Raw genomic sequence first — 57,671 nt, 5'->3', positions numbered from 1 at the left:
AGCCAAACACCTTTGGGGTATTTAGCTCAAGTTTTTTTACGCATTACCAGACTTTCTAACTTGCATGGAACAATTCTGTCCTTGGTGCGTGTGCCATCTTATGTTCAATCAGACACGAAAGGTCAAGAGAATGATTATAATAAAAAAAAGCTATTATTGCAAGTGCAATAATAGCTTTTTGAAGTTTAGAAAACTTAAGTGCGAGAATTATTTCAATTCTACTGATGCGCCTGCTTCTTCTAATTTTTTCTTCAATTCTTCAGCTTCAGCTTTCGCTACGCCTTCTTTAACCGTTTGTGGTGCGCCTTCAACTAGGTCTTTAGCTTCTTTTAAGCCCAAGCCAGTGATTTCGCGAACTGCTTTAATAACAGCTACTTTCTTGTCGCCAGCGCCAGTTAATACAACGTTGAAGTCGTCTTTTTCTTCTGCTGCAGGCGCGTCACCGGCTGCTGCAGGTGCTGCTGCTAGTGCAGCGGCTGATACGCCAAATTTTTCTTCCATTGCAGAGATAAGATCTACAATTTCCATTACTGATTTTTCAGCGATTGCATCAAGAATTTCTTGGTTAGTTAATGCCATGATGTGTATTCCTAAATAAGTGAATTTGGTTTAAAAAATGCTAAGCGTAGCTAAGTTTGCTTAAATAAATTAAGCGGCTTCGCCTTCGCCTTGCATTTTGTCGCGTAATGCTGCCAAAGTACGAACAAATTTGCCTGCAGCGGCTTCTTTCATCGTACCCATTAAGCGCGCAATCGCTTCGTCGTAAGTTGGTAAGCTTGCTAAACGATCGATATCTTTAGCAGCGATAAACTCGCCTTCAAAAGCTGCACCTTTAATTTCAAACTTATCGTTTGTTTTAGCAAATTCTTTGAACAAACGTGCCGCAGCACCTGGATGTTCAGTTGAGAATGCGATAAGTGTTGGACCTACAAATACGTCATTTAACACAGTGTAGTTAGTGTCTTCTAACGCACGACGTAATAAAGTATTACGCACGATACGCATATCAACACCCGCTGCACGAGCTTCTTTACGTAGTTGGGTCATTTTACCTACTGTTACGCCACGAGCATCGGCAACAACAGCAGAAAGGGCACCTTTGGCAGATTCACTTACTTCAGCAACAATCGCTTGTTTGTCTTGAAGATTTAATGCCATGGGTTGTCTCCATATTATCAGTTACCTAGTTATGATTAACTTAGGGCACCAATAAACCTAGTTAATATAATAAGTTAAAGTACAACTTATTATCACTCCGATACGGTGGCAGTCAATGATAAATTAAACTGCCATCCCGTCTGCGTAGGCTGTGAAAAACTTTCACAATTAAACTATTTATGATTAAACCAATAGAACCTACGGTCTTAGACAGCACAACCCGTTTGTGCTGAACTAAATTTAAAATATGTTAAAAATTCACCATTAAGCGTTAAAGCTTAGGCATTACGATAAGGAACTGCATCTAAGTTGATGCCAGGACCCATCGTGCTTGATAGGGTGATTTTTTTGATATAAATACCTTTTGAGGTCGCAGGTTTTGCTTTTTTCAAATCAGCGATTAATGCAGACGCATTTTGCTCGATTTGTTCAGCGCTAAAGCCTACTTGACCAATCGTGGTATGGATAATACCCGCTTTATCAACACGGTAAGTTGCCTGACCCGCTTTGGTGTTTTTAACCGCTTCAGCAACGTTAGGGGTAACTGTACCTACTTTAGGGTTTGGCATTAAACCACGTGGACCTAAAATTGTACCTAATTGACCGACAACGCGCATTGCATCAGGCGACGCAATCACAACATCAAAGTCCATGTTACCCGCTTTGATGCTTTCTGCTAGGTCTTCAAAACCTACGATATCAGCACCCGCTTCTTTTGCGGCATCAGCTGCTGCGCCTTGGGCAAACACGGCAACGCGTTTGGTTTTACCGGTACCTGCAGGTAGGTTAGTAGCACCACGAACCACTTGGTCAGATTTACGTGGGTCAACGCCTAGATTGATAGCAATATCGATTGACTCTTTGAATTTTGCAGGTGGTAATTTATTTAGGATTTCCACCGCTTCAGTCAATGTGTATTGTTTGTTCACATCATAGCTTTCAGCGATTGCTTTTTGACGTTTAGTTAATTTAGCCATTTACACGCCCTCCACGTCAATACCCATTGAGCGAGCAGTACCCGCCAATGTGCGAACCGCAGCTTCTAAGTCAGCAGCAGTTAAGTCAGCATTTTTAGTGTTAGCAATTTCTTCTAACTGTGCACGGTCAACTTTACCTACTTTAGTTTTGTTCGGTACGCCTGAACCTTTAGCAGCACCTGCAGCTTTGCGAATTAAGAACGCCGCTGGTGGTGATTTCATGATGAAGGTGAACGATTTGTCGTTGTAAACGGTGATTTCAACGGGAACAGGTAGACCTGGTTCCATGTTAGAAGTAGCTGCGTTGAACTCTTTACAGAATGCCATGATGTTCACACCTTTTTGACCCAATGCTGGACCGATAGGTGGTGATGGATTAGCTTTACCAGCTGGCACTTGTAGTTTGATGTAACCATCAATCTTTTTAGCCATGATAGACTCCTGTTATGGGTAATAGCGCTAGACTCCCACTCATCGAATGGCTATCTGGCTCCCCGGGTGATATTGTCAGTCTTGCAGACAACAGAAAAAATAAAGTGCCATATTATAAGCGAATTTTTACTTAGGTAAAGCAAAAATTGCTAAATTTGGCACTTAGTTACAATTTTAGGGTCAAAAAAACCCTGAAAAAGAAAACCTATCAGAAATTAGTTAATCTTTTCTACTTGCTTAAATTCTAACTCAACCGGTGTTGGACGGTTAAAGACATTGACGGTCAACTGTAAGCGCGATTTTTCGTAATCCACTTTTTCCACCAAACCTCTAAACTCGGTAAACGGACCATCGATGACCAACACTTCTTCACCTGGCTCAAATAAGGTTTTTGGACGCGGCTTATTTTCGTTGGTATTTAAACGATTTAAAATGGTATCGGCTTCTTTTGGGGTAATCGGCGCAGGATTTTCTGGCGTACCGCCAATAAAACCCATCACACGTGGACAGTCTTTAACTAAGTGCCATGTGTTGTCGTTCATATCCATTTCAATCAATACATAACCTGGGAAGAATTTACGCTCAGATTTGCGTTTTTTGCCATCCCGCATTTCGATGACTTCTTCGGTTGGGACGAGTACTTGACCAAACGATTCTTTGTATTCGCTGCGATTGATACGTTCAATCAATGAACGCTGCACTTGTTTTTCAAAGCCTGAAAATGCTTGTACGATATACCAACGCATGGATAATCTTCCTCTAATTCATTGCTAAACACATCGCCTACTATACCAAAGATGAGCAATGCAGGTAAAATATTGATATTGCTAGATAGATAAAAACCCACAGATGTGGGTCAAATAAAAGGGTTTGGCTAAATTTTTGCTATTGACCAATGACGTATTGAATCAACTGGCTAAATACAGTATCTAATAACCACACAATAAAGGCTAATATCCCAGCCACTACCGCAACTTGCCAAGTGTATTCAAGGGTTTCTTGTTTGGTTGGCCAAGTCACACGGCGTAATTCAATGCGAGAATCTTGCAACAGTGTTTTAAAAGCACTGCCTTGGTTGGTCAATGCCAGTGCCAATAATGCAGCAATGATTAGTCCAGCAATAACAGCCACTCGCGTCCATAAACTGCTAGCGGGTTGCCAATATGCGGGTAAGTATTGATTAACTAAAGTTGCGCTGATTAATGCGACAAAAGCAAAAATCCACAGGGCAAAATCTTTAGGGGAGTGTCGTTTGGCAATCTCAATAGCAGCAGGTTCGTGGACAACCACTTTTTCACCAGACATCCTTTTGCCATTGAGCTCTGCTAGTTTGTTCTCTAGCATTTGTTTCATAAGGCTGCCCTGTCTATCATTAAAACGTATTTTATTATTAGAATACAGCGTATACGCTAATCTAACTAAAATGTGGCAGGCGATGAGGGACTCGAACCCCCAACATTCGGTTTTGGAGACCGACGCTCTACCAATTGAACTAATCGCCTGTGTTGAGTTTGAGTATTATAGCGAGTTTTTTTTTGAATGCAACACTTTCTACAGTTTTTTGCGATTTTAATCTTAGCCTAGCACCGCTAAGATTTTGCGGCGTAAATGCGCAGCGTCCGGCATGGCTTCCCCATCAATTCGTAATATCGAAATGCCTGCGCTCAACAGCGCTTTGTCTTTTTTTTCATCTTGCTGCTGACGGCGGCGAGTGTTGTGCGTCCAATCGTCTAATTCAATTGCCAACAGTACGGTTTGCTTGTCTTGATCGACCAACACATAGTCAACACTCATACGGCAAATACGATTAAACCAAAAGCCTTGGTCAGTATCGTCATCGTCATTTGGCATGATAATACGCGATAGCTGTACTTGCCCAAAAATAATCAGCTCAGGCACGGCTTGCTGCAAGCGATTAAAAAATATCACTTCGGTCGGTGTCATAATCGGCATCGGCTCAAACGGCCATACCGCTAATTCATCTCCCCGAACGGGCTTAATAACCTCTTCACGGCTACTACTACCACTACTGCGAAATGCAAACACTAACAGGATAAATACCACAAACGCTAACACTAAAAAAATTGTCACACTAACCACACACTCATATCTATAGGATAATTACCACAAGGGAGCATTATTCCTCTATTGGGTGATTTTCACAAGCACATAGACAAACAATGCGACACAAAATGTCGCATTGTTTGGGTTGTTTGGCCTTATTTGCATAGTTTGGCTTCAAAAGGTTAAATAGGCTTACCAGTAAAGCACCCACCCGCTGTTGACATCCACGCGGCTATCGTTATTAAGCTTGTCTTTGAGCGCCAAGGCAGCGACTTTGCCTTTTTCTGGACCTACGACAATACGTACCCCTTTACTCGTTTGGGTGGTTTTGACTTTGTAGCCTGCCGCTTGTAATTTTTGGGTGATTTCACTGGCTTTTTTTTGGTCGGTTGCCAATGCAACTTGTACCCCAAACGTACCTTTAACATCCGTTTGTTTCACCGTCTGACGCGCCTGCCTTAAATTATCTTGTGCCGCTTGGAATGCTTGTTTTTTCTGGGCTTGTTGTTGAGCTTCTAATTTTTTTTGGGCGATTTCTTGTTGACGTTTTTGCTCTTTTAACTGCTCTTTTAACTGAGCTTCTTGCTTTTTGCGAGCAATCTCATTTTGACGTTGTTGCTCTCGCGCTTGAGTTTGTTGGGTAATACGGTTGACTTGTGCCGCAGTCGGGATGGTGATAGTTTGCCCGACACGTAAACTGCTGGTGGTGTTGAGATTATTGACGCTTGCTAATACGTCGATTGGCACATTGTAGCGACGTGACAACCCTATCAACCCCTCGCCTGCCTTAACCTGATAGGTGCCAGGATTACTAGGGGTTGTTTTTGCCACGGGCTGCGGCTGTGCGACGACGGGTGCTGCCACTGTAGTCTTTGGCGTAGCTACGATTTGCGCAGTGTTTTGGGTTTTCGCAGCGCTTTGGCTCTGTGCGGTATTTTGTACGCTATTGGGTACTGCAGCTTGCGTTGGTGGTGGCGCGGCGACCGTGTCAACGGGTCGGGGCTTTACCACAGGTTGGGTAATCGCTGTCACTGAGCTGGCAACCACCGAACTGGTATTGGCGGCATTTTTGTTGGCATACAGTTGATTTTCAGCACGGCTACGCGCCAAAGCTTCCGCTTCAATCCGCTGTTGCTCGGTCATGTATTGCTGGGCTTGTTGTTCTTGCGCAGCGACCCGTTGCTCACGTTCTTTTTGTTTTTGCGCCAGTAAATTTTTTTCGGTTGCGATATCCGCGGTGAGTGGCTCGTTGCTGATTGCTGATTGTTTATCTGTCGTGGGTTTAGCGATAATTTGTTGGCTATTGGCTGCAGGTTTGGCAGGCGCGTTCAAGACTTGGTGCATAGTGGCATATAACAACACGCTACCGCCTAACAATACCGTTGTACCCAATAATGCTTGCTTAGAAAATTTCATGCCAATTACCCTAGTTTATGTGTCTTGATAAATGATTTTTTCAACCTATAAAAATCAACGAATTTTGACTAATCATAGCAAAATTCGCGTTAGCAGTTTTCATCATTATTGAGATATTAACTGAAAATTTTAAAAAGTAAAATCATTTGACGCACAAATTCGTTATTCACTGAGTGATTGGCTGGTCAGTACACCGCTGATGGTATAAAAAGAACCACACACCAAAATTAGGTCATTCTCTTGGCTTTGGTCAATCACCGATTGGGTCGCCAAATTCAAATCCTCAAAAATAGACACAGAATTAAAATAGCGTGGTAACAACTCAGTTAAGCGTTCTTGGCTACTGGCTCTAGGGTGAGATATAACGCCGCTATGAACACTGTCAATCGGCATTACCGTCTGGGAGAATTGCTGTAGCTGCGCAAGCACTGGCTCAATGTCTTTATCAGCGAGCATGGATATCACCAAATGTAATTTGGCGGTTGGATGCTGGCGTTGGTAGGCATGTACATACGGCGTCAACTGCTTGAGCAAAAACTGCATCCCATGCTCATTGTGGGCAACGTCAAACACCCATTGGCGAGCTGACATGCGTCTGCTGTCAAAACGCCCTGCCAATTTTACTTTAGGTAACGCAGCTTGGATGTGGTCTTGGGTTATGGTTAATGGGCTGGCTAAGAGCGCGGTGATAGCCGTTGCGGTATTATGCAAAGACAAATTGGGGATAGGCAACGATAAAGTCACCGCGCTATTGCTATATTGCCATGTCGCTGCACCGTCAGTATGGGGGTAGCCATAATCTTTGCCAAACTGTAGCAAATGGGCATGGTGCTGTTCAATCAAGGGCGCGATGGTTGATGGCATATCGGCTTCGCCATACACCAATGTGAGGTTGTCACGCAAAATACCGGCTTTTTCTACCGCGATTTTTTCACGGGTGTCGCCAAGCCATTCGACATGGTCGATACCCACATTGGTAATCACCGCAAGGTTTGGCTCGATGACGTTGACGACATCAAGGCGGCCGCCTAACCCCACCTCCAATACCCAGACATCACAGTGGTTTTGGGCAAAAATCAAAAACGCGGCTAGCGTCGTCATTTCAAAAAATGACAGCGTCAACCCACAATCAACCCTCGCCTGCTCGATTTTGGCAAACGCATCAATCAGGGTTTGGTCATCAACCATTTCTCCGTTAATTCTGACACGCTCGTTAAACACCAGTAAATGCGGCGATTGATATAAAGCAGTTTTATAGCCTGCTTGTTGACAAATCTCGGCAATAGTGGCGGTGGTTGAGCCTTTGCCATTGGTACCTGCCACGGTAAACACAAAAGCATCGGTCTGCTTTATACCCAATGCTTGAAATACGGGTATCACCCGCTCAAGCCCCATATCAATCGCGGACACATGGATGCCTTGCATATAGTTTAGCCACTCGGTTAACGAGCTTGAAACGCTAGGCGGCAATGGGGATGGTGAGTTTGCGGCTGGTGAGCTTGACTGTTGCATGGATAAAACCGTGATAATAATGAATTAGTGAGCCTGACGAAAATAGGTCATTTTTTTAAGTAAGCGATGAATCGTTTCTTTCATTTGTAAACGATGGACGACTTGATCGACCACACCATGCTCTACCAAAAACTCAGCGCGCTGAAAGGGCTCGCCCAGTACCTCGCGAACGGTTTGTTCAATCACCCGTTTGCCCGCAAAACCAATCATGGCTTTGGGCTCCGCCAAATGGATATCGCCTAACATCGCAAGTGACGCCGTCACGCCGCCATACACAGGATTGGTCAGTACCACAATATAAGGAATATTGGCGTGTTTGAGTTTCTCAATCGCTGCGGCAGTACGCGCCATCTGCATGAGTGATAACAAGCCCTCTTGCATGCGGGCGCCACCCGATGCGGCAAAACACACCAGCGGGATTTGTTCTTTGAGTGCCGTCTCGGCAGCGAGCACAAATCGATCGCCTACCACAGAACCCATTGAGCCACCCATAAAAGCAAAATCAAACGCACAAGCCACCACGGGTAGCCGCTGAAGTTTGCCTTTCATGACGATAAGCGCTTCGGTTTCGCCCGTCTTGGCTTGCGCTTCGCTCATCCGTGTTGGGTAAGGTTTGCTATCGACAAAGTCTAATGGATTGCCTGCTTGGTACTGCTGCCCTAGCTCGTCATCGACTTGGTCAAAAAACCAGTTCAGACGCGTGCGGGCGGTCATGCTAAGATGTTCATCACACGATGGGCAGACATAATTATTAAAAATCAGCGCCGTATTGGTGATGATTGAATTACAGTTGGGACATTGAGTCGATGGTTCGGTCTCAACCGCCGTCAGTATTTGCTTGGCACGCGGCTTGATGGTGGGTAATGGGCGTTTTAACCAAGTTTCTTCCAGTGTCTGTCCCATCGGTTGAGGCTTCATATCAGTGCTCATAATAAGTCCCTATTAACAGTGCAATTTAAGAGTGCCATAGAATAGTATTTGTTTGAGTGTACAAGTACAAACTCATTTTATAATGCGTATGCTAACTGATTTTAGCAATAAATGAAATGATTAACCTCAAATACCTCAAACCATTCTATCACTCAAGACTGTCAATCGCTTCTCTTAGCTCATCCATTTTATCCAAGATGGCTTTTTTGGCATGGGCGATTTTTTGTTCATCGTTGCCCACATCCGCAAAGTTTTTCACCAGCTCACTACCGACAATCACACCATCCGCATATTGTCCGACTGCTTTTGCTGATGCACCATCACGAATACCAAAACCAACACACACAGGCAAAGCAGTTTGTGCTTTAATCGCTTGGACATGTTCGCCCACATCTTGGGCATCCAATGCTTTTGAGCCTGTCACGCCTTTGACCGATACATAATAGATAAAACCACCGCCATGTCTTAACACTTGCTCACGGCGTTCTGGTAAGGTAGTTGGCGCAAGTAAAAAGATTTCGTTCATTGCGGAATTGGCGAGTTTTTGGGTAAAATCGCCCGCTTCTTGTGGCGGTAAATCAACCATTAAAACACCGTCAATCCCGGCATCTTGACAAAGGCTGATAAACTTGTCATAACCGATGATTTCAATCGGATTCAGATAGCCCATAACTAGCACTGGCGTGGTGGTGTTGGTTTTACGAAACGCTTTTACCATCTCAATCGCTTGGCGGGTACTGGTGCCACCTGCCAATGCGCGCTCGCCTGCAAGTGCGATAGTTTCACCGTCTGCCATCGGGTCAGAAAATGGCAAGCCAACTTCGATGATGTCTGCGCCGTGGTCAACAAGTTCATGCAGTAAGCTGACGGTAACACTTGGGTTTGGGTCGCCTGCCATCACATAAGGAATTAAAGCTTTCTTGTTTTGCTCTCGCAATGTGTTAAAGGTGGTTTCAATTCGCGTCATTTTTAACTCTCTTTTAGAAAAACATGAATTTTTAATTAAATAAATTATCAGCAATATTATTGTATCTTTCAGGAAGCAAGCCTATTTCACCAAATCCTAAATGTTCGACACATAATCCTATTCCATTATCAGTAATGGCTCCGTAAAAGATTACAAATCTCCCTACAGATTCATCTCCTATTCCATGTTTTCTTTGTAGCCCATGTAAAGTTTTGACACAAAAATCTTTATAGTTTGGGTGTGAAAATTCAAGGTAAGTCATTCTTATATTTTCATCAGTTGGATTTTTACCAAAATGAACACTACTTATTATTTTGCCTACAAATAATTTTTTATCAGCATTTGGTTCATTGATTTTTCTAACATCATTTAATAGCTCGCTTAAAGGTAAGATTTGATTCGAGTTTGGAAGATAGTAACCTTTCACCAAATTCCTATCAAAATTTCTACAAATTCCACCTCTAACAGTAGTAATTTTCGATGGCAATTCATAAGATTGGTTTCTATGCCTATTCACAGTCACGTTAGAAGTAACATCAACATCATTTTCATAATCAATGACTTCAGTATTGATGTCATCATCATTCAAGATCGGTTCATCGGTTTTAAAATTATGTACGATTACTAAATTCTCATTATCTATAGCCTGTCTAGCTTCAGATTCATTATCATAATTAAAAGCATCGCCTTTATTAGACCTAAATTCACACTCAATATGACTGTAAGAAGGAATGTGCTTAAAATATGCTGAAGTTCCTTCTTTAGTGAAATTTTCTTCTAATGGACTTCGAGTAAGCTTAGTAAAACATTTTGGACAAAAGATAAAATCTTTCATTTCCTTAAAATCAAATTCATCTGAAGTTATTTTTTGCCCATGCTCAACTAAATCTTGTTCATTTCCTTTCTCAAAAGACCAATTCTTAAGAAATATTGCATAAGGTATTTTTCTTTTCATTTTAATCTGCTACACCTGAATACCATCACGTTTCATGACGGTATGCAAATCCTTATCCCCACGACCCGACAGATTGACAATAATCGACTGGTCTTTTGACATGGTTTTGGCAAGTTTCAACGCATACGCAATGGCGTGCGAGCTTTCTAGTGCAGGAATAATGCCTTCTTTTTGGGTACATTCACGAAATCCCACCATCGCTTCTTCATCGGTACAAGGTACATATTGCACACGGTCGATATCCTTTAAGAAACTATGCTCAGGACCCACGCCAGGGTAATCAAGCCCTGCCGAAATCGAATGGGTGCCCAAAATCTGCCCATCATCATCCGCCATCAAATACGTGCGGTTGCCGTGTAATACACCCACTCGACCGACGGTAAGCGGTGCAGCATGGTTGCCTGTCTCGACGCCATCGCCGCCGGCTTCGATACCATACATTTTGACGTCTTTATCATTTAAAAAGTCATAAAACAGTCCGATGGCATTACTACCGCCACCGACACAAGCGACCAACGCATCGGGCAGTTTGCCTGTTTTTTGGTAGTGTTGTAGTTTGGCTTCTTTGCCGATAATGGCTTGAAAGTCACGCACCAGCATGGGGTATGGGTGCGGACCTGCGACAGTGCCAATGACATAATAAGTGCTATCGACATTGGTGACCCAGTCACGCATGGCTTCGTTCATGGCGTCTTTGAGCGTGCGAGTGCCCGAGGTGACAGGTACCACTGTTGCGCCAAGCAAACGCATGCGATACACGTTCATGGCTTGGCGTTCGACATCATCTGCGCCCATATACACCACGCACTCTAAGCCTAGACGCGCCGCGATGGTGGCAGTTGCTACGCCATGTTGCCCTGCACCTGTCTCGGCAATGATGCGTTTTTTGCCAACCATTTTGGCAAGCAAGGCTTGACCGATGGTGTTGTTGACTTTGTGAGCGCCTGTGTGGTTTAAGTCTTCACGTTTAAGATAAATCTGCGCCCCACCGATATCATCACTTAGGCGCTTGGCATGATAAAGTGGCGTTGGTCTGCCGACATAATTGACCAAGTCGTCTTGAAAAGCTTTCCAAAATTCGGGGTCAGCTTTGGCAGTGTTATAGATATGCTCAAGTTGTTCCAGTGCCGCCATCAGAGTTTCAGAGACAAAGCGTCCCCCATGAATGCCAAAATGTCCACTGGCATCTGGGTATTGATTGAAGTCTTTTACTTCAGTTGGGTTTTGAATGTTCATTATTTTCTCTCTAATGTTATAAATCTTTAACGACTTTTAAGCCTGCAAAGGTCTGTGCGGTAGGCATGACTTCGATACGGTTGATATTGACGTGTTTGGGCTGTTCAATCAGCCATGCCACCATATTGGCGATATCTTGTGGGGTGACATATTGCACGCTGTCATAAACTTGGGCGGCTTTGGCGTCATCGCCGTGAAAACGAATATTGCTAAACTCCGTGCCACCGCATAGTCCTGGCTCGATATTACTGACACGGATATTTTTACCGACCAAATCGGCACGCAAGTTTAGGCTAAACTGGGTCACAAAAGCTTTGGTCGCGCCATACACATTGCCGCCAAAATACGGATAATTACCTGCGGTTGAGCTTAAATTAATAATGTAGCCGTCATTGTTGGCGACCATACTAGGCAGGATTTCATGGGTTAAATGAATCAAGCCTAGAATATTGGTATTGACCATTTGTTGCCAATCGGCAAAGTCTGTTTTATCCGCGGGTTCAAGTCCCAGTGCCAATCCTGCGTTATTGACCAGTACGTCGATGTTGGTAAGCAAATCATTTGGCAAAGTTTGTAGCGCGGTTTTGGTGGCGGACAAGTCCGATACGTCAAAGGTTAGCGGGATAAATTTGTCGCCCAGTTGGCTCTGTAGTTCTTCCAGTTTTTCTTGGCGTCTGCCAGTGCCGATGACGGTATGACCTTTTGAGATGAGTAATTCGGCAATCGCTCTGCCAAACCCTGCAGTTACACCTGTGACCAAGATATTCATAATAATTCGTCCATCATAAAGTCTTATGTTCTATTATACTAGTACGTTAGTATATACCAATTTATTTGAAAAGCAATCTTTATCCTTACAGGATTTATTTGCGAGTTTGTTCAATAAATTTTTGCATTTTATCCAAACTTTTCACCCCTTTTGCTGACTCAATCCCACCACTGACATCCACGCCATACACGCCTGTTTGTGTAATTGCATCACCCACATTTTCTGCGGTCAATCCTCCCGCCAAAATAATCGGTAAAGGTGAGTTTTTAGGGATTTTTTCCCAATCAAAGCTATCACCTGTACCGCCAAATTTATCGGGATGATAGGCGTCAAGCAGCACGCTACACGCGCCAAAGTCTTTAAGTTCTTGGATTTGGGTGACAATCGTCTCCGTGGTGTCATCATGGCTGATGCGTAATGCCTTTATCCAGCGTTTATTGATTCTATCCGCCATCAGCTTGCATTCTCGCGGCGATTCATCACCGTGAAACTGCACGATATCAAATGGCACGTGATGCGATAGATAAACCAATTCTTGCTCAGGCATATTGATTACCAATGCCACCACCGTGGTAAACGCAGGCACCGCTTTGGCAAGCTCACAGGCTTGCTCGGCGGTCACCGCTCGCGGACTTGGCTCATAAAATACAAAACCCACCGCATCCACGCCAAGATTGACCGCATTTGTAATATCTTCAAATTGGGTAAAGCCGCAAAATTTGACCGCTGTATTTTTCATTGAGTTGTGTTTGTCTTGAAAATGATAAAAGCTAGTATAACGAAAAAAGGCACCCAAACGGATGCCTTTTCTCAGTCTTTTATTAGGCTATAACGAATGTCACATTCGCTTAAATTAAAGCCGCCTAGATTAAGCCTCTTTTTTTTCTGATTGTTCTGACTTTTCCGCCTTGTCTGCATCGTCAGCTTTCTTGGCTTCTGCAAGTTCTTCCATTTTTTCATGAGCAGTCTCTTTAAGCGTGGCTGCTTTTTCTTGAACTGTTTCTTTTAAGGTTTCAGCTGTTTGCATGACACTGTCAATCACGGTGCTTTTGTCATCAGCGCTATCTTTCGCATGGTCTTTGGATTGCGCTTTAGAGTGCTTTTTGCTATCTGCTGCTGATTTGGCGGTGTTGATACCTAGCATGCTATAACAAGGACAATGACCCGTCGCACCCGATACTAAGGGTATTAAGCCAAGCATTTTCATCTTTTTGCTTTTCGCTGATTTTAGTAAAGCTAGACCTGCCACCACACGCACGACTCGTTCTTTGTTGCCCACATTGGTTTTCATTTATTATTCTTCCTTATTTTATGATAATTGATTTAAGGGAATTTTAAGGTAGCGAACGCCATTGTCTTCTGGTTTTGGCAATTCACCTGCATTGATGTTAACTTGTACCGATGGCAAAATCAAACGTGGCATTGCAAGTGTTTTGTCACGTTGGTTACGCATTCGTACAAATTCTGCTTTAGGCGTGCCTTGTTTGACATGAATGTTGTGTAATTTTTGCTCACCTACATAAACCGTTGCGATATGCTCACGCCCGCCCTTGGGTGGGTAATCATGGCAAAGATACAGCAGGGTATCATCGGGCAAGGCTAATAAACGCTGAATCGAGTCATACAAATCCTCGGCACTACCATGGGGAAAGTCACAGCGTGCAGAGCCGACATCCGGGGCAAAAATAGTATCACCGACGAATACCGCAATTTTTTTATTGCCTGCGCTTTTATCCGTCACTTTATATGCCATATCGGCAGGGGTATGACCCGGTACATGCATGGCTGTAATGCTCAAATCACCCAGTGTTAACTCGCTGCCTTCCTCGGTTAAAATATCAAATTGACTGGCATCGGTGGCTAGGTCGTCAAAGTTAAAAATGGTTTTAAAGGTTTTTTGCACGTTTTCGATATATTTACCTATCACTATTTTACCGCCTAATTGCGCTTTGATATAAGGCGCGGATGATAAATGATCGGCATGGGCATGGGTTTCGATGATATAGTCAAGAGTCAACCCTTGTGATTTGACAAACCCAATGACTTTATTGGCATTGTCATAGCTAATTTTGCCGGCTGCGGGGTCAAAATCCAATACTGGGTCGATGATGGCACAGTGTTTGCTAGCTGTATCGACTAGAACGTGGGTAAAAGTTTCCGTGTCTTTGTCTAAAAAAGAATGAATGTTCATAAGTTTTCCTATTATCTAAAAACGCTTTTGGCATATCTTTATGGCAATTTCAACTGAAAAAACACTTTATACTTTTGTATAATAGCCGCATTGCAAGGCGTTGCTCGATTCATTATATTATTTTATAATATGTTTTTCAATATATTGTATTGGCGCAAACGTTTATTGATTTTAAAATTATGTGATAAGTTTGATGGTAGCACCAGTTAGTATCAACCATCAAAACACCTTGGGGGGAAAGTCATGTCTGAAATTGCCGAACCGCAGTCCGATGCGCCTGTATCGATGGATGCAACCATGCTCTATCAAATGCACGCTGCTGCAGGAAAAGCCAGCCAGTTGTTAAAGTCGTTATCTCATCCTGACCGCTTGATGCTGCTGTGTCAATTGACGCAAGGTGAGCATTGTGTGAGCCAGCTTGAAGAGAAAGTGGGACTCGGTCAACCAAGTCTGTCGCAGCAATTGGGGATTTTGCGTAAAGATGGTTTGGTCAACACCCGCCGCGAGGGCAAACAAATCTATTATTCAGTCGCCAGTGAGGATGCTTTGGCAATCCTCAATGTACTGTACGATCGCTTTTGTCAGACAAAATAATTAAGTCTAAAGCTAACCAGTCTGCCAATTTATCGGACGCTAATTTATCAGAGTAACCACTTTATCGGGATAACCACCTTGCCATTACATTTAGCCAACTTGCGACGCTTACCCCACTGGGTAACGCACTATAACAAGGCAAATCTCAGTCAAGATTTGTTGGCGGGTGTTATCGTGGGTATTTTGGTGATTCCGCAAAGTTTGGGTTATGCCATGCTGTCAGGGTTGCCCCCTGTATATGGGTTATATTCAGCGATTGTGCCGGTACTGGTGTATGCGTGGATTGGCGCAAGCTCGGTTAATGCCGTCGGTCCTGTGGCGATTACGGCGATTATGACCGCACAAGCGCTACAGCCCTATAACGAGTTACCGCCGATGCATTACGCCATTATGGCGTCGTTTTTGGCGCTGATAACAGGGGCACTATTGTGGCTAGCAAGCGTGTTTCGGCTTGGCTGGATTACCCAGTTTATTAGCCGTGGCGTGACGGCAGGGTTTATTAGTGGCGCGGCGATTTTAATTTTGGTCGGGCAAATCAAATATGTGACAGGTATCGCGATCAGTGGCAATTCACTGCTAGAGAATGTTGAAACCTTTTTGTTTCATCGCCGTGAGTTGCACGTGCCCACCTTAATGGTCGGTGTTGCGGCATTCACCATACTGTTTATCAACCGCTATTATCTTAAAACTTGGCTCAAGCCTTTATTGGCTGCCAAAGTCATTGAGGTCATCACGCGTATGTTGCCCCTTGCGGTGCTGGCAATCGGTATTATCGCCAGTCAAGTTGGCAACTTTGCCGCTATCGGTATTCGCACGGTGGCGGATGTACCCAGTGGTTTGCCGCATTTTGTGCTGCCGTTTTATCAGATTTCGCCCGTTGAACTTATTAATTTATTACCTGCAGCCGGGTTGATGGCGCTAATTGCGTTTGTCTCTAGCAACTCGGTTGCCAGCTCATTTGCGCGACAACGTCATGAAGCTTACGATGCTAATCTGGAACTCAAAGGCTTGGGCGTTGCCAATATCGCAGGCGCGTTTTTTCAGTCGTTTACCATTGTCGGTGGCTTCTCACGCACCGCGGTAAATGTCGATGCGGGCGCGCAAAGTCCCCTTGCCAGTATGTTATCGGTACTGGTGATGGCATTGGTGCTGCTGTTTTTTAGCCAGACTTTAGAGCCACTCCCCTACGCGATATTGGGTGCTACGATCATGTCAGTGATTATCAGCCTGATTGATGTGCAAACGCTCAAGCAAGCGCTGCGCTATGACAAACTCGATGCGCTGGCATTTGGCGTGGCACTCACAGGTGTGTTATTGTTTGGGCTAAATATTGGCTTGGTGCTGGGGCTGTTTGCCTCCTTTGCAGGCCTGATTTGGCAAACCAGCCACCCGCATATCGCGATTGTGGGTCAAATTGGTGATACCGGGCATTTTCGTAATGTTGCACGCCATCCAGTGACCCAGTTTGATGATTTGTTGATCATTCGCATTGATGAAAGCCTGTTTTATGGCAATGCCCAGTCCGTACTACAGTTTATTGAGCAAGCGATTGCCAATCATTCACAGACAAAAAATCTGGTGCTGATGTTATCGGCAGTCAATCATATCGATTTGACCGCACAAGATATGCTCATCAATCTAAACCAAAATTTGGCTGCTCAAGCTATCGCCCTACATTTTTCGGAAGTCAAAGGGCCTGTGATGGATGTGATTGAAAAAACCGATGTGATTCAAAAATTAACAGGCAAGGTATTTTTAAGTACGCAACAAGCGGTTAAACAATTAACCCAATAAATATACTTTTCGCAGTCAGTAAAAACATGAATAATCTACGCTAACTTTATAAGGAAACACAACATGCCAAACAATACTGTTTTTTATGGTCAAATCGAGCCACAGCAAGTTGCTCAAATTCAAGCGCAAGGTTTTAAAACCATTATCAATAACCGCCCCGATGGTGAAGAACCCAACCAACCGCTACAAACAGATATCGCTACTAAAGCACAGCAAGCAGGGCTCGCCTATCATTATCTACCGGTCGTTGGTGGTCAATTAACCCGTGAGCAAGTTGAGCAGTTTGCCGAGATTTTTAATCAAGCAGAAAAACCTGTGTTTATGTTCTGCCGTTCGGGCAACCGCTCAAACGTGTTATTTCAGTCTGCCAAACAGCTTGATTTGCTAGACGACTAATCCTTTTAGTGAAAGTTATGACAGCAAAAATTACCCTGTGGATAGACGCTGACGCAATTCCCAATATTGCCAAGCAAATCATCATCAAAACCGCGGAACGCACGCAGACGACTACGATTTTTGTCGCCAATCGTGCTATTGCTTTGCCGCGGTTGCCAGTTTTGCAGATGACAGTGGTCGAAGGCGGTTTTGACAAAGCGGATGACTATATCGCAGCGCACTGTGTGGCGGGTGATGTGGTCATCACCAGCGATATCCCGCTCGCCAATGACTGCATTGAAAAAGGCGCCAAGGTGGTGACTTCTCGCGGTTTTGTGTATGACAAAGACAACATCAAGCAAAAGCTTAATATGCGCGATTTTATGGATACCATGCGTAGTACAGGCGTACTTGAGCCTAGCCAGCAAGGCGGACAAGCGCCCTATAGCGACAAAGACAAACAAGCCTTTGCCAATATTTTAAATGCTTGGATTCGTTAGTTGATTATGCTAAACCCTATTAGTGCTATTAAGTTATTGTATCAACTGGAAAATCACCCCGAACCGCTGGGTGTCAGTCAGGCGATGATTGAGCAAAATGAGCAGGCCTTGGGCGTTCAATTACCTGCAGGTTTGTATCATTATTTATTGGCTTTAGGCAATATTGCTAGTCTCAATAGTGGCTTTAATCACCTTGGCTTATTGCCGTTAGAACGCTTGGGCGACCATCTCGTCATTGGCAAAACCTGCGATAGTGACGGCGTTTGGGGTATCCAAGTAGATGACCTAAGTCCAAAAAAGCAGCATAACCCAATGGTCCAAATGAGCCGCAACTTTGATGCGATTGAACAAAGCGAAATTCATTGGTTTGATGAATTACCGTTAGCGGAGTTCTTACTGGCGCAAGCGATTATTAATGGCGCCAATGGGGGATTGAAACACCATGCCCAAATTTATGATTTTGATGGACGGTCAATTCCAGCCGATTTGAGTGAAAAATTGCAGCATATCGCCCATGAAATCACCGAACTGCGGCAGCCGCATGAGCGCTATTTTCAAGCCGAAGATTTTGGTGTGGTGATGTTATTGGGTATGGATGAGTCTATTCCCAATGCCTTTATGATTGGTTCGCAAGATGAACACAAATTCAATGACTACATCCATCAATTAGCGATTGGATTTGAACATTGACCTAAAAATAGCCTTATGACGACTTAGCAAACCATTTTTGTCCAAACATAAAAAACGATACGCCCACCAGCATCAATACAATCCCCAAAAATTTACTCCAATGCAGGGTTTTAACAGGCATACCAAATAAACCCAAGCTATCCACCACCATGCCCATGACCAGCTGACCTAAAATAAACAAAAACACCGTATTGGCAACACCGATTTTTGGCGCTAAAAAAATCGACGCAAAAACAAAAAACGCGCCCAATGCACCGCCAAGCCATTTCCACCAATCACTGATTTGCATGTCTGATAGACCCGATTGTACCGCTTGCCAATCGACAAATAGCAAAGACACCAAGAACAATAATAGCGCGCCAACCGTAAACGATACAAATGCTGCCATTAACGGTTGACCACCAAACATTGCGCCCAATCGGGTATTAATCGCCGCTTGAATCGGGATGCCTAAGCCTGCCATTAGCCCCAAAAATAAATGCCAAAGTTTCATATCAATTCCTATTTTTTGAGTTCACTGCTGTTAGGCGTGAGGGGTGGGAAAAGCGATGACATCGCGGATATGGGTTTTGCCCGTTTTAATCATCAGCAGTCGATCGATGCCAAGCGCAATGCCACTACAAGCTGGCAGGGCATCACAAGCTGCCAGCAGATTTTCGTCAATTGGCATCACAGGTAGCCCGCGTTTTTTACGCGCCACATTGTCTTCATCAAAGCGCAGACGCAGCGCTTGTCCATCAGCCAGCTCATCATACGCATTGGCGATTTCAAGACCATTGATATACAGCTCAAAGCGTCTAGCTACTCGATTGCCGTCTTTGTCTGTGACTGTCTTGGCGAGGGCGGCAGTGGCGACAGGATAATCGTAGATGAGTGTCGGTAGCGCTTTTCCCAAATTAGGCTCCACCAAATGACTAAATAACAAATCTAACCAGCCTTGGTGATCCTCCCCCAAATCAATGTTAAGACCATTATCTTTGGCGATGGCTTTAAGGGTATCGCAACTGGCATTGAAGGGATGAATTTTGACAAAATCCATAAAGGCATCCACATAGCGATAATGGTCAAAAATCACCGGATAGCCGAGTACCGCGGACACCAAGTCATTGGTTTCTTTTGCCAGTTCATCCAAGCTAAAATTGGGACGATACCATTCAAGCATGGTAAATTCAATGTTGTGACGGCTGCCAATTTCGTTGTCGCGAAACACGGGGCAAATCTGGTACATCGGCACTTGCCAAGCTGCCAATAGACGCTTCATGGCAAATTCGGGTGAGGTGTGCAGATAATAGGTTGTTGGATGGTCGCCCACAGTGACATTGCTAGAGACAGATTGCAGAAATATATCGGTATTACCCGCCTGTGACATCACCGGGGTTTGTACTTCTAGCACCTGCCGCTCGGCAAAAAACTGGCGAAGGGTGGCGTACATCTCTGCACGGGCTTGGGCGGTTTGTAGGGTGCAAGTAGGTTGATAAGTGGTTGACATAGCAGTTTGGATAGGTGGATTTGCGACAATATTAGCAGACCCAAAAAAAATAGCTAGTATTTTCCCATACTGGCTATTTTTGCTTTATATCATAGTGAATATCAAATTTTAAACACGTATGATTGCCATTCACGGCGCAGCGGGTAATTTTTACGCAGGTTATCAAAGTCTTTGCCTTCAATATCACCGTTTGCATTTGCCACACTACGTAAACGCTTGTCATCGGCTTTTATATCATACATCACAGGAATTTTATTGAGCAGTTGGTGGCGCTCGTGGTCTTTGAGTGGGTTATGCACTTCTTGAAACAGCGGCACTTCAGCTGGCATCAAGGTATGAAAATCAACCGTTGGGGCAACCTGTAAATATTTGCATAAGGCATTATAGACAAACTGTGTGCCCCTAAGTTTGCCTTCTAGGGTATAACCGGCGATATGCGGGGTGACGATACTACAGGCTTTGAGCAGCTCTGCATCGATATTGGGCTCGTGTTCAAACACATCGAGCACACACACATTCGGGCTTGCGACAATATCATCACGACCGAGCACTTCACCGCGTGAGGTATTGATGATGATGGCAGTGTCGGATACTGTTTGCCAGCGCGCTTGGGTCATCAGATAGTCGTGATGGGTGGGATATGAGCTGTTGTGCGCCTGCGTCAGTGGCACGTGAAAGCTAATCACATTGCTTTCTTGCAGTACAGTTTCAAGTTTGGCGTTGTTCACCACCGACGGTGGTTTGAGTGGGTCATAGCCCAGCACATTCCAGCCATAGGAAATCGCATATTGCGCGAGGGTATTACCGATATTACCCACCCCAATAATCCCAAGGTTGATGGGTTTGAATAAATAATCAGGGCGCAAATTGGCAATCGCTGCCACCACATATTGTGCAACCGAGTGTTTACTACAGCCAGCGGCATGGGCAAAAATGATACCGCGCTTGGCGAGGTACTCCACATCGACATGGTCGATGCCGATGGTGGTACTACCGACAAATTTGACGCTTTTATTGTTGTCTAATAACAGCTTGTTGACAGGCGTGACGGAACGTACTAGCAAAATATCAGGCTGATGCTCATCTATCACAGCCGCGTCAATCTCACGCCCTGCCATCGTAATCAATTCGATGGGTCGCCCTAAAGTGTATTCATTAAAAAAATCGCTTAAATGAGCAATATTGCCATCAGCAATAATTTTCATATTGTATCCCTATCTTTCTTTTTGTTGTCATCATCCAACTTACAGACCGTTAGCATAACAAATTTTTATGACCTTTTGATGCGTATGCTGACTTTTTTCAAATAAAAATTGGGGAAATTTATCGCATCATTTTGACCAGTATCACCATGATAATCAAAACAAGCACCCCACCGATAGCAATCACTAGGAGTTTTTTATCTTTGGCTGTATCTTTGGTGGATAATTGGGTTTGTAAGCGCAGCTTGTCATTCATAAGTTGCTGCGTCAATTCATTGGATAGTGAGGATGGTGGCGGCGCTTTTGGGATCTGGGCTGTCTGAGTTAGTGACTCTGTTGATGGCTGTAAAGTTGGCTTTACATCAGCAAGTTTTTGCCGAGTCTTTTGTTGAATAGCGGCTTGTTGAATAGTCGATTGTTGCTTAGCAGTAGCTGATATTGGATTTTCTAGCTTGTCTGACATCAATCCGATAGCTGAACTTTGTTCTCGGCTAGATGCTCGGTTGGGTGTTCGGCTGGGTGCTTGGTTGGGTTTAAATTTTGGCCATAGCCGCTTTTGGGTTGCGGCATCGGTGCTATCCTGTGGGTATTTTTGCTGCCAGTGGATATAGGGAAGTAAATCATAATCTTGCCCAAACTGCTCATAAGCCAAACTTAGCCAATAGTGATAATAGGCTTTATCCCATAATTGGCTAGGCAATACCATAATTTCGCCCTGCTCGGCTTTATTTTGGTAAGCATTAGTATGAATGATAATGGGCACTATGCTGTTTGATAACATGCCATTGGGCAAATGACGCCGCCAAATCCAACTGGTAGTTATCCGATAGTTTGTCGCTGCGATACTGGCTGGATAAGCCAAATTAAACACCCTAGATGTGTCGTCTTGGTAATGTAATTGATAAAACGCCACGTCGGGTGGAGCATTTGGCGGCTGATTAACTGTGCCAATCGCATCCATTAATTGACTTGCCTTGGCTTGCAAATCTTCTACCCTTGCTTGCCCGCTTGGATCAAACAAAATGTCGGCATAACTTACCCGATGGTTGGCAAAAGGCGTGTCTCGCTCCTCTTCTGACATAGGCTCGGTTAACGCTGCATCAGATTTTATTACAACGCCCCACACCACTTTGCCATAGCGATACAAATCCTCAGTCGCTTCTATTTGCCGATATAGTTCATCTTTAATCAAGTTATCACTGGCGTATACCTGCAAATAGCTTTGTTCGTGGTGGCTGGCTTGCAGAATATGTTTTGCCAAATCAAACCCGCGCCAATCAATGCTGGTATAGTCAAAAGCTGCCATATTCACATTGGTTTGATTATCGAGTATCGGCAATAGCGCAAAATCAAAATGTGTCACCAGCTGCGCGTTTTGTTGCTGGATACGCTGGTCTTTGGGCGGCAATACCCAGCTATCAAGTTGATTGACATAGGCATCTTGCCACAGCGTTTTGACCGCGGTATTTTGTGTTGAAGGTGTGCTTAGCAGTGCTTGGTAAAAGTGAGTGGTTAATGCAGCTATTTGTTCGGATGTAAGCGCTGTTTGTGCACCGTTTTGATGACTGACTAACGGATAAATTTTTAGACTGTGCCAATCATTGGCAGACTGATACGGCAACACAAGCTGCAACTGTAAGCGAGGGTTGTCATACACCCATATCTCAATGACCACTCCTTCGGTGCGCCCCATCGGCAAATTGGTATAGCTATCAAAACAGCCGACGATTATGGGCGCTAATTGTGGATTTTGATGCAGCGTTTGATAGAGGCTATCAATCAGTGTGTCTGTATCTGTATCTGTGGCTGTAGCTGTGTCTAAATCCGTATCGCTAGGTGATAACAACTTAATATTTGATGGATTAAATGCGGTTAATTCACCCCCTGTATTGTCGCTGCTATGGGCTTGATACACACAAGGTAAAATTGGCTCACCTTGTGATAGCCTTGATAGCACAGATGCCACTAAAGCACCTGCCACCTGCATGGCTGACGTCCAGTGCGCTGGCAAGTCAGCGGTAGCGCTCACAGCGTCTTGATAAGGATAAACCGCTAGGTGACCTGCATTTTGCTGTTGTAAAATATCGGCAAACTCAGCAGCGGTGGTCGGAAAATTGCTAGCAAGTCCAAATAACCGATTGGTCACTACCAGCATCGGTGTGCGATAGCAGTCCTCAAACAGCAGTACAAAACTATGCTCAAGGCATTCAGCAAACTCCTCGCCCAAGTTATCATACATCTGCGCAAAAGACACCCAGCGCACGGGCGCATTTGCCAAGCGACTGCTGGTCACACCAATATAAAACCCTAGCAAATAACAAAATGCTTGATGTGAGGCGTCTTGCAAAAAATCAAGATAATCCGCTTGCGTAAATCCAAACGCCTGCTGAATAGCCGATAAGGCATCATCAATTTGCACCAAACTATCACGGCTATGATCGAAATTCACCGCTGCCAGATAGGTAGAAAATGCGATAGCGGCGTCTTGTAGTTTGCCTGTTTTCACTTTTGCCAAATAGCCCTGACACACCGCCTCAGGCGATTGTAATAAGTTGACTTGCGATTGCTGATAGAGGGTCTGCGTCATCTGGGCAATAAACTGTGGCAACACATCCTTACCCTGCAGCAAATCTGGTAATAACTTAAGCGGTTGGCAATATAACTTATGTCCGATACGCGCGGTGAGTGAGCTGTAAAAATCGGCAGGTAACTGTGACTGCATGGGGTACTTATTTTGCCGTGCTAGTTGCGCTAACATCCTGTCATAGTCATACCAAGCAATCGTTTGCCCGGTGGTTTTGGCTAAATAGTCTGCAATATAAGCGGCGAGCGTTATCACAAACGCTTGCCCGCTTTGGCTTGTCAATAATTGTGGCAATTGAATGTGGCGTTTTGCCATTGCTGCAAAAAACCGACTGAGTTGTTGTAGGCTGTTGGCTGAATAATCAAAGTCAATCTTTTGCAAGTTTTCCCAAAACAGTATCTTAAACGGCGGTGTCTGTTTGGTCTGCAAATAATATAATAAGGTGTTGACTTGTTGGGCGGTGGTCGGCTTCATCGAGGTTTTTTGGCAACAATTTTTTATCATTTTGGGGTAAATTTTTGGCTTTGGCAAGTGCTAGCCGTGGGTGCTGCCGCAATAAAAGATAAAAAACAAAGCCCATGTTGAGTCAATGGGCTTTTGTCATCTACTGACTTTTAAATACTGACTTTTAATCTTTTTTGAGGCTTATTTTAAAAAATCAGGGTCTTTATAAGCCGGGTTTGGATAATCATAAAAACCCTTCCCCACTTCAAACCCTGTGCGACCTTTATCAATCAGTTCGGTTTGCAGTTTTTGGATAAATCGCTCAGCAGTTTTTGAGCCTGTTTTGGCTTTTTGCTGGCTGATATTAACAATGGTATTGACCCCTACGATATCCATCATGGCAAACGGTCCCATCGGTGCACCTGTGCCAATCATCCAAGTTTTATCGACTGTATGGGGATCGGCAATGTCATTGGCATACAAGTGCATACCGGCATTTAAGAAGGGCACTAATAGGGTGTTTAAGATATAGCCAGGCTGTTCTTTATTGAGTGGTAACGCCACCATGCCAATGGCTTTGGCATAAGCAACAATGTTGTCAAATACTGCCGGGTCGGTATGCGCTGAGCCCATGACTTCTGCGGTGTTGTTCACCCAGATACGGTTGGCAAAGTGTAACGCCAAAAATTTATCAGGACGACCTGTGGCTTCGACCATTTGGCTAGGAATTAAAGTTGAGCTGTTACTGGCAAAAATCGTGTGACTTGGGGCTACCTTTGCCAGCGCCTTATAAAATTCATTTTTGATATCGAGGACTTCTGGTAAGGCTTCAATCACCAAATCAGCCTCTGCCACCGCTTCGCCTAAGTCAGTCACATAGCGAATCGCATGGGTGATTACTTGGGCTTGTGCTGGGCTTTTGTTATAGAATTTGGCATAGATTGGCATGAGTTTTGCGATGCGCTCTTTGACCTTTTCGGGTTCTTTATCAAAGATTGTGACGTTAAAGCCAAAAAAGGCATTTTGCATGGCGATTTGAGAACCCAGTACGCCGCCGCCGGCTACCGTTACCTGCTTGATGGATGAAGTATTTGCTGTTGTCATGATTTATTCCTTTAAATCGCTATTAATAGTTTGCAAGTTATTGTAGCGGATTTTGGGTAGTATGCCTACCTCGCCAATATAGACTGACAAGGCAACACCATGTTAGCCGCCAAAAAAAAGCCAAACTATGACGTTTGGCTTTTTTTGAAAAGCAAGTAAAAAATTATTGCAACATGAGGTATTCAAACGCACTGAGTGCCGCTTTACTACCTTCACCCATCGCAATATTAATTTGCTTAAATGGCACAGTAGTGACATCACCACAGGCGAAAATTCCGGGTTTGTTTGTTTGGCATTTCTCATTGATTTCAATTTCACCAAATTTGGTCACCTGTACCAAATCTTTGACCACTTCCGAGTTTGGCACCAGTCCGATTTGCACAAAGATAGCAGATAATGGCAATTCTTTGTTTTCACCGGTGGTACGGTCTTGGTAAATTAGCGAACTGACTTTACCATCGGTTGCTTTAACTTCTTGGCTCGCTACACTTGTCATGATATCGATATTATCGCGCTCTTTGGCTTTATTAATCAATACTTGGTCTGCTTTGAGCGTGTCAGCAAATTCTAACACGGTCACGTGTTTGACAATGCCTGCCAAGTCAATTGCCGCTTCAATCCCTGAGTTACCACCGCCCACAACTGCCACATCTTTGCCTTTAAAGAAAGGACCATCACAGTGCGGACAATACGCAACGCCACTACCGATATTTTCGTCTTCACCTTTGATATTAAGCTTACGCCATTTTGCCCCCGTCGCTACGATAATCGCACGAGTGGCGAAACTTTCACCGGTATTAAGCGTGATTTGGTAGGTTAGCTTATCCTCGCCTTGCTCATTCATTTGTGCAGAATTTTCGGTGATGGATGTCACGCTTACCATTTCTTTGACCGTGATACTATAAGCGGTAATATGTTTGACAAAATTGGCAGACAATTCATTACCATTGGTCAATGGGATTGAAATTAAGTTTTCGATATCTTGGGTATCTTTCACTTGCCCACCGATACGATCAGCCACCATGGTCACTTTTAAGCCTTTACGTGCCACATAAATGGCTGCCGCCACGCCCGCAGGTCCGCCACCGATGATGGTCACATCTTGCTGCTCAAGCTGTTCAGCCGCTGCAGCACCACTCATCAAATCTGGATATTGCTGTTGCAGTTTTTCGATGAGTTTGGCAGTGTCAATTTTACCATTGGCAAAAGGTTTACCATTTAAATATACCGCAGGTACGCCTTGGATATTGCGCTCGTTAATCATGTCTTGGAACACACCACCATCAATCATTTCATTGCTGATGTTGTCGTTCAATAACGCAAATTGGTTCAGCGCTTGCACCACGTCTGGACAGTTGTGGCAAGACAATGAGACGAAAGTTTCAAATTTTAGCGGCTGTTTAATCGCCTTAATGATATTTTGAATACCTGGGTCAAGTTTGAGTTCACTACCACCTGATTGTAAAATCGCCAAAATCAATGAGGTAAACTCGTGACCACCTGGAATACCACTAAAAATGATACCCGTATCTTTGTCTTGGCTACGGATTTTAAAACTCATCGGTGATAGATTGGCATCGAATTGTTGACTCAAACTAATCTTGTCAGTAGTGCCTGCAATTTGGGTCAAAAAATCCACCAGTTCAGCACGCTGTTCATGTTCACCCTCACCCAACATAAACTCAATCGGGCGAGTCATACGTTCGCTATAAGTTTTTACTGCATCTAATAAACCTTGATCTAACATGGTAGTTTCCTTCTAGTTATTGGGTAAGTCATTTTGTTAACCTTATTATTGTGATTTTTGTGGGCTTTGACAATGTGAGAAAGTTGATAGCTATGTTTTAAAAAACAAAACGTTTATTATTTTATATAACAAAATATTAATACATAAATATTAATGTATAAATTGCCTCAATCCATTGATGGTGTGGCTTTTTCCCCCTCACCAATTGTTACCGATTAGCGTATAGTCAACCATGCGATTTTTCGTTACAATGCTAATAAGACAAATGCAATATACTAACTCAATCAAATTTGTCTTATGTATTGACCCCTTTGCATTATTTTTCACATACAACCAAAAAAAGGAAAGAACTATGTTTCCAGAACATCGCGAACTTATTAGCAAACTAAAAACTTCTGATAAATACTTTGAAAAACTCTTTGATAAACACAACGACTTAGATGCTCAAATCATTAACCTAGAAAAAGATCCTATTGCAGCTGGCAGCCGTGATGACGAAATTGAAGCATTAAAAAAACAAAAACTGCAATTAAAAGATGAAATCTATAAAATCTTAGAAGACAATAAAAATAAATAAGTTCTAAGCTAAATTCGATTTTTTGATTAAAGCCCTGTTCTCTGTGACAGGGCTTTTACTATTGATATTAAGCTTAATGGTTCAACCAACCAATCAACCCTACTGTGAAAAAAGTTGGACTGTAAAAAAATTGCTTTAAGCGTGGCTGACGGCATTATTTTTTTGTGAATACATTAACCAAGAGGCATAACAGCATCGTCACCATAATCACCGGCAAGGTATTCCCGATATCGAGTGGATGGGCAAGCCAATAACGGTATAAGCAAAAACCAATCGCCCAGACAATCAAATTTTTGACATGAAAACGCTGTTTGATACCGGTATTTTTTAAAATAAAAAAGTCCACAATTTGAATGGCTGCCATTGGCGCAAACACCGAGCCTAAAAAGTATAAAAATTCAGTGATATCATCCATGGGAAACAGCATCGCTGCGATGGTACAGACCAGAGTAATGCCAATCGCCAAGCCTTTTTCTGGGAGTTTCTGCCACAGCGAGACACCCGACACGCCTGCCGAGTACGCATCCAAAAACGTGGTTGTCACTGTCGCGAGTACAATCAGCAATAACCCAGTCACGCCCAATCCAAGCTGTAATAGCATTTGGGCAAAATCCGACGTTTGGGTATACAACGCCATGCCCAGTCCAATCGCATACATCCACGCACTCATCACCCCATAGCTCACGGTGCTCACAAGTGTCGCTTGCAAAGGTTTTTGCGCATGGCGAGTATAATCACTCACCAGTGGCAACCATGATAATGGCATAATGACCGCGAGCTCCACCGCTGCCCCAAAGCTCATCGCTGCTGCCACGTCTTTTGTCGCTGCCACATCCCCAGCGCCTAACTTAAATAATTTAAACGACAAAATAAGCGTTAAAATAAACAACCCAGCTACCGCCAACGCATTGATTTTGCCAAAGAAGCGGTTACCCATCCACAGCCACAGCACAATCAGCGCGCCAATCACGCCACACCATGCCGCTTGTCCGATAGCCCAAATCCCATTGACCGCCAACGCCCCATCATAAATCATGATGGCTGTCCAGCCGACCAATTGCGCAACATTTAGCAAAGCAAAAAGCATCCCACCTTGAAAACCAAAACTACCCTTCACCGTTTCCATGGCACTTTTGCGTTGGGTTGCCCCAATATAGCCGACTAAAAAAAATAGCACCCCACCTATCATATGCCCAATGACGATGGCTAACAAGCCACGCTCCCACCCCAACGGCGCAAGGTAGGTGCCCGTCAAAATCTCAGCGATTGACACCGCTGCCCCTGCCCACAGCAATGCGTAATGGCTACTTGTGGTCTGACTGCCAGTTTGGTGGGTGGTTTGTGCGCTATCCATGGTTATTTTCTCAAACTTCAAAAAAGCTGATTTTATCATTGTTAACAACAGTAGTTGAATAAAAAAAACCCCAAATTTTTCAATTTGAGGTTTTTAATTTTATCTAATTGTCAGTCAATGAAACATTAGATCATCAAGATTAGATTTTACCTACTAAATCTAGGCTTGGTTTTAAGGTTTCTTTACCTTTTTCCCATGCCGCTGGACATACTTCACCGTCATTGTCACGCACGTATTGAGCGGCTTGGATTTTACGGATTAAGTCTTTAGCAGAACGACCGATACCTAAGTCATGAATTTCTGCTACTTTAATTTTACCGTCTGGGTCTACCAAGAAAGTACCACGAAGTGCAGCGTTGTCTTCTTCAATCATCACGTTAAAGCCGCGAGTGATTTTACCAGTACCGTCGCCAAGCATTGGGTATTTTACTTTAGCAATTGCAGGTGACGCATCTGCCCATGCTTTGTGTACAAAATGGGTGTCTGTCGATACCGCATACACTTCTACGTCTAGACCTTTGATTTCTTCATAATGGTCTGCCATGTCTTCAAGTTCAGTTGGGCAAACAAAGGTAAAGTCATGTGGGTAGAAGAAAAACACTGCCCATTTGCCTTTAACGTCATCAGATGAGATTTCTTTGAATTCACCATTCACAAATGCTTGAGTTTTGAATTCTGGAATGGTTTGGTTGATAATTGCAGCCATGGATTTTTCCTTATATAAGCTATTGTTGTGATTAAAAATTTAGCAACATCACCATTTGATAAAGCCAAATCAGTGAGTGCTATATTGATAACACAAATTTGATGTCATTGGCAACCTAGCTTTTTAGGCTTCTAGCTTTTTAGGCTAAAGGCGGTTACTGTTTTTTAATCATCAAACGTTGTTATCGATGGGTTTATCTTAGTACAATTTAAGATTCAGTCTAGTTTAAAGTTTTTAATTTATTGATTAATTTTTTAAATTAACCTTGATGTATTTGCTTTGTAGTTTCAATCTTTAGGCTATCTTGTAATTATTTTGAAAGGCTCGATAATGAATTCAATACCAAAACCAAATTAATGATTGATTAAAAAAGATTCCACTCGTAAAAGCATACAAAAATGGTAAACTAAATTTGAAATGATTCGGTTCATTGAAATTTTTAGCATGCATCTTTTGCGTGTTTTTTGCTAGGGTAGCCGTCAGTTTTTTTACCCTTTTATCTTTTTATTTATCTTTAACTAAAACGCGTTAGCGAAGATTTTACGCTATTTTAAAGGTTAAAATTCAAACCATGATTACATTACGACAATTAGAATTTGCATTGGCAGTTGCCAAATACAAGCATTTTAAACGGGCAGCAGAAGAGTGTAATATCTCACAATCTGCTTTAAGCTTAGGGATTGCAGAGCTGGAAAAACAGCTTGATACCCAAATTTTTGAGCGTAACAATAAACAAGTGCTAATCACCCCGATTGGGGAAGAAATTCTTGAGCGTGCCACTCGGATATTTGCCGAAGTCAATGATTTGGTGACCCGCGCCCAGACGCACCAAACCCCACTCGCCTACCCGATGACGATTGGTATCATCCCAACCATTGCGCCGTTTTTGCTGCCCAAGGTATTGCCGTTACTGCGCCAACAATTCCCACAATTTCAGCTCAATGTGGTAGAAGAACAAACTGAGCGACTGCTTGAAAAAGTCCGTTATGGCGCGATTGATACCGCCATTATTGCGCTACCTTACAATACTGACGGCTTGTTATCATTTGAGTTTTGGTCAGAGACGTTTTTGGCGGTATTTGCTAAAGACAGTAAACATGCCAACTTACCCAGCATCAATGCTGATGAGTTAGCCAACAGTAACTTGATGCTGCTAGGCGAAGGACATTGTTTGACCGATCATGCGCTATCAGTATGTCATCTGGATAAAAGCCGCGTCAAACACGCCTTTAGTGAAGCGAGCCTACATACGTTAATTCAAATGGCTATCAGCGGTATGGGCACCACGCTAGTCCCGCAGATGGCATCTCAACAAGTGCGCCAGCAGACTGCCAATGTGTCGTTAGTGCCGCTCAATGAAGCCGGTCCGCATCGCCGCTTGGCGTTTGTCACCCGTCTCAACTATGCGCGGGTCGATGATGTTAATCTATTGGGTCGCTTGTTTGCCCAAGGGTTACACGATAGCGAATTGGCGTCTGCGCCAGCTACCCCATCTACCATAGACACTAAGTCCATGACTTCAGCGAACCCCGCCACAGAGGCATAATTTTTTATGCTCACTTTATTACATACATCAGATTGGCATTTGGGGCGTAGGCTTTACGGTAAGCCACGCTACGATGAATTTAAGCAGTTTTTAGACTGGCAGTTACAGGCGCTGCGTGAGCAAAAAGTCGATGTGCTACTGATTGCAGGGGATATTTTTGATACCACCGCACCCAGTAACCAAGCGCAAAATTTATATTATGATTTTTTAAGTCAAGTTTGCGATACCGGTTGTCACCATGTGGTTATCGTAGCGGGCAACCATGATTCAGCCAGTTTTTTGGAGGCACCCAAACAGCTACTCAAAGCCTTTAACATCCATATCATCGGTAGTATGACAGATACGCCGACTGATGAAGTGATTACGTTATCAGATAAAGCAGGGCAACCTGAGCTCATTGTCATGGCAGTGCCCTACTTGCGTGACCGTGATGTGCGCACCGTCGGGCATGGCGAACGCCTTGATGATAAAGAACGAAAACTTGCCCAAGGCATCAAAGCCCATTATGCACAGATTGCCGATATTGCGATTGCGCAACAAGCGAAGCTGCAAGCCAAATATAAGCGTACCATTCCGATTGTGGCAACAGGGCATTTATTTACTGTGGGCGGGCAAACAATGGAAGGCGATGGGGTGCGTGATTTGTATGTCGGGTCACTTGGTAGTATCGGTGCAGAGATTTTTCACCCACAGATTGACTATGTGGCGCTTGGGCATTTGCATATCCCGCAAGTGGTTGGCGGACAACCACACATCCGTTACGCTGGCTCACCCATTGCCATGGGTTTTGGTGAAAGCCGCCAACAAAAACAAGTGCATTTGCTGCGATTTGATGCCAATCCTGACTTACTGTCTCAGCCATTACAGACTTTAACCATTCAAAAAAAACCGCTTGTCTCTGCGCCAACCCCTGTCAAAAAACGCAAAAGTGTGAGCCATGCGTCGATGGATTTATTTGCGGATGAAGAGTTGCCTGAATCATCCATGCTTGACGCGATAAATGCAGAGGCTGAGATTGAAGTAGCTATTGACGCACAAGCGAGCCATAAAGCAGGATATGACAAACCCAGTGATCATCTAAGTGGGCAACTTAGTGGGCAACCTTACAATATAGCCAAGCTTAGCGATACTACCCTCCTGCAATCTCTGCCTGTCCCTGTATTCCAATCCATACAAACGCTCAAAGGTGATTGGCAAACCATCAAAACTAGCTTACACAGCCTAAAAAATTCCCAACAATCAGTTTGGCTTGAAGTGGTCTATGACGGGCAAGAAGTCGTGGGTGATTTATCAGAAAAAATTGCAGAACTGGTTAAAGACTCTAGGCTTGAAGTACTACGCATCAAAAATCAGCAAAAACGCGATCAGGTGATGCAAAGCCAGCGCATGGATGAGTCACTTGAAGAGTTAAACCCGACACAAGTATTTGAACGCTGTCTAATTGCCCATCAAGTGCTAGAAGAACAAAAACCCATGTTATGGTCAAGATATACTGAAGTGCTTGAAAGCTTGCAAGGGGGGCAGCAATGAGAATCTTAAAGCTTCGCTTTCAAAACCTTAATTCATTGCAAGGCGAATGGGAAATTGACTTTCGTCATGCCGCCTATGCTGATGAAGGTATTTTTGCTATCACAGGCTCGACAGGTGCGGGTAAAAGCACCATTTTAGATGCCATTTGTCTTGCCTTATACGGTGCGACGCCACGCTTGGGCGAGATTACCCAAAGCAAAAATGACCTCATGTCACGCCATACCGGCGAATGTCGAAGCGAAGTAATTTTTGCCACCAAAAATGGCAGTTATCGCTGTACCTGGCTACAAAAGCGCGCCAGAAAAAACCCCGAAGGCAACTTGCAATCGCCAATGCACGAAATCGCCCCTTTTACCGATGATGCTGCAGATTTACCACCGCTTGAAACCCAAACCAGAAAAACTAGAAAACTGGTCGCTGAATTCACCGGCATGGATTTTGACCGTTTTACCCGTGCCATGCTACTGGCGCAAGGCAGTTTTGCCGCTTTTTTGCAAGCCAATAGCGATGAGCGCTCCAACCTGCTCGAAGAAATCACCGGCACCGAAATCTATGGCGATATCTCAAGAAAAGTACACGAGTTTAAAACCCAATCAGACGCTGAACTTAAGACGCTCACGGATCGCTTATCAGGCATGACGGTGTTATCTGATGAAGAGGTACAAAGCCTAACCTCACAAAAAAACGCCCTAATTGACATCGTCAATGAAACTAAAACCGCCTTGACTAAAATCGAGTCTGATAAGCTATGGCGACAGAACCTTGATGCATACACGCACCAAATCCACCAACTTGAGCATGAAGCACGCGACATTGCCGAGCAAGAAAGCCAATTTGCTCCACAAAAAAACCAACTACAGCGCGCACTAAAAGCCCTTGAAGTGTCGGGTGATATTAAAAAACTTGACTATCAGCGCGATTTATTGACCGCACAGCTCAGTGAGCTTGCCAGTTATCAACACCAGCTACCCACCGCCGAACGCGATTACCAACTTGCTCAAAAAAACCAAGATGAGCGTCAAGCACTAGCCCAGCAAACCGAAAACGACTGGCAACAGGCCCAACCGCTATTAAACCAAGTGCGCAAGCTTGACACTACCCTTGGGCAAAAAAATCAGTACGCCCAAGAGATTGCACAGCAGTTGTCACAGCTTAGTGAGCAATTGGCTCATAATGCCCAAAGCATTGATAGTCAGCAGCAGCAGCTTGTCAGCCAGCAAACACAACGTGAACAGCTTACCCAAGCGCAGCAGCAAATCCCCCATGCAAAAACTTTGCCTCAAACATTAGCCTCCCTCACCCAACTACAGGAATCTAGCCAAGCACTCTGTGAACAAGCGCAGGCATTCGCCACCCAACAGCATCAGTTACAAGTTGATTTTCAGCACAATGAGCAGCAAGCCAGCGCTCTGCAATCACAGCTCACGCAATTGCAATCACAAATTTCTGAGCATCGACAAAACTTAGACAGCCAAACCAGTCAATTATATCATCTGACACAAGGGCAGTCAGCGGCAGTGTTGCGCCAGCAGGCTGAAGCTTATTGGCAAACCGACCAGCAGCTTGCCGCCATGCAAAGCGATGTGCAGACTTGGCAAACCAACCTGCAACACTATCAGCAATTTGCGCAGCAATTAGCCGAGGGTCAAACTCAACTGGCTCAGATTGCTAGCCAACGACTAACTAGCGAGCAGCAGCAACAAGCCGCCCAGCAGACCGTTGAATTGTTAAATCGCAACTTGATTTTATTGGCAAAAATTCAAGATTTGACCGAGGAGCGCGATAAGTTACGCCACGGCGAACCTTGCCCGCTGTGTGGGTCAACCGCGCATCCTTTCGCCACCCATCAATCCTACACGCCCGATGATACAGAGCAACAATTAGCGATTGCCAAACAACGGCTTGATGACATCAATCGCCAATTACAGCAGTTATTGCTTGAAGAGCATGCACTCACTAATAGTCAGCAACAGCTCAATGAGCATTTACAGCACCTACAGGCACACAACCAACGCTTATTAAATCAATTCCAGGTTGCCAGCCAACACCTTATACATGCTCAGCCTGTACAACAGGCAATTGAAGCGTTGCCGCCCGTTGCAGCCCTCAGCACCGATGACGATATAGACCGCCAAGCCCTTCAAACATTGGTGACGATAATCAAGGCTCAACAAACCAACAATCAGCAGGCTCTGGCAGCGCTGCAAGATTCACTGACGCAAATCGAAGCCGTACAATCAGAGCAGCAGCAAACCCAGCAGCGCTTAGCAAAACTGAGCGAGCAATACCATGATGTTTTGCAGCAACACACCTTGCTACAAAATCAGCAGCAACATCGTCAAGACAGAATCCGCGATATTGATGCCCAGCAATTGGTCATCGCCGATAAACAACATCAAGTAATACAGCGCATTGACAAGTTACTGATGCAGTTTGCAACGCGCGAGCGCACTTTTAGTTTTGCTACCACACAGGATGTGAATGCCCAATTCAATCAGCATATCGATACCCTTGCGCAACTTTTACAGCACTATCAGGGATTAGAAACTAAGCTTAGCCATATCAATAACACCATCACAGGGATTGAGCAAGCGCTCACCCGATTGGTGGCAGACCAGCAACATTTAACCCAAAATCAACGCCAAGTCCGTCAGCGACAGCAAGCGTTGGCGCAAGAGATTAGCGAGCTACAGGCGCAGCGATACGCCTTGTTTGGCGAACAAGCGGTAGACATCGTCTCTCACGCATTAATCCAAGCAAAAAATCAGGCTTTGCAGGACTATCAAGCTATCCAAACCGCCTTTCATGAGCAGCTAAGTCAGCTGCAGATTTTGCAACAACAAATCGCATCTTTGACCACTAGCACCACCCAACTAAAAACTGCCCAGCAAACCCTACAAGCCGATATCCAGCAGCGTTTTGCGACATTGGGTTTTGTAGATGACGCCGATTATCGCGCTGCGGTGTTGGTCGATACCGAGCGAGAACGCTTACAACAGCTTGCCAGTCAACTCCATAACAGCCAGCAGCGCAATCATAACCTACTCTCTGAAGCCAAACGCATACAGCAGCAGTTACTCAATCATCCCCAAACTGCGCTATCAGTTGAACAATTGCTCGATGCGCTTGGGCAATTGCAACAGCAATTTAGCGAGCAGCAAAAACAATTGGGCGCCGTTGAACAGCAGCTAGCAGCCAATGAAGCCCTTAAAAAAAACCAACAGCAACTATTAGATGCCATCAACCAACAGCGCAACTATACCGAAGAATGGAAGGTATTGCATCAGTTGATTGGTTCAAGCGATGGCAAAAAATTCCGTAACTTTGCCCAAGGCTTGACCTTTAATATCATGGTTGCCCATGCCAATGAACAGCTCAAAAAAATGAGCGACCGTTATTTGCTGATAGCTGATAGCGAGCAGCCCTTGATGCTCAATGTGATGGACAATTACCAAGGCGGGCAAATCCGTACCAGTAAAAATCTATCAGGCGGTGAGAGTTTTATTATCAGCTTGTCGCTTGCATTGGGACTGTCAAATATGGCCAGTCACCGCATGCAAGTAGATTCGCTGTTTTTGGATGAAGGCTTCGGTACGCTCGATGAAGAAGCACTCGATGTAGCGCTCGACACCCTAACCAACCTACAGCAATCGGGCAAGCTAATTGGCGTGATTTCCCATATACAGGCGCTCAAAGATAGAATCAGCAGTCAAATCCAAGTAGTGCCGCAAACAGGGGGCATCAGTAAAATTATCGGTGCCGGTATTACCAAGCTTAGTTGACTCAGTCTAGCTTTGGTTAAGCCAAATTAAGTTAAGATAAGATAAGCTAATAAGTTAAGCGGCGCGGCAAACCCATCGCAACAATCGATTCATCTTGCTGTCATGTCATTGATTCATACTGTTTTATGTCAATCTATACCGCTCACTTAATCAAAACCTGAGTGCTTAGTGTTATTTATGTCAACTCATAAGGGCAACACGATGTTAACCAAACTTTCGCAGCTTTTAGCACAAGGGCGCTTTGTCTCGCCTGTCCCTGCCGTGGTGGTGCATCCTACTACCGATATCATTTTGCAATCTTGTATCCAAGCACATCAGCACCACATCATCACCCCGATTTTGGTCGGTCCAAAACACAAAATCGAAAAAGCCGCTACTGACGCCAATTTAGATATTTCAGACTTTATGTTAGTGGATGCTGAGCATAGTCATGACGCGGTTGAAATCGCCGCAAAAATGGTTCGTGAACAGCAAGCCGACTTTATCATCAAAGGTTCAGTGCATACCGATGAATTAATGGGTGTCTTGATCGATAAAACCCAAAACCTACGCACCGAGCGCCGTATGAGCCACGTGTGGTTAATGGAAAGTCCCACGTATCACAAGCTTTTGACCTTGACCGATTGTGCACTCAATGTGGTGCCAGATTTGCTGACCAAAAAAGACATTTTGCAAAATGCGATTGATTTTGCGCACGCGCTGGACATTGAGCAGCCTAAAGTAGCCATCTTGGCAGCGGTTGAAGAAGTCAAACCGCAAATGCAATCGACCATTGATGCCGCGGCGTTATGCAAAATGGCAGACCGGGGGCAAATCACCGGCGCCTTGCTTGATGGGCCACTAGCGTTTGACAATGCGATTAGCCAACAGTCTGCGGATATCAAACATATCCACTCACCTGTCACGGGCGATGTCGATATTTTACTGGTACCTGACTTAGAAGCGGGCAATATGCTAGGTAAACAGTTAATTTATTTGGGCGAAGCTAAAGCCGCTGGTATTGTCATGGGTTCAAAAGTGCCGATTGTGTTGACCAGCCGTTCGGATGATGAACTCGACCGCCTGTATTCCATTGCCCTTGGCGCCTACGTTGCGCAAAAGCGTAAACAAGCTTGATGTTAATTCAGGTTACTTGAGATTAATTGAGGTGACTAGCATGAACGATTCTGTAATGAGGCATACTGACTCGACTCACCCGATTGTGGTGACCTTTAACGTGGGTTCAGCGACTATCAAAATGGCGGCGTACGACACGGCTAATGCAGTCGACTCATCCCCCCTTGCGTGGTCACCCTTGTTTGATGTCAATATCAACCTAAAAACCAAAAACAAAGTCTGGCACGCCATGCCCCAATCTTTGTCTGACTGGGAGCCCCAAGATAGCCTGAAAGACACCGCGGTAAGCCTGTTTACTCGTGTCAAACATGCCTTTCCCGCGCGTGAGATTGTCTGTATCCACCGAGTGGTTCATGGTGGTAAACGCTATCATGTTCCTGTGGTGATTAACGAGACAGTGATGGCGCATTTGGTGGAGTTATCACCGATATGTCCGCTACATCAGCCCCCTGCCCTATCTGTGGTCAAAGCGCTGCAAGCCATTGATAAAAATCTGGTGCACATCGCTGCCTTTGATACCGCCTTTCACTACCATCGCCCAGAGATTTGGTCTAGTTATGCGCTCCCAAAAACGCTGCGTGATCAAGGCGTGCGCTGTTATGGCTTTCATGGTTTATCGTATCAGGCGATTATGCGCAAACTTGAAACCTATCTCCCAAAGATTGCCAAAAAACGCTTAATCATCGCGCATTTGGGTAGTGGCTGTAGTATCACCGCGGTCGAAAATGGCAAATCAAAAGACAGTACCTTTGGCTTTAGTGGATTAGATGGCGTGCCAATGGGTACCCGTCCGGGTCATTTGGATTCTGGGGTGATTTTGTATATGGTCGAGCAAGGTTGGACGCTCGAGCAAATGAACCAATGCCTATATAAAGAGTCGGGTTTGCTCGGTTTATCTGAAATTAGCAATGACGTGCGTGATTTGCTCGCTAGCGATGACCCACGCGCCAAATTTGCACTGGCGTATTTTATCACGCATGCCGCCAAAGAAATCGCAAGCCTGATGGTCAGTACGAAAGGCTGTGATGCGCTTATCTTTACCGCAGGGATAGGTGAGCAATCGGCAATTATCCGTCAGATGATTGTCGAACAACTCGATTTTTTAGGTTTTAGTTTGGATGCGGATAAAAATATCGATGGCCGTATTGACGTTCCGATTTTGCGAATCAACTCAGACGATGACAAACAAATTTATGTCATATTGACCGATGAGCAACTTGAATTAGCTTTATCACTTGAGCATCCAATCACGATAAAACCCAATAATTAAAAGTGACAAGCCTGTCAACTATTTTTAGGATAAATGGTAAGATATAACCGATTTTTATCGGTTACCTACGCTTACTGTCTAGTTGATTATACTATTACAAATATTAACATAAATAGTGATTGTTTTTTACTTTTAAGCTCCTCGCAAGGTTTAATTTAGCCATTTTTCATGATATTGTAATATCAAGCAAATAGACTATGCTTAAATCTTATCGCATTCATTTTAGTCATATTTTTGATTAGAAAATGTATCGCAACTTGGTATTCTAAAATACCCTTCTTGTTTTTTCTGGTAGCCTAATGAGGTCAATTATGAACAACGATTTTATGGATAAAATGAAAGATGGTTCACGTCAAATGTACGCACCATGGTCTCGCTTCAACCAAGCGATGTTACGAAATGCGGAAAAAATGACTGACTTTTCTTTAGAAACAATGCGTCATTACTCAGAAATGGGTCTTGAGCAACTTCGCAATGTTTCTTCTGTTGACTCTCCAGAAGCGGCTTCAAGCTTCAACCAAAAACAAACTGAGCTGCTCAACCAATTGGGTCAAAAAATGTTGTCAGATGCACAGCGTTTGACTGAGCTTGGCAATGAAATCCGTAATGAAGTCATGTCAGCGATGAATGAAATCTATAGCCAAAATGCATCCAGCATGCAAGATGCCATGCAAAGCGCCGCTAGTAACGCATCAAAAACGGCAGAAGACTTTAACCGCAAAGTAAACGAAAATATGCACAAAGCGGCAAACCAAATGTCAGAAGCGGTTAAACAAACCACCCAAAACATGAACAAAGCTGCGACTAACGTGACTGCTGCGGCAACCCGCACCACTAATGATGTACCACAAACACAAAATAGTGAAGCGGCAAAACCTGCAGCAAAAACAACCCCTGCAGCAAAATAATTAGTTTGATGCATCGTAGTCATTCTTAAGACTGTATCATTTATAAACAGCTATTTATGTTTTACCTGATAGATGAATGGCAGCTTATGAATTTATAAAAGTGGTGGATTAGACAGATGCCTAATCCACCTTATTTTTAAGTAAGCGTGCATATTCACAGCGAATTCTTATCAAGCACATCATAATGACGGGACTTATCATGGCAGACAATAAAGACACCCAATATCAAGGAACGAACGCCCATTCCTCAAGCGACAATGCTTCAAATAACAATACTTCCAACACCCAAGGCGCAGAGAATACCAATACCACCAATGCTTTTGGCTACACGCCATTTGCCAATTTTCCCTTTGGCAATAATGCATTTGGTTTTGGTAGTAATCCTTTTAACAACTTTGGAACCAACGCCTTTGATCTGCCGCAAAATCCGCTGGATTTTTTGAGTAAAACCAATCCGTTTGCTCACATGGCCTCTAGTATTCCGCCTTACAATCCTGCGGTTGGTGAATTCTATAGCGAATTTTTTGGCAATATGACCAAACTCAGCCAACAAATTGCACAGCAGTCGATGCGTGCCAACCAAGCGCCGCAGTACACCAATACATCCATCATGATGGATTTAATGGATGGCTGGCGTAAAATGGGTCAAATGGTGACCAATCACCCAGGCACGATGGTTGAAGACCAATTGCAGTTATTTAAAGACCAAATGCACTTGTGGCAAAACACGCTACAACAATTTGCCGGTAAAAAAATCGACCCAGTGGCAAGTCCTGAAAAAGGCGATAAACGCTTTAATGATGAAGAATGGGAAGACAATCCTATTTTTAACTTCCTAAAACAGTATTATTTATTAACCACCCAAGCGATGATGGATGCGATTGATGGCGTTGAAGGTATTGATGAAAAAACCCGTCAACGCTTGGCTTTTTTTACCCGCCAATGGATCAATGCAGTGGCCCCAACCAACTTCTTAATGACCAACCCAGAGGTACTACGTTTGACCATCGAAAGTCGGGGTCAAAATTTGGTTCAAGGTATGAAACAGTTGGCTGAGGACATGGGTAACAGCGCTGATACCCTCAATATCCGTATGACTGACCAGAGTGCGTTTCGGGTGGGTGACAACATCGCCACCTCAAAAGGAAAAGTGGTATTTGAAAACCACATGATGCAGCTCATCCAGTATGACCCTTCAACCGAAAAAGTAAAACAACGTCCGTTGCTGATGGTGCCACCTTGGATCAACAAATTCTACATCATGGACTTACGTGAGAACAACTCGTTTGTACATTGGGCAGTCAATGAAGGTCATACGGTTTATGTCATCTCTTGGGCGAACCCGACACCTGAGTACAAAAATGTTGGCATGAGCACTTACATGAAAGACGGTGTGCTTGCAGCGATGGATCAAATTGAAGCCATCACAGGTGAAAAAACCATCAATATTACAGGTTATTGTATTGGGGGTATGTTGACCGCATTGACGTTAGGCTATCTTGCCGCGACCAAGCAAGAAAGCCGCATTGCCAGTGCGACACTTTGGGCGACTATTATTGACTTCTCAGATCCAGGTGATATTGGCGTCTTTATCGATGACAAAATCGTTGCGGCGATTGACAAGCAGAACGCCGACAAAGGCGTGTTTGATGGGCGAATGATGGGCGTGTCATTTAGCCTACTCCGTGAGAACAGCCTATACTGGAACTACTATGTGCAAAACTACCTCAAAGGCGAACGCCCTGTACCTTTTGACTTGTTATACTGGAATTCAGACTGTACCAACGTGACCGCTGCGCTGCACCATTTTCTACTGCGTGAGTTCTATATCAACAACTTGCTGCGTAAACCGGGCGGGGTCGAAATTGACGGCGTGAAAATTGACCTATCAAAAGTTAAAATTCCCGTATTTATGGTGGCAACCTTGCAAGACCATATCGCAAAATGGAAAAGCTGTTACCCAGGCACGCAAGTATTTGGCGGTGAAAAAGTATTTGTGTTGGGGGAATCAGGTCATATTGCAGGTATCATGAACCCCCCAGGTAGTAAATATGGTTATTACACCAATGATAACTACACTGCGGATGCTGACCAATGGTACAAAGACGCCACCTATGTTAAAGACACCTGGTGGACAAGATGGCATGACTGGATCAAACCATTTGAGGGCAACGAAATCAATGCCCGTGTTGTCGGTCAAAATAGCCAAGGTAAAGAAATCCCAACCTATGGCGATGCCCCAGGTAGCTATGTCACGGTCAAAGCGACTGAAGCCTTAACTGGTCATAACTTTGCAGAAGCCTACCGTTCACAATTACCACCGGTATAATATATCGTTATTACACAACATCCCGTGATTGCCTAGCCTCTCACGGGCTTTTTATAAAATAGCCAAATCGCTCATAAGCTACATAGATTTGCTAGTCAAAAGTTGTGATATTGAGTAGAATTAACGCCATATTCTGCGCATAATAGCGATTGGAAACACTTTGAATAGAGCGCCTATGTCGATTGAACCAGCACAAAACAACCTATCCCTTAGTAAATTAGACCGCAATATTGTCTTCTTTGATCGGGCGATTCGCTCGTTTATTCCAAACAGTAATCTTAGCACCCGTCCTTTGCCTGTCTCTAGCCCCGATGTGCCAAAACTCTCCGTGGAAGAAGCGCGTCATGTCGCAGGTCTCATGCGTATCAATCATACTGGCGAAGTATGCGCGCAAGGACTTTATCACGGTCAAGCATTTACTGCTAAGCAAGCAACGGTCAAAAAAGCCATGCACCAATCTGCGCTAGAGGAGATTGACCACTTGGTGTGGTGTGAGATACGGTTAAATGAATTGGGCAGCCATCCCAGTATTTTTAGTCCGCTTTGGTATGGGCTATCGTTTGGCATGGGTGCGGTAGCGGGATTGATTTCCGATGAGTTTAGTTTGGGGTTTGTCGCAGAAACGGAAACCCAAGTCAGCGAGCATTTGCACAGCCATCTTGGCAAGCTGCCAACACAAGATAAACGCAGCACTGAGATTTTAAGCCAAATGGATAAAGAAGAATTACATCACCGTGATAAAGCAGTCGAATCAGGTGCCAGCCCATTGCCAGTACCCATCAAAACCACGATGCGTTTTTTGGCTAACTGCATGAAAACGGTGGCGTATCATATTTAGCCAAGCGTGTTTAACCGAACGTGTTTAGCCAAGCGTGTTTAAATGAGCATGACTGACAGCCTCAATCGTTTGCTGGCGCGTTTATTGCTATAACCTTGCTTAAGCGCGCTGTTTTCGCGTAAAAATATAACAATAACTTTATTTTTTTTTGATAGTATTTTCAGATTATTGCTTTACATTGTTGCTATGGGATAAGCTGATTGATTTGTGCAATCTATCCCACCCAATTTTTTAAGGAAATTTCAATGACTCACATGGTAAAACCCCTAGCCTATACCTTAGCTATTTTGATGGCAACGAATGCCACTGTAGGGATGGCTGCAACTGCAACCGCAAAAACAACGACCAAGACGACCACCACCAAAACCACCGCGGCAAAACCCGCTACCCAGACAAAAGCAACTAAAAAAACCACGGTGACCAAAGCCAAAACTACCAACAAATCAACCGAGAAATCGGCTGATACGGTCAGTAATAGTGTGAAGGATACTACCCCACCAACGACAGCGCCGTCAGCCACCTCAAATACAGGTTCAGTGATAGTGCCTGTCTTGACCGCCCCCACGGTTGCCAACGTGATTTATCCATCTACCAACAGCGTACAATTGGTAGGCACGGATATTTCAGCGCAAAATCTTGCCAATATCCCACTGCCGACTTTAACGCTTAGTAATATCTCAACAATAAAAACCGTTTTGGTTCCACGAACCACGGATAATAGTACACAGTTAGATGTCAGCGTGTTAGACGATTTTATTACCTATGCTACCCCAATGGCACGTCACTACCCCCCTGTTTTTTCGAGCCGTACTGAGCGCTACAATACCACTGAGCGACTCAAATCCTTGACCGCATGGATTGAAACCTACGCACAAAATCCAAATGCCTCTTATGAGGTGTTACTGCGTGCAGCAAAACTCAATGCGATGGGTCGCAATCTGGATTTAGGTTCTGATTATGCCGTGCGTGCAGGCAATTATATCGCCCGTGCCGTGAGACTCAATGACACGGCAGAAGCCAACTTCTTATATGGCGCGATGCTCGCTGAGGGTGGCGGTTTTAAAGAAGGTGCCAAATACTTAGAAAAAGCCGAAAAAATGGGCTATCTAGAAGCTACGCAAAGTTTGGCGCAAGCGGATTTATTGGATGATAAAAAAGAACGTGCCATTCAACGGTTAACGGAATTTAAAGCCAAAAATCCAGACAATCCGTATATCGATGAGCAATTACGCATCGTCAATAGCGGTAAATACTATATTTGGGATATCCCTGCAAAAGTCGTTCAATAATTTTTTGCGTTCATACCCTAGCCGTGGTTTAATATCATTGCTAAGTCACCATGCTAATTCACCATGATAGTTGAATTTTAGCATGGTGATTTTTTTCACCCTGTCATTCAGTGATAGGCAGATTTTTTGCGCTATCTATTGTTGCTCTACTCTTTTTTGCTCTATTTTAGCCGAGTAAATCACCATGCCGCTAACAAACCAATCTACTAGATTTTGTCAAAAGTCTCTCATCACAGCGACGACATTGGTTACTATCATCACCCTTACTGGCTGCGCCACCACCAAAATCGGTAGCCGCGATACTGCAAGAGCCATCATAGATCAGCGCGTCAGCGTGTTGTCGGGCAGCCGCTTGAGTTCTGACACCAAAAGCCGTTTAGTGCAAGCCGGTTTAGATGAAGAAAAATGCTTGGCAAACATGCCTGCCTGTGTAGTGACGCTCAAGCAAGCGGATCTTAATACCGATAAAGGGATTTATGGCGCAATTAGTGAGCTGTTTTACGCCTCTGCCCAGCAGCGCCAGCAAGCCAAAACTTGTACCAATCCGCCAAAAGATTTGACCACAGACTATGCCAAAGATTTGGTTGGCAAGACCGACGTTGTAGCGCCCAAACCCGATGAAATCTCTTGTACCACCGCCTTTCAAGACGATATGCTGCAATCGATTCGATTTTCTTACATTTATTTGATGTACGATATCCTCAATCCAGCCGTCGTCAATCAACAACCGTCACAATTATATTATCTGCCAAAAGAACGCGACACCCAAATTCAGGATTTATATTACGCTGCCATCGACGCGTTAGGTGATCGCTTGTATCATCAAAAAATGGCAGAAAATTATCAAATCACTCGCAACAACTTGCGTGTCAATATCAATGGACAGCCGTTTACTGACAAATCCGCATCGATGAAGTTGATTTCAAGCTACCAAATTGATTTATCAAAATTTAATACCATCAGTCGCCGCGATGGCTTTGGTATCAATTATGTGGCGCTGCTTAATAGTCGCATCAATACGGCGGTGATTATTGACTTGTTGCAACACTATGCCAATGATACACCGCTAGAAGAACGTATCCACCAAACAGGGCATTTGCCTATGACTGCGGTGTTGGTGCCTAAAGGCAATACCATTGATGAGTTGCAAAAAACCACCGATTTTTCCCTTAATATTTATGATCCTTATCAATTTAAAAGTGTCTCTATACTCAACAAAGATTTTGCGCTATCGGCGAATTTTTCGGCAGCCTACGGCTTGTGGTCACAGGACAATCGCCTAGGCAATATCAGCTATCTAAGTTTGTTCGCCTCGCCCTATCAGCAGACCCAGCCGCATTTATTTATGCTTGAGCCCTACAACCCCAATAAACGCGTGATTATCATGATGCATGGGTTAGCATCGAGTCCTGAAACTTGGATTGGACTGACGAATGACATTTTTAATGACCCAAAACTTCGCGAAAACTTCCAAGTTTGGCAGATTTTTTATCCAACCAATATCCCGATGCTAGAAAACCGACACCAAATTTATGACTTGATTGAACGCACTTTTAAAACTGTCGATCCTGAGCAGCAGGACGTTGCCAGTCAACATTCGGTGCTGATTGGTCATAGTATGGGTGGGGTGATTGGGCGTTTGTTGGTATCAAATGATGACTTGACGCCCAAAGTCGAATCGCTGGTTGCTAATTACTCACAGCTGAATAATTTTTCAGCGGGCTACGCTGCATTTGTCCGTCATGCGCAAAACAAAACGCTCAGTGACCGCTTCAAACTTCAAGCGCTACCGCAAGTCGACCGTGCGATTTTTATCTCTTCGCCATTTCGTGGTACCGATTATGCCGATCGCTGGTTTACTCGCAGTTTGCGCCGTATCATCTCGCTACCGGCAGGATTTATCCGCACCGTGTATGGCAATTTAAATTCGCTATTTACTGAAGGCGTGGTTTCAAGCAATCCTCTGGCACAGCTATTTTTGGAAAATGGCGCGAGCCAGTTGAGCAGCCACTCTTACTTTAACCAATTAACGGCAGATGTCACAATCGCGCCCAATGTTGCCGTCAATAACATGATCGCCACTGATGATAAGGATTTGTCCAATGCGCTCAATCAGTTTACCGCTAAGGCAGCCAATAGCACTACTGCTAATATATCGGCATCCATAACATCTTTGAACAATGACAATACAACCGCGACCATTAAACCAGCCACAGAGACCAAGCTGTATAACACCACGAGTCTGGCGCAAGCCAAACAAAGTCTGGATGAGAAAAAGCAACTCTTAGAATCGGTGAAATATGGCGCAACCGACCGTGTCTCCGATGGTATTGTGCCGTACAACAGCTCGCATTTAGAAGGCGTGGAATCTGAAAAAGTGCTTACCGGTCGTCACAATGTTCATACTAGCCCGCAGGCGATTTTGGAGTTGCGTCGCATCCTGCATCAACAACTCGCTCGCTATGGTGTCACCCAAGCCCCCCCTGACAGACAGCCTTGATAGCCATTATCAGCATCAATAAAAAAGCGAATAGCCTTCACTATTCGCTTTTTATTAAACTGTTTTTTATTCAACTATTTATTGCTACTACTGACCGTCCAACCGCTAAACTTTAGCAAAATACTTGGTCAACACTTCAAGACAGCGCGTCACCTTTGCAGGTTGTTGTTCATGTCTAGGTGTTACGGCATACAGCATATAACTTGGCAACTGGTAACCTGGCAATACCTCTACTAGATCGCCATTTGCCAATTCTTTTTGGATATCGAGTGACATGATACGGGCAACGCCATGCCCTTCTTTAGCAAGGGTCGTGGCAAGCATAATGTTGTTGGTTTGAATACGCGTTGGCATACGCACGCGTGATTTTTTACCTGTTTCCACATTGATCATATCGACTTGATTGGGATCTTTGATAAGGCTAATGCCAATCATATTGAGTTTGGCCAAATCTTTTGGCTCGGTCAATTTTTCATTTTGACGTAAAAAATGCGGTGAAGCCACAAGCAACTGACGTATCTCGGTCAAAGGAAACGCCGATAAACTACTGTCATTAAGGTTTGGTGACATCCGAAGGGCGATATCGATACGCTCTTCAATCAAGTCAACATACTGATTATCCGCTTCAAAATGGATGGTTAAATCATCATGCGCCGAAATCCAAGTCGATAGCGCGGGTAAAATATGATTCACACCCAATTCTGGCGTGGTCGCAATGCGTAAGTTCCCTGCTAACTCATCGCGTAATTGATTGACACGGATACGACCTTGTTCGGCTGCCGCAACCACATCTTTGGCACTCTCATAAAAACTAGTACCTGCTTCTGTTAAGCTTAACTTACGAGTTGAGCGATGCAATAACACCACACCCATATCGTTTTCTAACGAGCGGATTTGTTGACTAACCGCACTTGTTGTTATGCCCAGTTCTTTTGCAGCACCACTAAATGAACCATGACGTACAACACTTGCAAAAACCGCCATGCCTCTTAAATTATCAAGCATATTTCACCCAATTTTATCACTTAATCAAAGTCACTTTTAAAAGCTGATGTATTATACGTTATTAGCAAGATAAATTAAACGACATCGGGATTTATTAACTAAAATTATTAATATTTTTTCAACTATTTAATGTTGTATTTTATTGATTTTCTTAACAAATATTGGTTTTCTTCAATTACTAGTTTGTTAAAAAAGTAAAAATTAGAATTTATATAAATTAAATTCACTTATTGAATTAACTTAACAGAGCTAATCGAGGCGTGTTGCTGCAACAGTGCCTGCGTAACTGCTTGTTGTTCAAGCTGGTGGGTAGCTTGTTGTAACGCTAGTTTTTCGCGGGCTTCTTGTAATGCTTCTGGTTTCAATTTCTCTAGCGCTTGAAAATTACTTGCCGACTCCGCCAAACGAATATCAATCCCCTCAAAAAGCTGTCGAAGTTTTTGGCAAAAATTATCAAAAGTTGCAGTATGGGTCAAAAAGCTTTGTTCAGTGACAAATTGGCTAACCCCATGAATCTCGCCCGTCATAACCCCGCGTTTGGCAAGCACTAATTCATCATCATCGAGCCAGCCTTGCTCACGGGCATTAAACACCCAATAATCCCATTTGGCAGGTGTCCATTCGCCTTCAAGTGGTACATCAGTGGGTTTGAGCAACGCCAGTGGCGATATATCAGTAATATCACTACCTTCTGCCACCCTAGTGTGATGGGAATTGTCAACATTAACACTGACATTGGTAGCTACGGCGACTGGCGCTAGCTCATTTTGTTTTATTGGGTTGCTATCCTGTGTAACCTTGACAGGTGGGGTAACAATGTCAGGTGCATTAACAATACCATGCACGCTAGTTTCATGATGACTGACACTGGGTTGCAAGTCAGATAAGCGATTGGCATCGTCTTCTATGGGTGGCGTTTGCTGTGTGCTGGTATTGACTGCGGCTTCATCGATAGATATGAAATGGCTATCATCAAATGCCTGTTGTTCAATGCCTTGTTGAATGCTTTCTTCAATGCTATCAACGTTTGACGCAGATTTGAGCAGATTGTCATCCGATAAGTTGTCATCACTCTGCGATTGTGGCACTCGCTCTGCATCAATGTCATGGTCTGACGGTAGCGAGGCTGATGACTGAGGTTCTGCTGCATCGCCAAAAAATGCGCTATGATAAGCTACCTGATTATTATTTGCCTGATTAGTCGCTGCCTGATATGAATAATTTGAGTCATCAGCGACAGTTACTTGTAAGCTATCTTCAGCCATCACTGAAAACTTTGCATCTTGCATGGATTCGCTAGGCGTTATGTCAACAAGTTGAGAATCAGGACTTTGAGAGTCAGCGTTACTAGCGATTGGCGGACGAAGCGGGATTTGATTACGACGAAGCGGCTTGAACGCCATCAAGCGGAGCAAACAAATCTCTAACGCTTGCATCGGCGTATTGGCTAATGCCAAGTTTTCACGGCTTTTTACCACAATGTCATAATATAGTTGTAATAGCTCTGCGGGTAACTGCTGAGCCAGTTGTTGCAATTGCTCGCTTTGCTGGCGATTGATTTGCAAATCAAAATTTGGCAAGGCCTGCAAAATTGCCAATTGATGTAGCGTCTCAGCCAACCTATCAAATACGGCTTTGGCATCCACCACCTGCTCACGCAGAAGCTGAATGGATTGTGTCAATTGCTGGGTATTTTGCTGGTAAATATTGGCAAGGATAGCGATGACATCGGCTTGGTCAATTAAGCCAAGCATCTGGCGAATCACTTCATCTGTGACATTGCCATTGCCAAACGCAATGGCTTGATCAGTGAGTGACAACGCATCGCGCACGGAGCCTTTGGCACTGCTCGATAGCTGCCATAAGGCATCAGGCTCGTAGCTGATTTGCTCTTTGTTAAGAATCGTGCCAAGATATTCAGCTAACGCCACTTGCGGCAAAGGTCTGAGCACAAATTGCAGACAACGCGAGATGATGGTAATGGGCAGTTTTTGTGGGTCTGTGGTCGCAAGCAGAAACTTCACATGCGCGGGCGGCTCTTCGAGGGTTTTGAGTAGCGCATTAAAACTATGCGTCGACAGCATATGCACTTCATCAATTAGATAGACTTTGTAGCGACCTTGGGTCGGTGCATACGGCACGTTGTCGAGTAATTCACGGGTATCTTCAACTTTGGTACGTGATGCCGCATCAATCTCAATCAAATCAATAAAGCGACCGCTATCGATGGATTGACATACACCACATACGCCACAAGGCTCGCTTGTCACCCCTGTCTCACAGTTAAGGCATTTCGCTAAAATACGCGCAATGGTGGTCTTGCCGACGCCGCGCGTACCCGTAAATAGATACGCATGATGCAAGCGCTGGTTATGGATGGCATTGATTAATGCTTTGGACACATGTTCTTGTCCCAGCAGCTCATGGAAGTTTTTTGGACGATATTTGCGTGCTAGGACTTGATACATGGTTATGGATACATGACAACAAAAACGTTAAAAAAAGAAATAACCTTAACCCGCTAGTAGTAAAACTAAACCGCTGGGCTATTGGCTTCAATTAGGGGTTGTAATTCACCGTCTTGGAACATTTGATAGATAATATCACTGCCGCCAATCAGCTCACCTGCCACCCATAATTGTGGAAAAGTTGGCCAGTTAGCAATCTGTGGCAAAGTTGCACGGATTTCTGGGTTTTCAAGAATATTGACAAACGCAAATGGGCGACCAATTTGGGTTAGCACATCCACCGCGCGCGCAGAAAAACCGCATTGTGGGAACTGTGGCGTGCCTTTCATATAAAGTAATACGCTGTGTTGAGCGATTTGGTCACGGATGGTTTGTTCGATGTCAGTTTGGTTCATATCAGTCATATGAAATTCCTTTATCAGGCTCTTGTTAAAGTAGAGCGCTATCTTCACAGCTAGAATTTGACTCACTAATGATGAGTGCAGGGTTGCTATTATACGCTATAATGGTTATCGAAAGTAAGCATTCAAGATGCCCACCCAAAAAAAGTCAGCAGCAATATCACCCGCAAATTCCATTAATCTGATGGAGTCACTTGTTCAAGCAATACCACGCAGCTCACCATAATGCCTTCTTGGCGACCGGTAAACCCAAGCTTTTCAGTCGTGGTGGCTTTGACGCTGATTTGGTCAATCGTGCAGCCCATGACACCGGCAATACGCGATTGTATCTCGGTACGATAAGGCAATAGTTTTGGACGCTCCGCCATGATGGTGATGTCGGCATTGATCAGCGCAAAGCCTTTTGATTGGATAAATTGGTACACTTGGTTCAGCAAAATGGTCGAATCTATATTGCGAAAACGCTCATCGGTATCCGGGAAAAACTGCCCAATATCGCCCAGTGCCAATGCACCAAGCAACGCATCACACAAGGCATGTAACACCACATCGCCATCAGAATGCGCAAGCAAACTGTGGGTATGGGGAATTTGTACCCCGCCTAATGTTATGAATTGGTTTTCTGTGCCGTCGTTGACAAAGGCATGGACATCAATACCCTGACCGATTCTTATCATGGTTAATCCTATTTTTTTATCTTGCTGTCGTGATTTTGGGGGAGCCATTGTGTTTGGTTTAGCGGTGTCTATTCTAACAGTTCTAACAGTGACTGTTTTAGTGGTCTCTATTTTAACGGTTAAAGTGTGATTTACAAGTAGTTAGGCTATCTTAAATAAAAGCTTTGAATAACAACTTAGATTAAAAACTTTTGATAACGACTTTGAATACAAACTTGGCATAACCAGCTACTATCACTGCTTGAATTAAAAATTGGGTGTCAAACGAGATTTGCCGTATAACGTCTAAAAAAATTGATAAATCCTAGTAAATTGCTATGGTATTTTATTATATAACGTTATATAATATAAAAATAAACCCATCAAGTGGGGAACTTGATGGGAGTGGGTAATGCACTACTTGTTGTTATTTTTATTGTTTCTTTCTTCTTCTTTGTTTTACTGATGTTAGCCATAATGCCAAATTATGGCTTTTTTATTTTTATAGTTTTTTATTTTATTTTTTGTCTTATTGATTCTGTCTTATTAATATCGTAGTCAACAAAGCTTGTATTTATGTCGTTATGAATTTATTTTAGCGGATTTGCGCCTGTGCTCTATGTGCTCTTTGTTATGAATTGTTAAATTAAGTTTCTTTAGTTTCCTTAATAAAACTATTAATATTAATTTTGCATCCTTATTTTTGCATTACTACTTTTTAATGATAAACCATCTGAGTGATAGGCAATAAAAAAACGGCTTAAAATTTAAGCCGTTTTTTGTTATGTCAAGATTAACGCGTACGTGGACAAACTTCATTGTCACTGAAAAAATAGCTGATTTCACGGGCTGCAGATGTGGTTGAGTCTGAACCGTGAACCGCGTTTTCATCAATACTGTTAGCAAAGTCACGACGGATAGTGCCTTCAGCCGCGTCTTTTGGATTGGTAGCGCCCATGATTTCACGGTGGTGAGCCACTGCGTTTTCCCCTTCAAGTACTGATACGACTACTGGACCTGAAGTCATGAAAGATACTAAATCGTTATAAAATGGACGCTCTTTGTGCTCAGCGTAGAAACCGCCCGCCTTTTCGTTGTCTAAATGCAACATTTTTGCTGCCACAACTTTTAAGCCTGCTTTTTCAAAACGGCTGTAGATTTCGCCAATGTGGTTGCCTGCAACTGCGTCAGGTTTGATAATTGATAAAGTACGTTCAATAGCCATGTTAATTTCCTTTAAAATAGAAGGGGATTATGATTTTAAGTGTGAGAAACTGTAAAAACAGTCCTTACCCTACCCGATGACTCTGTCAAATCGTGATTTGAAGACACGGGGTGCTGTTCTTAGTTGCCTATTATAATGATATTGAGGGCAAAAACTAGTTTAATTCATCACTGTTAAGTCGAAATTGCTAGAATATCAAGTTGAACAAGTTTTTTGTAATAAATGGCGGATATATTCTGTGATACGCAAATGGTATAATAGCCAATAGCTTAAATTTTCTCTCAATGGTATGACGCTCTCAAATATCACAAAAACACAAGCGGTTGTTGTCAGCCTATGCTTGGCGCTATTATTGGTGGCAAGTATCGGTTTGGCACGTCAGTTTACTGTCAAAGCCGTGCCAGATTGTCAGCGCAAAAACCAGCCGTTTGACTACAGTATCTGCGAGCTTGATGCTAAAAACGCGGCGAATTTTTCACTACAGTGGCAAAATCCCTCGTCCACGAGCCACCCATTATTACTCACCTTTACTACCCTGCGCGATTATTTGGCAAGTGAGCAACCTGCCAAAACCTTGCTGTTTGCAATGAATGCAGGGATGTACGATGGCAATTTTGCGCCGATTGGGTATACGGTCATCAATGGCAAGCAAATCCGAGCCCTAAATCTCAAGCAGGGCGGCGGCAACTTTCACTTGATGCCCAACGGGGTATTTTGGCAAGACCGTCAAGGTTTTTATATCACTGAAAGTCAAAGCATGGCAAAAAAACTGACAAGCGGAGCAAAACCGACCTTCGCCACCCAATCTGGACCCATGCTGGTCATCAATGGTAACATCCATCCGGCATTTGATGGCAATAGTACCTCGAGAAAATACCGCAATGGTGTTGGCGTGTGTGGTCACAATCCTACTAGCCGCGTCAAATTTGTGATAAGCGACACCCCTGTCAGCTTTTATGAGTTTGCCGATTTGTTCAAATCGCAATTGGGCTGTGACAATGCGTTATTTTTGGATGGCGGTAGCGCTTCAGCATTGTATAGTCAGACGCTCTCACGTAATGACAATAAATATATGGGTGTGATGATTGCGGTGACACAAGACAAATAATGCGTATTCCGTAAGACAAATTTATGCTGATTTAATCAGCGTTTTGCATAAAATTATCCATTTCCACATTGCAAAAATAATTTTTTAAGGTATTATAATCAGCCTAGTTTTGACAAATTTGCTTAGCAATATTTGTGACACTACCCTTTCGGGCCTATAGCTCAGTTGGTTAGAGCAGAGGACTCATAATCCTTTGGTCCACAGTTCAAGTCTGTGTGGGCCCACCATATAAAATAACCACTTAGGTGCATTAATCCTCAGTGGTTTTTTATTTTTTGGATTGTAATAATCAAATAGCGGCAATCACTATTTCAAAGCCATACTTTTAAACCCATACTCATGTCATTCGGTTTTGACTGTTACTTGGTTTTGACTGCCTGAATCAATCACCCAATCACTATCTAATTTGATATAAATATTTGTTTTATATTGAATTATCTTTGTTAATAGTTAATACTTCCAAGGAAAATGTCTTTACATTCATTGTAGATAAGTTATAATAAAAACAATACGACTGGTCTATTTTTTTATAATAGCGTATACGTCGTAATAAATATGGAGCCTACCCCTATCAAGAAGTCTGAAGCAAAACGCTTACACATTCTTAACACCAGTTCTGACCTGATTTTGCATAAAGGTTTTAGCGGTGTGGGATTACAAGAAATTTTACAAAGCTGCGAGATTCCTAAAGGTTCATTTTATCATTACTTCAAATCTAAAGAGTCTTTCGGCTGTGAGTTGGTACAGTATTATGTAGATAATTACCAACGCCGTTTAGATGAACTATGGCGTAGCGACCAATCCGCTTATGAAAAACTAATCGGGTATTTTAACCTATGGATTGAAGATCCTGATGCGCCATGTAGCTGGGCAGATAGCTGTTTAATTGTAAAACTTGCTGCAGAAGTCGCTGACCTATCTGAAGATATGCGCGCTATTATGTCCAATGGCGTTGATAAGGTAATCCAGCGGATTGCTGAAGTCATAGTCTTGGGCAAACAAGATGGGTCTATCCAAGCAGAGACTGATGCCTTGACGGTAGCCCAAGTGACTTACCAAATGTGGATGGGCGCAGCGTTATTAAGTAAGCTGCAAAAAGATAAAACACCATTACATCAAGCCTTAAAAGCGACAGCGTTTTTATTAAAAAGTGGACAGTCTTAAAAGTTAGCTTTGCTGGCTTAACCTCACTAACTTAACCTTAGTAACTTAGCTTCACTATCTTGGCTTCACGACAATAATAGCTGCAAAAATTGTAATAGCAGCCCATTCATACATAATGATTGGGCTGCTATTACTTTAATTTGATAACAATGCATATCACTCATGTACTAACTTGTAGGTTAGCTAGTGCATCTGGTAGCAGTGCTTTTTCTTAAATAGCGTCTTCAACACCTTCAATGATAAAGGCACGATAATTTGCCCCTTTTAGGCGATGTTGTAATGCTTCTTGATAGACGGGACTGTGATACCAATCTCGCGCGGCTGCCATATCAGGAAAGCGTAGAATAACAGCGCCTTCAATTTCATTGCCTTCAAGCACTTCTAATTCACCATAAAAAGCCAAGGGTGTTATCTCACGACCTTCACGAGCAAGCGGCGCTTTTTGTGCATATTGCGCCAGTTCCTCAACGTCCGTAGTTTGCTCACGGGTAAATACCACATATGCAGACATGGACTACTCCTTATTTAACAATTCAAGCAATGCGCTGGCGGTTGCAGCAGAAGAGGCAGGATTTTGTCCAGTAATTAGCAATCCATCTACTTGGACATACACTTGCCAATCACCCGCTTTAGAATAATGACCACCTTTTTCTTTGAGCATATCTTCGACCAAAAACGGTACAACTTCGGTCAATCCTACCGCTTCTTCTTCAGTATTGGTAAAACCCGTCACGGATTTACCGCTAACCAAAGGCTTGCCATCACTGGTTTTTACATGACGAAGAACACCTGGGGCGTGACAAACTGTAGCAACGGGTTTTCCTGACTCAATCGCTTGTTCAATCAGAGCAATTGAAATCGGATCTTCTGCCAAATCCCACAATGGACCATGTCCGCCTGGGTAAAACACGGCATCATAATCAGCGATAGAAATTTCGCTAAGTTTATGGGTCTGTGCCAACGCTTGCATTGCAATTGGATCGGCTTCAAAGCGATGCGTGGTTTCAGTTTGTGCATCGGCTAAGTTACTTTTTGGGTCTAGCGGTGGCTGCCCACCCTGAGGTGATGCTAGGGTAACTTCAACACCCGCATCAATAAAGGTGTAATACGGCGCCGCAAGTTCTTCTAACCAAAAACCTGTTTTCTTACCAGTATTGCCGAGTTTGTCATGTGAGGTCAGAACAAGTAAAATTTTCATGTTATTTTCTCTGATAGTTTTTAGAATTAAGGTTATCGCTACATGAGCACAGCAGTAAGTCGTGTGTGCAATGTAAAAGATGCCGAGCAAATCAATCCATTATTTAATAGCATTGACTAATAGCATTAAAAAAGATTGCGCGACTGATACCTGAGCAAATATTATCTGTCCAACAAACTTAAAAAATTACTCAATACTGCAAATATTGGTCAACGCTAGTCAACACTGGGATTTTGTTGTCATCATGCTGTCACTATACACAAAAATAGACCAGTCGTCTATTTATTTGTTGTGTAGATTTATTGATAGTATAAATAATAAAATTTAATCCACCGGGAAAAGCAGTTTTTGTAAGTAAGATAGCTAGCTGAAAACTTGATTTAAAACTTGGTAACGATTAAAACAACAAAGCGATATGATTAATTGCAGGGTAATTAGTTAAATGGCGCAAAGTCTAAATTTGCACATTGCTTACTATCAGCAAGTTAAGAAAATATTGTAATTGAATATATATAGTCAAATAAACGTCAATGATACAGTATGGGATGACCGATTAGATAAGTGACTGATTTAAGTGAAGTGATATAATTATAATAAAGAGCTGCTTTTTAGTTAATATTTTAGGCAGCTCTTTAAGAAGCTTAAGCTCAAGAGAATTGGGCTTCAATCTAAGCTGGCAGTTTACTCGCCAACACATCTACTTTTTCAATAGAAGGCGGTTGTGAAAATAGTTCATCTGCTTGGGCCATCAAAGCGGCGGCAACCTTGCCCGATAAATGAGCCTCGCGACCTGCTTCATCAGGGAATGCATCAAAAATACCAAAGGTTGAAGGTCCAAGGCGTAGACCAAACCATGCAACTGTGGCGGGTTCTTCATTGACGATAGGCAGCCCAGCTTTTAGGAAATCTTCTACTTCTTGTTCTTTACCTGGTTTAGCTTCAAGACGGACATATAAAGCGGTTTTAAGCATCCCTAATACTCCAATATTGACTAGCCGACATTGACTAGCATCAAAATTGAGTCTAAACCACTGTTATATTCATGTCAAACGGCTTTAGCGCATAGCTTTGTTGTATAAAGGTTACATAAACATTTATGCTTTAAGTCGTGGAGAATGTCTGTATCAGCTTAAATTTGAGGTTGATATTACCCGTTTATGCTTGCTTTAACCATAACCTTGCTTTAACCATAACAAAGAAACAAGCATAAGTGATAAGGTATAAATGATGTTGCACTAGCTACCCTTGATTGGATACACTGGTACAACAATAAATGACGGCATTTTACCAAGGGCTATTTTTGGCGCAAACACAGGCGCAAAATGTGAGCTTAGCTTGTATCCTTAACCTTGCGCCCTTGACCTTGCACCTTTAGCCTAGCCTAGACTCAGAATATCAACTATTTTTCATTAATTCTATCAGATTAGGCTGACTGACCCAAGCCAGCCTGTCTGCAATACACTAAAAACACTGCATTTAATTAAACTAACCCGCTATTAAACACCCATTATTACAAAAGGACAAATCTATGAAAGCCGTATCGTATGTTATCAATCACCATGATGATTTTA

Annotated in this window: 51 protein-coding genes and 2 tRNA genes; 19 read left to right on the top strand and 34 right to left on the bottom strand. The window is 43.6% G+C overall.

Annotated features, from left to right (window positions below):
• Positions 1-207: 207 nt before the first annotated feature.
• From rplL to RTJ53_RS07200, 18 genes are all read right to left on the bottom strand, one after another.
• Positions 208-579, bottom strand: coding sequence for a 50S ribosomal protein L7/L12 (gene rplL, locus RTJ53_RS07285; protein ID WP_036597696.1), 372 nt, complete (start codon positions 577-579; stop codon positions 208-210).
• A 69-nt stretch (positions 580-648) separates the two neighbouring features.
• Positions 649-1,158, bottom strand: a complete 510-nt coding sequence (gene rplJ / locus RTJ53_RS07280) for a 50S ribosomal protein L10 (RefSeq protein ID WP_007116396.1) — start codon at positions 1,156-1,158, stop codon at positions 649-651.
• A 278-nt stretch (positions 1,159-1,436) separates the two neighbouring features.
• On the bottom strand, positions 1,437-2,135 hold the full coding sequence (rplA, locus tag RTJ53_RS07275) for a 50S ribosomal protein L1 (protein ID WP_312276458.1): 699 nt from the start codon (positions 2,133-2,135) through the stop codon (positions 1,437-1,439).
• The gene (gene rplK / locus RTJ53_RS07270) at positions 2,136-2,567 is read right to left on the bottom strand and encodes a 50S ribosomal protein L11 (protein WP_312276457.1); all 432 of its coding nucleotides are present in this window, start codon (positions 2,565-2,567) and stop codon (positions 2,136-2,138) included.
• Between the two features lie 215 nt (positions 2,568-2,782).
• The gene (nusG, locus tag RTJ53_RS07265) at positions 2,783-3,313 is read right to left on the bottom strand and encodes a transcription termination/antitermination protein NusG (RefSeq protein WP_007116399.1); all 531 of its coding nucleotides are present in this window, start codon (positions 3,311-3,313) and stop codon (positions 2,783-2,785) included.
• A 139-nt stretch (positions 3,314-3,452) separates the two neighbouring features.
• The gene (gene secE / locus RTJ53_RS07260) at positions 3,453-3,920 is read right to left on the bottom strand and encodes a preprotein translocase subunit SecE (protein WP_312276456.1); all 468 of its coding nucleotides are present in this window, start codon (positions 3,918-3,920) and stop codon (positions 3,453-3,455) included.
• Positions 3,921-3,993: 73 nt separating this feature from the next.
• Positions 3,994-4,069 (bottom strand) — tRNA-Trp (locus tag RTJ53_RS07255).
• A 73-nt stretch (positions 4,070-4,142) separates the two neighbouring features.
• Positions 4,143-4,658, bottom strand: a complete 516-nt coding sequence (locus RTJ53_RS07250) for a DUF2726 domain-containing protein (protein ID WP_312276455.1) — start codon at positions 4,656-4,658, stop codon at positions 4,143-4,145.
• A gap of 165 nt (positions 4,659-4,823) precedes the next feature.
• Entirely contained in the window at positions 4,824-6,047 is a 1,224-nt protein-coding gene (locus tag RTJ53_RS07245) for an SPOR and LysM peptidoglycan-binding domain-containing protein (protein ID WP_312276454.1), read from the bottom strand.
• Between the two features lie 162 nt (positions 6,048-6,209).
• Positions 6,210-7,559 carry a bifunctional tetrahydrofolate synthase/dihydrofolate synthase gene (gene folC / locus RTJ53_RS07240; protein ID WP_312276453.1) on the bottom strand — a complete coding sequence of 450 codons (1,350 nt, stop codon included), beginning with the start codon at positions 7,557-7,559 and terminating at the stop codon, positions 6,210-6,212.
• 24 nt (positions 7,560-7,583) lie between these two features.
• Complete coding sequence (accD, locus tag RTJ53_RS07235; RefSeq protein ID WP_050323991.1) at positions 7,584-8,489, bottom strand: acetyl-CoA carboxylase, carboxyltransferase subunit beta; 906 nt, start codon at positions 8,487-8,489, stop codon at positions 7,584-7,586.
• A 148-nt stretch (positions 8,490-8,637) separates the two neighbouring features.
• Positions 8,638-9,456 carry a tryptophan synthase subunit alpha gene (gene trpA, locus RTJ53_RS07230; RefSeq protein WP_312276452.1) on the bottom strand — a complete coding sequence of 273 codons (819 nt, stop codon included), beginning with the start codon at positions 9,454-9,456 and terminating at the stop codon, positions 8,638-8,640.
• Between the two features lie 31 nt (positions 9,457-9,487).
• The gene (locus RTJ53_RS07225; RefSeq protein ID WP_312276451.1) at positions 9,488-10,411 is read right to left on the bottom strand and encodes a hypothetical protein; all 924 of its coding nucleotides are present in this window, start codon (positions 10,409-10,411) and stop codon (positions 9,488-9,490) included.
• A gap of 9 nt (positions 10,412-10,420) precedes the next feature.
• Positions 10,421-11,647: a tryptophan synthase subunit beta gene (gene trpB / locus RTJ53_RS07220; protein WP_312276450.1), complete on the bottom strand. Its 1,227-nt coding sequence runs from the start codon at positions 11,645-11,647 to the stop codon at positions 10,421-10,423.
• A 16-nt stretch (positions 11,648-11,663) separates the two neighbouring features.
• On the bottom strand, positions 11,664-12,416 hold the full coding sequence (locus tag RTJ53_RS07215) for an SDR family NAD(P)-dependent oxidoreductase (RefSeq protein WP_312276449.1): 753 nt from the start codon (positions 12,414-12,416) through the stop codon (positions 11,664-11,666).
• 94 nt (positions 12,417-12,510) lie between these two features.
• Positions 12,511-13,155: a phosphoribosylanthranilate isomerase gene (locus tag RTJ53_RS07210; RefSeq protein ID WP_312276448.1), complete on the bottom strand. Its 645-nt coding sequence runs from the start codon at positions 13,153-13,155 to the stop codon at positions 12,511-12,513.
• Between the two features lie 129 nt (positions 13,156-13,284).
• Positions 13,285-13,707 (bottom strand): YgaP family membrane protein, encoded by a 423-nt coding sequence (locus RTJ53_RS07205; RefSeq protein ID WP_312276447.1) that lies wholly within the window; start codon positions 13,705-13,707, stop codon positions 13,285-13,287.
• An 18-nt stretch (positions 13,708-13,725) separates the two neighbouring features.
• Positions 13,726-14,607, bottom strand: coding sequence for an MBL fold metallo-hydrolase (locus RTJ53_RS07200; protein ID WP_312276446.1), 882 nt, complete (start codon positions 14,605-14,607; stop codon positions 13,726-13,728).
• A 243-nt stretch (positions 14,608-14,850) separates the two neighbouring features.
• Between RTJ53_RS07200 and RTJ53_RS07195 the strand changes: the two genes are divergently transcribed.
• The 5 genes from RTJ53_RS07195 (at position 14,851) to RTJ53_RS07175 (ending at position 18,560) form a co-directional block, all read left to right on the top strand.
• Positions 14,851-15,201 (top strand): metalloregulator ArsR/SmtB family transcription factor, encoded by a 351-nt coding sequence (locus RTJ53_RS07195; RefSeq protein ID WP_409418147.1) that lies wholly within the window; start codon positions 14,851-14,853, stop codon positions 15,199-15,201.
• Positions 15,202-15,279: 78 nt separating this feature from the next.
• A complete protein-coding gene (locus tag RTJ53_RS07190; protein WP_312276445.1) occupies positions 15,280-16,995 on the top strand; it encodes a SulP family inorganic anion transporter in 1,716 nt (571 codons plus the stop codon).
• A gap of 63 nt (positions 16,996-17,058) precedes the next feature.
• A complete protein-coding gene (locus tag RTJ53_RS07185; protein WP_128680659.1) occupies positions 17,059-17,391 on the top strand; it encodes a protein tyrosine phosphatase family protein in 333 nt (110 codons plus the stop codon).
• A 29-nt stretch (positions 17,392-17,420) separates the two neighbouring features.
• Positions 17,421-17,870, top strand: a complete 450-nt coding sequence (locus RTJ53_RS07180; RefSeq protein WP_095356416.1) for a YaiI/YqxD family protein — start codon at positions 17,421-17,423, stop codon at positions 17,868-17,870.
• A 6-nt stretch (positions 17,871-17,876) separates the two neighbouring features.
• On the top strand, positions 17,877-18,560 hold the full coding sequence (locus tag RTJ53_RS07175; protein ID WP_312276444.1) for a hypothetical protein: 684 nt from the start codon (positions 17,877-17,879) through the stop codon (positions 18,558-18,560).
• A 13-nt stretch (positions 18,561-18,573) separates the two neighbouring features.
• On the opposite strand, the gene RTJ53_RS07170 is transcribed toward RTJ53_RS07175, so the two are convergent.
• From RTJ53_RS07170 to ahpF, 6 genes are all read right to left on the bottom strand, one after another.
• Positions 18,574-19,053 carry a DMT family transporter gene (locus tag RTJ53_RS07170; protein WP_312276443.1) on the bottom strand — a complete coding sequence of 160 codons (480 nt, stop codon included), beginning with the start codon at positions 19,051-19,053 and terminating at the stop codon, positions 18,574-18,576.
• 30 nt (positions 19,054-19,083) lie between these two features.
• Positions 19,084-20,049 carry an EF-P lysine aminoacylase EpmA gene (gene epmA, locus RTJ53_RS07165; protein ID WP_312276442.1) on the bottom strand — a complete coding sequence of 322 codons (966 nt, stop codon included), beginning with the start codon at positions 20,047-20,049 and terminating at the stop codon, positions 19,084-19,086.
• Between the two features lie 101 nt (positions 20,050-20,150).
• Positions 20,151-21,254 carry a 4-phosphoerythronate dehydrogenase gene (locus tag RTJ53_RS07160; protein ID WP_312276441.1) on the bottom strand — a complete coding sequence of 368 codons (1,104 nt, stop codon included), beginning with the start codon at positions 21,252-21,254 and terminating at the stop codon, positions 20,151-20,153.
• 118 nt (positions 21,255-21,372) lie between these two features.
• On the bottom strand, positions 21,373-24,309 hold the full coding sequence (locus tag RTJ53_RS07155) for a hypothetical protein (protein ID WP_312276440.1): 2,937 nt from the start codon (positions 24,307-24,309) through the stop codon (positions 21,373-21,375).
• A gap of 171 nt (positions 24,310-24,480) precedes the next feature.
• A complete protein-coding gene (locus RTJ53_RS07150; protein ID WP_312276439.1) occupies positions 24,481-25,383 on the bottom strand; it encodes a 3-hydroxyacyl-CoA dehydrogenase in 903 nt (300 codons plus the stop codon).
• Between the two features lie 163 nt (positions 25,384-25,546).
• Positions 25,547-27,130, bottom strand: a complete 1,584-nt coding sequence (gene ahpF, locus RTJ53_RS07145) for an alkyl hydroperoxide reductase subunit F (RefSeq protein WP_312276438.1) — start codon at positions 27,128-27,130, stop codon at positions 25,547-25,549.
• A 352-nt stretch (positions 27,131-27,482) separates the two neighbouring features.
• Here ahpF and RTJ53_RS07140 point away from each other — a divergent pair, with 352 nt between their 5' ends.
• Positions 27,483-27,707: an HP1242/YdcH family protein gene (locus RTJ53_RS07140; protein WP_135888383.1), complete on the top strand. Its 225-nt coding sequence runs from the start codon at positions 27,483-27,485 to the stop codon at positions 27,705-27,707.
• Between the two features lie 154 nt (positions 27,708-27,861).
• Here RTJ53_RS07140 and cytX read toward each other — a convergent pair whose 3' ends face one another.
• Both cytX and ahpC read right to left on the bottom strand, forming a co-directional pair.
• The gene (gene cytX / locus RTJ53_RS07135) at positions 27,862-29,061 is read right to left on the bottom strand and encodes a putative hydroxymethylpyrimidine transporter CytX (RefSeq protein WP_312276437.1); all 1,200 of its coding nucleotides are present in this window, start codon (positions 29,059-29,061) and stop codon (positions 27,862-27,864) included.
• Between the two features lie 139 nt (positions 29,062-29,200).
• The gene (ahpC, locus tag RTJ53_RS07130; RefSeq protein WP_312276436.1) at positions 29,201-29,767 is read right to left on the bottom strand and encodes an alkyl hydroperoxide reductase subunit C; all 567 of its coding nucleotides are present in this window, start codon (positions 29,765-29,767) and stop codon (positions 29,201-29,203) included.
• 571 nt (positions 29,768-30,338) lie between these two features.
• Between ahpC and RTJ53_RS07125 the strand changes: the two genes are divergently transcribed.
• From RTJ53_RS07125 to RTJ53_RS07080, 10 genes are all read left to right on the top strand, one after another.
• Positions 30,339-31,313 carry a hydrogen peroxide-inducible genes activator gene (locus tag RTJ53_RS07125; RefSeq protein ID WP_312276435.1) on the top strand — a complete coding sequence of 325 codons (975 nt, stop codon included), beginning with the start codon at positions 30,339-30,341 and terminating at the stop codon, positions 31,311-31,313.
• Positions 31,314-31,319: 6 nt separating this feature from the next.
• Entirely contained in the window at positions 31,320-32,843 is a 1,524-nt protein-coding gene (locus RTJ53_RS07120; RefSeq protein ID WP_312276434.1) for an exonuclease SbcCD subunit D C-terminal domain-containing protein, read from the top strand.
• Positions 32,840-36,625 carry an SbcC/MukB-like Walker B domain-containing protein gene (locus RTJ53_RS07115; protein WP_312276433.1) on the top strand — a complete coding sequence of 1,262 codons (3,786 nt, stop codon included), beginning with the start codon at positions 32,840-32,842 and terminating at the stop codon, positions 36,623-36,625. Before RTJ53_RS07120 ends, RTJ53_RS07115 begins: the two co-directional genes overlap by 4 nt.
• A gap of 201 nt (positions 36,626-36,826) precedes the next feature.
• The gene (locus RTJ53_RS07110) at positions 36,827-37,741 is read left to right on the top strand and encodes a bifunctional enoyl-CoA hydratase/phosphate acetyltransferase (protein WP_312276432.1); all 915 of its coding nucleotides are present in this window, start codon (positions 36,827-36,829) and stop codon (positions 37,739-37,741) included.
• A gap of 40 nt (positions 37,742-37,781) precedes the next feature.
• Positions 37,782-39,011 carry an acetate/propionate family kinase gene (locus RTJ53_RS07105; protein ID WP_312276431.1) on the top strand — a complete coding sequence of 410 codons (1,230 nt, stop codon included), beginning with the start codon at positions 37,782-37,784 and terminating at the stop codon, positions 39,009-39,011.
• A 311-nt stretch (positions 39,012-39,322) separates the two neighbouring features.
• On the top strand, positions 39,323-39,919 hold the full coding sequence (locus RTJ53_RS07100) for a phasin family protein (protein WP_312276430.1): 597 nt from the start codon (positions 39,323-39,325) through the stop codon (positions 39,917-39,919).
• A 184-nt stretch (positions 39,920-40,103) separates the two neighbouring features.
• On the top strand, positions 40,104-42,248 hold the full coding sequence (phaC, locus tag RTJ53_RS07095; RefSeq protein WP_312276429.1) for a class I poly(R)-hydroxyalkanoic acid synthase: 2,145 nt from the start codon (positions 40,104-40,106) through the stop codon (positions 42,246-42,248).
• Between the two features lie 175 nt (positions 42,249-42,423).
• Entirely contained in the window at positions 42,424-43,086 is a 663-nt protein-coding gene (gene coq7 / locus RTJ53_RS07090) for a 2-polyprenyl-3-methyl-6-methoxy-1,4-benzoquinone monooxygenase (protein WP_312276428.1), read from the top strand.
• 245 nt (positions 43,087-43,331) lie between these two features.
• Entirely contained in the window at positions 43,332-44,375 is a 1,044-nt protein-coding gene (locus RTJ53_RS07085) for a tetratricopeptide repeat protein (RefSeq protein ID WP_312276427.1), read from the top strand.
• 184 nt (positions 44,376-44,559) lie between these two features.
• Positions 44,560-46,875, top strand: coding sequence for an esterase/lipase family protein (locus tag RTJ53_RS07080; RefSeq protein WP_312276426.1), 2,316 nt, complete (start codon positions 44,560-44,562; stop codon positions 46,873-46,875).
• Positions 46,876-46,980: 105 nt separating this feature from the next.
• On the opposite strand, the gene RTJ53_RS07075 is transcribed toward RTJ53_RS07080, so the two are convergent.
• The 5 genes from RTJ53_RS07075 to ndk form a co-directional block, all read right to left on the bottom strand.
• Positions 46,981-47,880: a LysR family transcriptional regulator gene (locus tag RTJ53_RS07075; RefSeq protein ID WP_007116438.1), complete on the bottom strand. Its 900-nt coding sequence runs from the start codon at positions 47,878-47,880 to the stop codon at positions 46,981-46,983.
• Positions 47,881-48,107: 227 nt separating this feature from the next.
• Entirely contained in the window at positions 48,108-50,348 is a 2,241-nt protein-coding gene (gene dnaX, locus RTJ53_RS07070) for a DNA polymerase III subunit gamma/tau (protein WP_312276425.1), read from the bottom strand.
• A gap of 65 nt (positions 50,349-50,413) precedes the next feature.
• Positions 50,414-50,752, bottom strand: a complete 339-nt coding sequence (gene grxD, locus RTJ53_RS07065) for a Grx4 family monothiol glutaredoxin (RefSeq protein ID WP_007116440.1) — start codon at positions 50,750-50,752, stop codon at positions 50,414-50,416.
• Positions 50,753-50,925: 173 nt separating this feature from the next.
• Entirely contained in the window at positions 50,926-51,426 is a 501-nt protein-coding gene (ispF, locus tag RTJ53_RS07060) for a 2-C-methyl-D-erythritol 2,4-cyclodiphosphate synthase (protein ID WP_312276424.1), read from the bottom strand.
• A gap of 772 nt (positions 51,427-52,198) precedes the next feature.
• Entirely contained in the window at positions 52,199-52,630 is a 432-nt protein-coding gene (gene ndk, locus RTJ53_RS07055; protein WP_309596860.1) for a nucleoside-diphosphate kinase, read from the bottom strand.
• A gap of 289 nt (positions 52,631-52,919) precedes the next feature.
• On the opposite strand from ndk, the gene RTJ53_RS07050 reads away from it, so the two are divergent.
• From RTJ53_RS07050 to RTJ53_RS07040, 3 genes are all read left to right on the top strand, one after another.
• Complete coding sequence (locus RTJ53_RS07050; protein ID WP_312276423.1) at positions 52,920-53,738, top strand: phosphodiester glycosidase family protein; 819 nt, start codon at positions 52,920-52,922, stop codon at positions 53,736-53,738.
• 150 nt (positions 53,739-53,888) lie between these two features.
• Positions 53,889-53,965 (top strand) — tRNA-Ile (locus RTJ53_RS07045).
• 328 nt (positions 53,966-54,293) lie between these two features.
• Positions 54,294-54,902, top strand: a complete 609-nt coding sequence (locus tag RTJ53_RS07040) for a TetR/AcrR family transcriptional regulator (protein ID WP_312276422.1) — start codon at positions 54,294-54,296, stop codon at positions 54,900-54,902.
• 211 nt (positions 54,903-55,113) lie between these two features.
• Here the strand turns inward: RTJ53_RS07040 and RTJ53_RS07035 are convergent, their stop codons facing one another.
• The 3 genes from RTJ53_RS07035 to RTJ53_RS07025 form a co-directional block, all read right to left on the bottom strand.
• Positions 55,114-55,413 (bottom strand): DUF1330 domain-containing protein, encoded by a 300-nt coding sequence (locus tag RTJ53_RS07035; RefSeq protein WP_312276421.1) that lies wholly within the window; start codon positions 55,411-55,413, stop codon positions 55,114-55,116.
• 3 nt (positions 55,414-55,416) lie between these two features.
• Positions 55,417-56,100, bottom strand: coding sequence for a type 1 glutamine amidotransferase domain-containing protein (locus RTJ53_RS07030; protein ID WP_312276420.1), 684 nt, complete (start codon positions 56,098-56,100; stop codon positions 55,417-55,419).
• A 668-nt stretch (positions 56,101-56,768) separates the two neighbouring features.
• Positions 56,769-57,071 carry a putative quinol monooxygenase gene (locus tag RTJ53_RS07025; protein WP_312276419.1) on the bottom strand — a complete coding sequence of 101 codons (303 nt, stop codon included), beginning with the start codon at positions 57,069-57,071 and terminating at the stop codon, positions 56,769-56,771.
• Positions 57,072-57,671 lie beyond the last annotated feature (600 nt).

Origin of the sequence: Moraxella sp. CTOTU46711 (genome assembly GCF_031975715.1) — a bacterium.
Classification (GTDB): domain Bacteria; phylum Pseudomonadota; class Gammaproteobacteria; order Pseudomonadales; family Moraxellaceae; genus Faucicola.
This window is presented reverse-complemented; position numbering and strand designations above follow the sequence as displayed.

What these genes read in the sequence shown, in the direction of transcription:
- rplK (WP_312276457.1), bottom strand. Translation starts at nt 2,567, where the DNA reads ATGGCTAAAAAGATTGATGGTTACATCAAACTACAAGTGCCAGCTGGT.
- RTJ53_RS07170 (WP_312276443.1), bottom strand. Translation starts at nt 19,053, where the DNA reads ATGAAACTTTGGCATTTATTTTTGGGGCTAATGGCAGGCTTAGGCATC.
- RTJ53_RS07140 (WP_135888383.1), top strand. Translation starts at nt 27,483, where the DNA reads ATGTTTCCAGAACATCGCGAACTTATTAGCAAACTAAAAACTTCTGAT.
- RTJ53_RS07125 (WP_312276435.1), top strand. Translation starts at nt 30,339, where the DNA reads ATGATTACATTACGACAATTAGAATTTGCATTGGCAGTTGCCAAATAC.
- RTJ53_RS07200 (WP_312276446.1), bottom strand. Translation starts at nt 14,607, where the DNA reads ATGAACATTCATTCTTTTTTAGACAAAGACACGGAAACTTTTACCCAC.
- RTJ53_RS07195 (WP_409418147.1), top strand. Translation starts at nt 14,851, where the DNA reads ATGTCTGAAATTGCCGAACCGCAGTCCGATGCGCCTGTATCGATGGAT.
- RTJ53_RS07210 (WP_312276448.1), bottom strand. Translation starts at nt 13,155, where the DNA reads ATGAAAAATACAGCGGTCAAATTTTGCGGCTTTACCCAATTTGAAGAT.
- RTJ53_RS07225 (WP_312276451.1), bottom strand. Translation starts at nt 10,411, where the DNA reads ATGAAAAGAAAAATACCTTATGCAATATTTCTTAAGAATTGGTCTTTT.
- rplJ (WP_007116396.1), bottom strand. Translation starts at nt 1,158, where the DNA reads ATGGCATTAAATCTTCAAGACAAACAAGCGATTGTTGCTGAAGTAAGT.
- nusG (WP_007116399.1), bottom strand. Translation starts at nt 3,313, where the DNA reads ATGCGTTGGTATATCGTACAAGCATTTTCAGGCTTTGAAAAACAAGTG.
- secE (WP_312276456.1), bottom strand. Translation starts at nt 3,920, where the DNA reads ATGAAACAAATGCTAGAGAACAAACTAGCAGAGCTCAATGGCAAAAGG.
- RTJ53_RS07100 (WP_312276430.1), top strand. Translation starts at nt 39,323, where the DNA reads ATGAACAACGATTTTATGGATAAAATGAAAGATGGTTCACGTCAAATG.
- RTJ53_RS07150 (WP_312276439.1), bottom strand. Translation starts at nt 25,383, where the DNA reads ATGACAACAGCAAATACTTCATCCATCAAGCAGGTAACGGTAGCCGGC.
- RTJ53_RS07245 (WP_312276454.1), bottom strand. Translation starts at nt 6,047, where the DNA reads ATGAAATTTTCTAAGCAAGCATTATTGGGTACAACGGTATTGTTAGGC.
- RTJ53_RS07205 (WP_312276447.1), bottom strand. Translation starts at nt 13,707, where the DNA reads ATGAAAACCAATGTGGGCAACAAAGAACGAGTCGTGCGTGTGGTGGCA.
- RTJ53_RS07035 (WP_312276421.1), bottom strand. Translation starts at nt 55,413, where the DNA reads ATGTCTGCATATGTGGTATTTACCCGTGAGCAAACTACGGACGTTGAG.
- RTJ53_RS07110 (WP_312276432.1), top strand. Translation starts at nt 36,827, where the DNA reads ATGTTAACCAAACTTTCGCAGCTTTTAGCACAAGGGCGCTTTGTCTCG.
- accD (WP_050323991.1), bottom strand. Translation starts at nt 8,489, where the DNA reads ATGAGCACTGATATGAAGCCTCAACCGATGGGACAGACACTGGAAGAA.
- rplA (WP_312276458.1), bottom strand. Translation starts at nt 2,135, where the DNA reads ATGGCTAAATTAACTAAACGTCAAAAAGCAATCGCTGAAAGCTATGAT.
- RTJ53_RS07175 (WP_312276444.1), top strand. Translation starts at nt 17,877, where the DNA reads ATGCTAAACCCTATTAGTGCTATTAAGTTATTGTATCAACTGGAAAAT.
- dnaX (WP_312276425.1), bottom strand. Translation starts at nt 50,348, where the DNA reads ATGTATCAAGTCCTAGCACGCAAATATCGTCCAAAAAACTTCCATGAG.
- RTJ53_RS07160 (WP_312276441.1), bottom strand. Translation starts at nt 21,254, where the DNA reads ATGAAAATTATTGCTGATGGCAATATTGCTCATTTAAGCGATTTTTTT.
- ahpF (WP_312276438.1), bottom strand. Translation starts at nt 27,130, where the DNA reads ATGTTAGATCAAGGTTTATTAGATGCAGTAAAAACTTATAGCGAACGT.
- trpB (WP_312276450.1), bottom strand. Translation starts at nt 11,647, where the DNA reads ATGAACATTCAAAACCCAACTGAAGTAAAAGACTTCAATCAATACCCA.
- RTJ53_RS07155 (WP_312276440.1), bottom strand. Translation starts at nt 24,309, where the DNA reads ATGAAGCCGACCACCGCCCAACAAGTCAACACCTTATTATATTATTTG.
- ahpC (WP_312276436.1), bottom strand. Translation starts at nt 29,767, where the DNA reads ATGGCTGCAATTATCAACCAAACCATTCCAGAATTCAAAACTCAAGCA.
- phaC (WP_312276429.1), top strand. Translation starts at nt 40,104, where the DNA reads ATGACGGGACTTATCATGGCAGACAATAAAGACACCCAATATCAAGGA.
- RTJ53_RS07075 (WP_007116438.1), bottom strand. Translation starts at nt 47,880, where the DNA reads ATGCTTGATAATTTAAGAGGCATGGCGGTTTTTGCAAGTGTTGTACGT.
- trpA (WP_312276452.1), bottom strand. Translation starts at nt 9,456, where the DNA reads ATGACGCGAATTGAAACCACCTTTAACACATTGCGAGAGCAAAACAAG.
- RTJ53_RS07030 (WP_312276420.1), bottom strand. Translation starts at nt 56,100, where the DNA reads ATGAAAATTTTACTTGTTCTGACCTCACATGACAAACTCGGCAATACT.
- RTJ53_RS07185 (WP_128680659.1), top strand. Translation starts at nt 17,059, where the DNA reads ATGCCAAACAATACTGTTTTTTATGGTCAAATCGAGCCACAGCAAGTT.
- RTJ53_RS07085 (WP_312276427.1), top strand. Translation starts at nt 43,332, where the DNA reads ATGACTCACATGGTAAAACCCCTAGCCTATACCTTAGCTATTTTGATG.
- RTJ53_RS07215 (WP_312276449.1), bottom strand. Translation starts at nt 12,416, where the DNA reads ATGAATATCTTGGTCACAGGTGTAACTGCAGGGTTTGGCAGAGCGATT.
- cytX (WP_312276437.1), bottom strand. Translation starts at nt 29,061, where the DNA reads ATGGATAGCGCACAAACCACCCACCAAACTGGCAGTCAGACCACAAGT.
- ndk (WP_309596860.1), bottom strand. Translation starts at nt 52,630, where the DNA reads ATGGCTATTGAACGTACTTTATCAATTATCAAACCTGACGCAGTTGCA.
- folC (WP_312276453.1), bottom strand. Translation starts at nt 7,559, where the DNA reads ATGCAACAGTCAAGCTCACCAGCCGCAAACTCACCATCCCCATTGCCG.
- RTJ53_RS07080 (WP_312276426.1), top strand. Translation starts at nt 44,560, where the DNA reads ATGCCGCTAACAAACCAATCTACTAGATTTTGTCAAAAGTCTCTCATC.
- RTJ53_RS07115 (WP_312276433.1), top strand. Translation starts at nt 32,840, where the DNA reads ATGAGAATCTTAAAGCTTCGCTTTCAAAACCTTAATTCATTGCAAGGC.
- rplL (WP_036597696.1), bottom strand. Translation starts at nt 579, where the DNA reads ATGGCATTAACTAACCAAGAAATTCTTGATGCAATCGCTGAAAAATCA.
- RTJ53_RS07025 (WP_312276419.1), bottom strand. Translation starts at nt 57,071, where the DNA reads ATGCTTAAAACCGCTTTATATGTCCGTCTTGAAGCTAAACCAGGTAAA.
- ispF (WP_312276424.1), bottom strand. Translation starts at nt 51,426, where the DNA reads ATGATAAGAATCGGTCAGGGTATTGATGTCCATGCCTTTGTCAACGAC.
- coq7 (WP_312276428.1), top strand. Translation starts at nt 42,424, where the DNA reads ATGTCGATTGAACCAGCACAAAACAACCTATCCCTTAGTAAATTAGAC.
- grxD (WP_007116440.1), bottom strand. Translation starts at nt 50,752, where the DNA reads ATGACTGATATGAACCAAACTGACATCGAACAAACCATCCGTGACCAA.
- epmA (WP_312276442.1), bottom strand. Translation starts at nt 20,049, where the DNA reads ATGTCAACCACTTATCAACCTACTTGCACCCTACAAACCGCCCAAGCC.
- RTJ53_RS07050 (WP_312276423.1), top strand. Translation starts at nt 52,920, where the DNA reads ATGACGCTCTCAAATATCACAAAAACACAAGCGGTTGTTGTCAGCCTA.
- RTJ53_RS07120 (WP_312276434.1), top strand. Translation starts at nt 31,320, where the DNA reads ATGCTCACTTTATTACATACATCAGATTGGCATTTGGGGCGTAGGCTT.
- RTJ53_RS07040 (WP_312276422.1), top strand. Translation starts at nt 54,294, where the DNA reads ATGGAGCCTACCCCTATCAAGAAGTCTGAAGCAAAACGCTTACACATT.
- RTJ53_RS07105 (WP_312276431.1), top strand. Translation starts at nt 37,782, where the DNA reads ATGAACGATTCTGTAATGAGGCATACTGACTCGACTCACCCGATTGTG.